48 protein-coding genes and 1 pseudogene (2 of these 49 cut by a window edge) are annotated in these 57,671 nt (G+C 61.7%); 20 read left to right on the forward strand and 29 right to left on the reverse strand.

The features are described 5' to 3' along the window. Positions 1-641: the beginning of a bifunctional [glutamate--ammonia ligase]-adenylyl-L-tyrosine phosphorylase/[glutamate--ammonia-ligase] adenylyltransferase gene (gene glnE, locus ACF8R4_RS06540; RefSeq protein WP_060499118.1), read on the reverse strand. 2,293 nt of this gene lie to the left of the window's left edge; only the first 641 of its 2,934 coding nucleotides appear in the window; the start codon lies at positions 639-641; its stop codon lies beyond the left edge, outside the window. Positions 642-1,024: 383 nt separating this feature from the next. On the opposite strand from glnE, the gene aceE reads away from it, so the two are divergent. From aceE to ACF8R4_RS06565, 5 genes are all read left to right on the forward strand, one after another. After that, positions 1,025-3,670, forward strand: a complete 2,646-nt coding sequence (gene aceE / locus ACF8R4_RS06545) for a pyruvate dehydrogenase (acetyl-transferring), homodimeric type (protein WP_060499119.1) — start codon at positions 1,025-1,027, stop codon at positions 3,668-3,670. Positions 3,671-3,683: 13 nt separating this feature from the next. Continuing rightward, on the forward strand, positions 3,684-5,321 hold the full coding sequence (gene aceF / locus ACF8R4_RS06550) for a dihydrolipoyllysine-residue acetyltransferase (protein ID WP_104833579.1): 1,638 nt from the start codon (positions 3,684-3,686) through the stop codon (positions 5,319-5,321). A 283-nt stretch (positions 5,322-5,604) separates the two neighbouring features. Beyond that, complete coding sequence (locus ACF8R4_RS06555; protein ID WP_060499121.1) at positions 5,605-8,295, forward strand: bifunctional diguanylate cyclase/phosphodiesterase; 2,691 nt, start codon at positions 5,605-5,607, stop codon at positions 8,293-8,295. Between the two features lie 106 nt (positions 8,296-8,401). Continuing rightward, positions 8,402-9,070, forward strand: a complete 669-nt coding sequence (gene msrA, locus ACF8R4_RS06560) for a peptide-methionine (S)-S-oxide reductase MsrA (RefSeq protein WP_060499122.1) — start codon at positions 8,402-8,404, stop codon at positions 9,068-9,070. A 3-nt stretch (positions 9,071-9,073) separates the two neighbouring features. Then, positions 9,074-9,697 carry a glutathione S-transferase gene (locus tag ACF8R4_RS06565; RefSeq protein WP_104833580.1) on the forward strand — a complete coding sequence of 208 codons (624 nt, stop codon included), beginning with the start codon at positions 9,074-9,076 and terminating at the stop codon, positions 9,695-9,697. Between the two features lie 147 nt (positions 9,698-9,844). Here ACF8R4_RS06565 and creD read toward each other — a convergent pair whose 3' ends face one another. The 4 genes from creD to ACF8R4_RS06585 all read right to left on the reverse strand — a co-directional run bounded on the left by creD (position 9,845) and on the right by ACF8R4_RS06585 (position 14,037). Next, positions 9,845-11,173, reverse strand: a complete 1,329-nt coding sequence (gene creD, locus ACF8R4_RS06570) for a cell envelope integrity protein CreD (protein WP_060499124.1) — start codon at positions 11,171-11,173, stop codon at positions 9,845-9,847. A gap of 95 nt (positions 11,174-11,268) precedes the next feature. After that, positions 11,269-12,702, reverse strand: coding sequence for a two-component system sensor histidine kinase CreC (gene creC, locus ACF8R4_RS06575; RefSeq protein ID WP_392491941.1), 1,434 nt, complete (start codon positions 12,700-12,702; stop codon positions 11,269-11,271). Further along, positions 12,702-13,382 carry a two-component system response regulator CreB gene (gene creB / locus ACF8R4_RS06580; RefSeq protein ID WP_060499126.1) on the reverse strand — a complete coding sequence of 227 codons (681 nt, stop codon included), beginning with the start codon at positions 13,380-13,382 and terminating at the stop codon, positions 12,702-12,704. Before creB ends, creC begins: the two co-directional genes overlap by 1 nt. A 154-nt stretch (positions 13,383-13,536) precedes the next feature. After that, the gene (locus ACF8R4_RS06585) at positions 13,537-14,037 is read right to left on the reverse strand and encodes an ATP-dependent zinc protease (protein ID WP_164524057.1); all 501 of its coding nucleotides are present in this window, start codon (positions 14,035-14,037) and stop codon (positions 13,537-13,539) included. A 182-nt stretch (positions 14,038-14,219) separates the two neighbouring features. On the opposite strand from ACF8R4_RS06585, the gene ACF8R4_RS06590 reads away from it, so the two are divergent. Both ACF8R4_RS06590 and ACF8R4_RS06595 read left to right on the forward strand, forming a co-directional pair. Then, the gene (locus ACF8R4_RS06590) at positions 14,220-15,107 is read left to right on the forward strand and encodes an acyltransferase (RefSeq protein ID WP_060499128.1); all 888 of its coding nucleotides are present in this window, start codon (positions 14,220-14,222) and stop codon (positions 15,105-15,107) included. A gap of 144 nt (positions 15,108-15,251) precedes the next feature. Further along, positions 15,252-16,013, forward strand: a complete 762-nt coding sequence (locus ACF8R4_RS06595; protein WP_392491944.1) for an RHS repeat-associated core domain-containing protein — start codon at positions 15,252-15,254, stop codon at positions 16,011-16,013. A 41-nt stretch (positions 16,014-16,054) separates the two neighbouring features. Here the strand turns inward: ACF8R4_RS06595 and ACF8R4_RS06600 are convergent, their stop codons facing one another. Further along, on the reverse strand, positions 16,055-16,636 hold the full coding sequence (locus ACF8R4_RS06600) for a DUF2780 domain-containing protein (RefSeq protein WP_060499169.1): 582 nt from the start codon (positions 16,634-16,636) through the stop codon (positions 16,055-16,057). Positions 16,637-16,860: 224 nt separating this feature from the next. Here ACF8R4_RS06600 and ACF8R4_RS06605 point away from each other — a divergent pair, with 224 nt between their 5' ends. Next, the gene (locus tag ACF8R4_RS06605) at positions 16,861-17,778 is read left to right on the forward strand and encodes an RHS repeat-associated core domain-containing protein (RefSeq protein ID WP_392491945.1); all 918 of its coding nucleotides are present in this window, start codon (positions 16,861-16,863) and stop codon (positions 17,776-17,778) included. A 167-nt stretch (positions 17,779-17,945) separates the two neighbouring features. Here ACF8R4_RS06605 and fdhA read toward each other — a convergent pair whose 3' ends face one another. The 7 genes from fdhA to ACF8R4_RS06640 all read right to left on the reverse strand — a co-directional run bounded on the left by fdhA (position 17,946) and on the right by ACF8R4_RS06640 (position 26,851). Beyond that, the gene (gene fdhA / locus ACF8R4_RS06610; protein WP_012270123.1) at positions 17,946-19,145 is read right to left on the reverse strand and encodes a formaldehyde dehydrogenase, glutathione-independent; all 1,200 of its coding nucleotides are present in this window, start codon (positions 19,143-19,145) and stop codon (positions 17,946-17,948) included. A gap of 245 nt (positions 19,146-19,390) precedes the next feature. Then, positions 19,391-20,248 carry a formyltetrahydrofolate deformylase gene (gene purU / locus ACF8R4_RS06615; protein WP_060499132.1) on the reverse strand — a complete coding sequence of 286 codons (858 nt, stop codon included), beginning with the start codon at positions 20,246-20,248 and terminating at the stop codon, positions 19,391-19,393. 12 nt (positions 20,249-20,260) lie between these two features. Further along, a complete protein-coding gene (locus ACF8R4_RS06620) occupies positions 20,261-20,893 on the reverse strand; it encodes a sarcosine oxidase subunit gamma (protein ID WP_016484539.1) in 633 nt (210 codons plus the stop codon). 77 nt (positions 20,894-20,970) lie between these two features. Continuing rightward, positions 20,971-23,985, reverse strand: a complete 3,015-nt coding sequence (locus ACF8R4_RS06625) for a sarcosine oxidase subunit alpha (protein ID WP_392491948.1) — start codon at positions 23,983-23,985, stop codon at positions 20,971-20,973. Beyond that, complete coding sequence (locus tag ACF8R4_RS06630) at positions 23,982-24,317, reverse strand: sarcosine oxidase subunit delta (protein WP_392491950.1); 336 nt, start codon at positions 24,315-24,317, stop codon at positions 23,982-23,984. Before ACF8R4_RS06630 ends, ACF8R4_RS06625 begins: the two co-directional genes overlap by 4 nt. A 14-nt stretch (positions 24,318-24,331) precedes the next feature. Further along, positions 24,332-25,582, reverse strand: coding sequence for a sarcosine oxidase subunit beta family protein (locus ACF8R4_RS06635; protein ID WP_003255680.1), 1,251 nt, complete (start codon positions 25,580-25,582; stop codon positions 24,332-24,334). 15 nt (positions 25,583-25,597) lie between these two features. Further along, positions 25,598-26,851 carry a serine hydroxymethyltransferase gene (locus ACF8R4_RS06640; RefSeq protein ID WP_392491952.1) on the reverse strand — a complete coding sequence of 418 codons (1,254 nt, stop codon included), beginning with the start codon at positions 26,849-26,851 and terminating at the stop codon, positions 25,598-25,600. A 339-nt stretch (positions 26,852-27,190) separates the two neighbouring features. Between ACF8R4_RS06640 and ACF8R4_RS06645 the strand changes: the two genes are divergently transcribed. Next, positions 27,191-28,231, forward strand: coding sequence for a low specificity L-threonine aldolase (locus ACF8R4_RS06645; RefSeq protein ID WP_060499134.1), 1,041 nt, complete (start codon positions 27,191-27,193; stop codon positions 28,229-28,231). Between the two features lie 89 nt (positions 28,232-28,320). On the opposite strand, the gene ACF8R4_RS06650 is transcribed toward ACF8R4_RS06645, so the two are convergent. The 4 genes and pseudogenes from ACF8R4_RS06650 to ACF8R4_RS06665 form a co-directional block, all read right to left on the reverse strand. Then, positions 28,321-29,058: a methyl-accepting chemotaxis protein gene (locus tag ACF8R4_RS06650; RefSeq protein WP_374754797.1), complete on the reverse strand. Its 738-nt coding sequence runs from the start codon at positions 29,056-29,058 to the stop codon at positions 28,321-28,323. 126 nt (positions 29,059-29,184) lie between these two features. After that, a pseudogene (gene mcpH, locus ACF8R4_RS06655) lies at positions 29,185-30,258 on the reverse strand (methyl-accepting chemotaxis protein McpH); the annotation flags it as partial. A 179-nt stretch (positions 30,259-30,437) separates the two neighbouring features. Next, positions 30,438-30,740 (reverse strand): cell division protein ZapA, encoded by a 303-nt coding sequence (locus ACF8R4_RS06660; RefSeq protein WP_060499136.1) that lies wholly within the window; start codon positions 30,738-30,740, stop codon positions 30,438-30,440. Next, the gene (locus ACF8R4_RS06665; RefSeq protein ID WP_060499137.1) at positions 30,737-30,961 is read right to left on the reverse strand and encodes a hypothetical protein; all 225 of its coding nucleotides are present in this window, start codon (positions 30,959-30,961) and stop codon (positions 30,737-30,739) included. Before ACF8R4_RS06665 ends, ACF8R4_RS06660 begins: the two co-directional genes overlap by 4 nt. Before the next feature lie 277 nt (positions 30,962-31,238). Between ACF8R4_RS06665 and ACF8R4_RS06670 the strand changes: the two genes are divergently transcribed. After that, positions 31,239-32,864 (forward strand): methyl-accepting chemotaxis protein, encoded by a 1,626-nt coding sequence (locus ACF8R4_RS06670; RefSeq protein ID WP_104833584.1) that lies wholly within the window; start codon positions 31,239-31,241, stop codon positions 32,862-32,864. 87 nt (positions 32,865-32,951) lie between these two features. Here the strand turns inward: ACF8R4_RS06670 and gbcB are convergent, their stop codons facing one another. Beyond that, positions 32,952-34,052, reverse strand: coding sequence for a glycine-betaine demethylase subunit GbcB (gene gbcB / locus ACF8R4_RS06675; RefSeq protein ID WP_060499139.1), 1,101 nt, complete (start codon positions 34,050-34,052; stop codon positions 32,952-32,954). Between the two features lie 307 nt (positions 34,053-34,359). On the opposite strand from gbcB, the gene gbcA reads away from it, so the two are divergent. Next, on the forward strand, positions 34,360-35,652 hold the full coding sequence (gene gbcA, locus ACF8R4_RS06680) for a glycine-betaine demethylase subunit GbcA (protein WP_060499140.1): 1,293 nt from the start codon (positions 34,360-34,362) through the stop codon (positions 35,650-35,652). 45 nt (positions 35,653-35,697) lie between these two features. On the opposite strand, the gene ACF8R4_RS06685 is transcribed toward gbcA, so the two are convergent. The 8 genes from ACF8R4_RS06685 to ACF8R4_RS06720 form a co-directional block, all read right to left on the reverse strand. After that, entirely contained in the window at positions 35,698-36,663 is a 966-nt protein-coding gene (locus tag ACF8R4_RS06685; RefSeq protein WP_186723141.1) for an RHS repeat-associated core domain-containing protein, read from the reverse strand. 616 nt (positions 36,664-37,279) lie between these two features. Next, a complete protein-coding gene (locus ACF8R4_RS06690; RefSeq protein WP_164524053.1) occupies positions 37,280-37,510 on the reverse strand; it encodes a hypothetical protein in 231 nt (76 codons plus the stop codon). 36 nt (positions 37,511-37,546) lie between these two features. Next, positions 37,547-38,317, reverse strand: a complete 771-nt coding sequence (locus ACF8R4_RS06695; RefSeq protein WP_003257512.1) for an electron transfer flavoprotein subunit beta — start codon at positions 38,315-38,317, stop codon at positions 37,547-37,549. A 10-nt stretch (positions 38,318-38,327) separates the two neighbouring features. Next, on the reverse strand, positions 38,328-39,560 hold the full coding sequence (locus ACF8R4_RS06700; RefSeq protein ID WP_060499143.1) for an electron transfer flavoprotein subunit alpha/FixB family protein: 1,233 nt from the start codon (positions 39,558-39,560) through the stop codon (positions 38,328-38,330). After that, a complete protein-coding gene (gene dgcB, locus ACF8R4_RS06705; protein ID WP_164524052.1) occupies positions 39,560-41,512 on the reverse strand; it encodes a dimethylglycine demethylation protein DgcB in 1,953 nt (650 codons plus the stop codon). Before dgcB ends, ACF8R4_RS06700 begins: the two co-directional genes overlap by 1 nt. 184 nt (positions 41,513-41,696) lie before the next feature. Further along, complete coding sequence (gene dgcA / locus ACF8R4_RS06710) at positions 41,697-43,757, reverse strand: dimethylglycine demethylation protein DgcA (protein ID WP_019096852.1); 2,061 nt, start codon at positions 43,755-43,757, stop codon at positions 41,697-41,699. A 15-nt stretch (positions 43,758-43,772) separates the two neighbouring features. Continuing rightward, complete coding sequence (locus ACF8R4_RS06715; protein WP_008091518.1) at positions 43,773-44,303, reverse strand: DUF5943 domain-containing protein; 531 nt, start codon at positions 44,301-44,303, stop codon at positions 43,773-43,775. A gap of 76 nt (positions 44,304-44,379) precedes the next feature. After that, complete coding sequence (locus ACF8R4_RS06720) at positions 44,380-45,357, reverse strand: dipeptidase (protein ID WP_003257506.1); 978 nt, start codon at positions 45,355-45,357, stop codon at positions 44,380-44,382. A gap of 285 nt (positions 45,358-45,642) precedes the next feature. On the opposite strand from ACF8R4_RS06720, the gene ACF8R4_RS06725 reads away from it, so the two are divergent. Further along, positions 45,643-46,044, forward strand: a complete 402-nt coding sequence (locus ACF8R4_RS06725) for a lysozyme inhibitor LprI family protein (RefSeq protein ID WP_104833586.1) — start codon at positions 45,643-45,645, stop codon at positions 46,042-46,044. A gap of 114 nt (positions 46,045-46,158) precedes the next feature. Here the strand turns inward: ACF8R4_RS06725 and ACF8R4_RS06730 are convergent, their stop codons facing one another. Beyond that, on the reverse strand, positions 46,159-47,103 hold the full coding sequence (locus tag ACF8R4_RS06730; RefSeq protein ID WP_104833588.1) for a GlxA family transcriptional regulator: 945 nt from the start codon (positions 47,101-47,103) through the stop codon (positions 46,159-46,161). 147 nt (positions 47,104-47,250) lie between these two features. On the opposite strand from ACF8R4_RS06730, the gene choX reads away from it, so the two are divergent. The 5 genes from choX (at position 47,251) to ACF8R4_RS06755 (ending at position 51,183) form a co-directional block, all read left to right on the forward strand. Then, positions 47,251-48,195, forward strand: a complete 945-nt coding sequence (gene choX / locus ACF8R4_RS06735) for a choline ABC transporter substrate-binding protein (protein WP_060499147.1) — start codon at positions 47,251-47,253, stop codon at positions 48,193-48,195. A gap of 122 nt (positions 48,196-48,317) precedes the next feature. Then, positions 48,318-49,202 carry a 3-keto-5-aminohexanoate cleavage protein gene (locus tag ACF8R4_RS06740; protein WP_060499148.1) on the forward strand — a complete coding sequence of 295 codons (885 nt, stop codon included), beginning with the start codon at positions 48,318-48,320 and terminating at the stop codon, positions 49,200-49,202. A gap of 19 nt (positions 49,203-49,221) precedes the next feature. Further along, the gene (locus tag ACF8R4_RS06745) at positions 49,222-50,187 is read left to right on the forward strand and encodes an L-carnitine dehydrogenase (protein WP_392491959.1); all 966 of its coding nucleotides are present in this window, start codon (positions 49,222-49,224) and stop codon (positions 50,185-50,187) included. A gap of 10 nt (positions 50,188-50,197) precedes the next feature. After that, a complete protein-coding gene (locus ACF8R4_RS06750) occupies positions 50,198-50,671 on the forward strand; it encodes a thioesterase family protein (protein ID WP_060499150.1) in 474 nt (157 codons plus the stop codon). A gap of 254 nt (positions 50,672-50,925) precedes the next feature. Further along, positions 50,926-51,183, forward strand: a complete 258-nt coding sequence (locus ACF8R4_RS06755; protein WP_012270100.1) for a hypothetical protein — start codon at positions 50,926-50,928, stop codon at positions 51,181-51,183. A 120-nt stretch (positions 51,184-51,303) separates the two neighbouring features. Here ACF8R4_RS06755 and ACF8R4_RS06760 read toward each other — a convergent pair whose 3' ends face one another. Together ACF8R4_RS06760 and ACF8R4_RS06765 are read right to left on the reverse strand one after the other, a co-directional pair. Then, the gene (locus ACF8R4_RS06760) at positions 51,304-52,410 is read right to left on the reverse strand and encodes a GlxA family transcriptional regulator (RefSeq protein WP_019096860.1); all 1,107 of its coding nucleotides are present in this window, start codon (positions 52,408-52,410) and stop codon (positions 51,304-51,306) included. Positions 52,411-52,815: 405 nt separating this feature from the next. Then, positions 52,816-54,192 (reverse strand): L-serine ammonia-lyase, encoded by a 1,377-nt coding sequence (locus ACF8R4_RS06765; RefSeq protein WP_060499151.1) that lies wholly within the window; start codon positions 54,190-54,192, stop codon positions 52,816-52,818. A 453-nt stretch (positions 54,193-54,645) separates the two neighbouring features. Between ACF8R4_RS06765 and ACF8R4_RS06770 the strand changes: the two genes are divergently transcribed. The 3 genes from ACF8R4_RS06770 to choV all read left to right on the forward strand — a co-directional run. Further along, the gene (locus ACF8R4_RS06770; protein ID WP_060499152.1) at positions 54,646-55,593 is read left to right on the forward strand and encodes a choline ABC transporter substrate-binding protein; all 948 of its coding nucleotides are present in this window, start codon (positions 54,646-54,648) and stop codon (positions 55,591-55,593) included. 81 nt (positions 55,594-55,674) lie between these two features. Further along, a complete protein-coding gene (gene choW, locus ACF8R4_RS06775; RefSeq protein WP_174244689.1) occupies positions 55,675-56,523 on the forward strand; it encodes a choline ABC transporter permease subunit in 849 nt (282 codons plus the stop codon). After that, on the forward strand, positions 56,520-57,671 hold the 5' portion of the coding sequence (gene choV, locus ACF8R4_RS06780; RefSeq protein ID WP_060499153.1) for a choline ABC transporter ATP-binding protein. It continues 27 nt past the right edge of the window; 1,152 of the gene's 1,179 nt are visible here — the first part of the coding sequence; the start codon lies at positions 56,520-56,522; the stop codon falls past the right edge of the window. Before choW ends, choV begins: the two co-directional genes overlap by 4 nt.

The raw sequence follows: 57,671 nt of genomic DNA on the forward strand, positions 1-57,671 counted from the left end.
TGGTTTTCCAGCGAGCGCTTCACCCCTTCGGTTTCGCCGCCTTCGGGGAAGCCGAAGATCAGGTCGATGTCCGACGACAGGTTCAGCTCCACCGCCCCCAGCTTGCCCATGCCCAGCACCACCATGTGCTGCGGCTGGCCGCTGCGGTTGCCGATGGGCGTGCCGAACTGCTGGCAATGGCGCGGATACAGCCATTGGTAGGCTTCGTCGATGGCGGCATCGGCCAGGTCCGACAGGTCGCGGCACGTCTCGCTCAGTTCGGCCTGGCGGGTGATGTCGCGCCAGATAATGCGCAACTGCTGGCGGTTGCGCTCGCGGCGCAGGTTGCGCGCCAGCTCATCGTCGCTTTGCGCCGCCTGGGCGGCCGCAGCGATGTGCCCGCGCAGCTCACCCGGTGCATAACGGCGCTCTAGCTCGCCACTGGTCAGCAGGCCGAACAGCATGGCCGGCTCGCGCTGGGCCAGGCCCAGGACAAAATCGCTGGCCGCGGCCACCTGGTCGAATTGCTGCCGGTGCAGCGGGCTCCAGGCATTCAGGTCGAGCTCGGGGTGAGCCGCTAGCGCATCGCGGAGGAATTGCTGGTTGCGAGCGACCAGTGGCTGAAGGATGGCGGGCAGATCGGACGGCAAAGGCAGGCGCATGGTCTATCCTTGATCGGCGTGAAATAGAGGGGAAAAAGCGGCCAAGGGGAAGCCGGACCACGGTTGGACTGTCGTACAAAAGTTGGAAATAGCTGAAAAAAACGAAAACTTGGCAACAATCATCAAGAACCACCCGTTCGCGACACAATGCCAACCAACATGAACGTTTTTCCTCACAAGCCAAGGTGCGACCAAACGTCGCACAAATGTAGTTTTACTACTACTCGTGTCGTGTAAAAGCATGAAATGCGAAAGCAAATGTAGTAAAACTACAACGCGCCGGAAGACACCCCGGTAATCCAAGAATTCACGACGTCTGCCCATAAGGCCAGTCGCAACTTCAGGCAATCGATTCTGGTTGCCTTTCCGCCCTGGAGCAAGCCATGCAAGACCTCGATCCAATCGAAACCCAGGAATGGCTGGATGCCCTGGAGTCGGTCCTCGACAAAGAAGGCGAAGACCGCGCTCATTACCTGATGACCCGTATGGGCGAGCTGGCCACCCGTAGTGGCTCCCAGCTGCCGTATGCGATCACCACGCCATACCGCAACACCATCCCTGTCACCCACGAAGCACGCATGCCTGGCGACCTGTTCATGGAACGCCGCATTCGCTCGATGGTGCGTTGGAACGCCCTGGCCATGGTCATGCGCACCAACCTGAAAGACTCGGACCTGGGCGGACACATCTCCAGCTTCGCCTCCAGTGCCACCCTGTACGACATCGGCTTCAACTACTTCTTCCAGGCCCCGACCGAAGAACACGGCGGCGACCTGATCTTCTTCCAGGGCCACGCCTCCCCAGGCATCTACGCCCGCGCCTTCATGGAAGGCCGCATCAACGAAGACCAGATGAACAACTTCCGTCAGGAAGTGGACGGCAATGGCCTGTCTTCGTACCCGCACCCATGGCTGATGCCTGACTTCTGGCAGTTCCCGACCGTATCGATGGGTCTGGGCCCGATCCAGGCCATCTACCAGGCCCGCTTCATGAAGTACCTGGAAGCGCGCGGCTACATCCCGGCCGGCAAGCAGAAAGTCTGGTGCTTCATGGGCGACGGCGAGTGTGACGAGCCGGAATCCCTGGGCGCAATCGCCCTGGCCGGCCGCGAGAAGCTGGACAACCTAATCTTCGTCATCAACTGCAACCTCCAGCGCCTCGACGGCCCGGTTCGCGGCAACGGCAAGATCATCCAGGAACTCGAAGGCGTTTTCCGTGGCGGTGGCTGGAACGTCAACAAGGTTGTCTGGGGCCGCTTCTGGGACCCACTGTTCGCCAAGGACACCGACGGTGCCCTGCAGCGCCGCATGGACGAAGTCATCGACGGCGAGTACCAGAACTACAAAGCCAAAGATGGCGCGTACGTTCGTGAAAACTTCTTCAACACCCCAGAACTCAAGGCCATGGTCGAAGACCTGTCCGACGACGAGATCTGGAAGCTCAACCGTGGTGGCCACGATCCGTACAAGGTCTACGCGGCGTACCACCAGGCGGTCAACCACAAAGACCAGCCTACCGTCATCCTGGCCAAGACCATCAAGGGTTACGGTACCGGTGCCGGCGAAGCCAAGAACACCGCGCACAACACCAAGAAGGTCGACGTCGACAGCCTGCGTCACTTCCGTGACCGCTTCGACATCCCGGTCAAGGATGCCGACCTCGAAAACCTGCCGTTCTTCAAGCCGGAAGAAGGTTCTGCCGAAGCCAAGTACCTGGCCGAGCGCCGTGCTGCCCTGGGCGGTTTCGTGCCACAGCGCCGTGCCAAGAGCTTCAGCGTACCGACCCCGCCACTGGAAACGCTGAAAGCGATCCTGGACGGCTCGGGCGACCGCGAAATCTCCACCACCATGGCCTTCGTGCGTATTCTGGCGCAGCTGGTCAAGGACAAGGAAATCGGCCAGCGCATCGTCCCGATCATCCCGGACGAAGCCCGTACCTTCGGTATGGAAGGCATGTTCCGCCAGCTGGGCATCTACTCGTCGGTCGGCCAGCTCTACGAGCCAGTCGACAAAGACCAGGTGATGTTCTACCGCGAAGACAAGAAGGGCCAGATCCTCGAGGAAGGCATCAACGAAGCCGGCGCCATGTCGTCGTTCATCGCTGCCGGTACCTCGTACAGCTGCCACAACCAGCCGATGCTGCCGTTCTACATCTTCTACTCGATGTTCGGCTTCCAGCGCATTGGCGACCTGGCCTGGGCCGCTGGCGACAGCCGTACCCGCGGCTTCCTGATCGGCGGTACCGCCGGCCGTACCACCCTGAACGGTGAAGGCCTGCAGCACGAAGACGGTCACAGCCACATGATGGCGGGCACCATCCCGAACTGCCGCACCTACGATCCAACCTACGGCTACGAGCTGGCGGTGATCATCCAGGACGGCATGAAGAAGATGACCGAAGAGCAACAGGACATCTTCTACTACATCACCGTGATGAACGAATCCTACCAGCAGCCAGCCATGCCGGCCGGTGTCGAGGAAGGCATCATCAAGGGCATGTACCTGCTGGAAGAAGACACCCGCGAAGCCGCGCACCACGTACAGCTGATGGGCTCCGGCACCATCCTGCGCGAAGTCCGCGAAGCGGCGAAGATCCTGCGTGAAGAGTTCAACGTCGGTGCCGACGTGTGGAGCGTCACCAGCTTCAACGAACTGCGCCGCGACGGCCTGGCCGTGGAACGCGCCAACCGTCTGAAGCCTGGCCAGAAGCCACAGCAGACCTATGTCGAGCAGTGCCTGAACGGTCGCAAAGGCCCGGTCATCGCTTCTACCGACTACATGAAGCTGTTCGCTGAACAGATTCGCCAGTGGGTGCCGAGCAAAGAGTTCAAGGTCCTGGGTACCGACGGTTACGGTCGCAGCGACAGCCGCAAGAAGCTGCGTCACTTCTTCGAAGTCGACCGCCACTTCGTGGTGCTGGCTGCCCTGGAAGCCCTGGCTGACCGTGGCGAGATCGAACCCAAGGTTGTTGCAGACGCTATCGTCAAGTTCGGTATCGACCCGGACAAGCGCAACCCACTGGACTGCTGAGGAGTATTTTTAAGTGAGCGAACTCATTCGCGTACCTGACATCGGCAGCGGTGAAGGTGAAATCATCGAGCTGTTCGTCAAGGTCGGTGACCGTATCGAGGCTGACCAGAGCCTGCTGACCCTGGAGTCCGACAAGGCCTCCATGGAAATCCCGGCCCCCAAGGCCGGCGTCATCAAGGAACTGAAGGTCAAGCTGGGCGACCGCCTGAAAGAAGGCGACGAGTTGCTGGTTCTGGAAGCCGAGGGCGCCGCTGCTGCGGCCCCTGAGGCTCCAGCCGCTGCAGCTGCGGCCCCGGCTGCTGCCCCAGCGCCTGCTGCCGAAGCTGCCCCTGCGCCAGCCGCAGCCCCGGCTGCCGCCAGCGTGCAGGACATCCACGTGCCGGACATCGGCTCGTCGGGCAAGGCCAAGATCATCGAAGTGCTGGTCAAGGTCGGCGACACCGTCGAAGCCGACCAGTCGCTGATTACCCTGGAGTCCGACAAGGCCTCCATGGAAATCCCGTCGCCAGCTGCTGGCGTGGTCGAAGAAGTGCTGTGCAAGCTGGAAGACGAAGTCGGCACTGGCGACCTGATCTTCAAACTGAAGGTCGCTGGCGCAGCCCCGGCTGCCGCTCCGGCCCCTGCTGCCCCGGCGCCAGCCAAGGCTGAGGCTGCTCCGGCTGCCGCACCTGCCGCTGCTGCCCCGGCTGCCGCCCCGGCACCGGCTGCTACCGCACCGGCCGCTGGCAGCAACGCCAAGGTTCACGCAGGCCCAGCCGTTCGTCAGCTGGCCCGTGAATTTGGTGTCGACCTGGGCGCTGTTGCCGCCACCGGTCCGCACGGCCGCATTCTGAAAGAAGACGTGCAGGTTTACGTCAAAGCGATGATGCAGAAGGCCAAGGAAGCTCCGGCAGCAGCCGGTGCAACCGGCGGTGCCGGCATCCCGCCGATCCCTGCCGTGGACTTCAGCAAGTTCGGTGAAGTGGAAGAAGTGGCCCTGACCCGCCTGATGCAGGTCGGTGCTGCCAACCTGCACCGCAGCTGGCTGAACGTGCCGCACGTGACCCAGTTCGACTCCGCCGACATCACCGAGCTGGAAGCCTTCCGCGTTGCGCAGAAGGCCGTGGCCGAGAAGGCTGGCGTGAAGCTGACCGTGCTGCCACTGCTGCTCAAGGCCTGTGCTTTCCTGCTCAAGGAACTGCCAGACTTCAACAGCTCGCTGGCACCAAGCGGCAAGGCCATCATCCGCAAGAAGTACGTGCACATCGGCTTTGCCGTGGACACCCCGGACGGTCTGCTGGTCCCTGTGATCAAGAACGTCGACCAGAAGAGCCTGCTGCAACTGGCTGCCGAAGCGGCTGCGCTGGCCGAAAAAGCCCGCACCAAGAAGCTGTCGGCCGACGAGATGCAAGGCGCCTGCTTCACCATCTCCAGCCTCGGCCACATTGGCGGCACCGGCTTCACGCCGATCGTCAACGCGCCGGAAGTGGCTATCCTGGGCGTCTCCAAGGCGACCATGCAGCCAGTGTGGGATGGCAAGGCCTTCCAGCCTAAGCTGATGCTGCCACTGTCGCTGTCCTACGATCACCGTGTGATCAACGGCGCAGCCGCCGCGCGCTTCACCAAGCGCCTGGGCGACGTGCTGGGCGATATCCGCACCATGCTGCTGTAAGGCGGCCCGCTGCCCCTCCTTGCGAGGGGCAGTACCCTTTTCGAGCTGCCACGCTCGTACCTCAACCCCGTCGATTGGCGGGGCTTTTTTTTGCCTGACACAAGGCACATTAGGGCTGCGTAGCAGCCCTAAAATCTCCAGCCAAACTACAGAATCAGCCCTGACAGCCGATAACCTGTACACAGCATCACGCATGGCCGCTTGCCAGCCCTCGGGACATGATGCAACCTTGCCGAATCTGCCGCCGCCGCAAGGCCGCGTTCCCTCTTCAAGCGAGTCTTCGATGAAAAGCCAACCCGATGCCGCCAGCCGTGTGGCGGCCGAGGTCGTCACGCCGTTACCCGTGCCCTCGCGGCTCGGCATGCTGCGTTTCGAACGGCTCAACGAAGCCACCTGGGCCATGCTCTACCTGGACCCGGCCTGCGAGCGCCAGTTTGGCCTGCACGCCGGCGACCTGTGTGCCTTGGTAGACGCACCCTACGCCAGCCTGATGGAACCCGAAGTTCGCTACCGGTTGCACGACGAGGTCCAACTGCAACTGGCCCAGCGCGGGTACTACCGCGTGCGCTACACCCTGCACACGCCCAGCGCCTCGCTGCGCCTGCTGGAGGTGGGTGAAACCTACAAGCAGCATAACCGCCAGCTGTTGCGCGGCTACCTGAGCGTGCTCGATGACCTGCTGGACGATACCGGCGAAGCCGACGCCAACGACCTGGAATCACGCAACAACCGCCTGCAGCTGGCCCTGCAACTGAACCAACGCGCCCAGCAAGAGCAGCTGGAACACCTGGAGCGCGTGCACGGCCAGCAGGACCTGATCCTGCGCCTGGCTCGCCAGCGCTACAGTGCCGGGAACTCGCTGCTGGAAGCTGCCCAGCTGATTACCCGCAGCGCCTGCGAAATCTACAAGGTCGACAGCGCCAGCATCTGGCACCTGGACGACCAGCGTCTGGAACCGATCACCGCCTGGTACCGCGATGCACAAGAGCATCGCCAGCCCGAAGCCATCGATGCCAGCCGTTTCCCCGACTACCTCGACGCGCTGCACGCCAGCCGTGCCATCGACGCCCACAACGCCGGCCACGACCCACGTACCCGCGCCCTGGCGCAAAGCCTGTGCCCGGAAAACAAGGCCATGCTCGACGCCAGTATCCGTGTCGATGGCCAGGTCGTCGGCGTGCTGTGCCTGGAGCAGACCGGCCAGCCACGGGCCTGGCAATCGGACGAGATAGCCTTTGCAGGTGAGCTGGCCGACCAGTTCGCCCAAGTCATCACCAACCACAACCGGCGCACTGCGGCCAGCGCATTGCACCTGTTCCAGCGTGCCGTCGAGCAAAGCGCCAGCGCCTTTTTGCTGGTGAACCGCGATGGCCGTGTGGAGTACGTCAACCCGAGTTTCACCGCCATCACCCAGTACAGCACCGAAGAAGTGCAAGGCCGCCACCTGGGTGAGCTGCCGGCATTGGAGAACCTCAGCGAATTGCTGTTCGACTCGCCGTCGAGCCTGGCCATGGGCAACAGCTGGCAGGGCGAATTCAGGAGCCGGCGCAAGAACCTGGAGCCCTACTGGGGCCAGTTGTCGATTTCCAAGGTGTACGGCGATAACCGTGAGCTGACCCACTACATCGGCATCTACGAAGACGTCACCCAGACCAAGCTGGCCCAGCAGCGCATCGAGCGACTGGCCTACACCGACAACCTGACCAACCTGGGCAACCGCCCGGCGTTCATCCGCAGCCTGGACGAGTGCTTTGCCCGCGATGGCGAAAGCGCGATGTGCCTGCTGCTGGTGGACATCGACAACTTCAAGCGCATCAACGACAGCCTTGGCCACCAGACCGGCGACAAGCTGCTGATCAGCCTGGCCCGCCGCCTGCGCAACAGCTTGCACACCGGCGGTATCCTGGCGCGCTTTGCCAGTAACGAGTTCGCGGTATTGCTTGACGACACCAGCCTGGAAGATGGCCAGGGCGTTGCCCAGCAATTGCTGCGCACCCTCGACAAGCCGATGTTCGTCGACAACCAGTTGATCAACGTCACGGCCTCGGTGGGCCTGGCCTACGCACCGCTGCACGGCGCTGACCCGGCCAGCCTGATGAAAAACGCCGGCTTGGCGTTGCACAAGGCCAAGGCCAACGGCAAGCATCAGGTGCAGGTGTTTACCGAAGTGCTCAATGCCGAAGCCAGCTACAAGCTGTTCGTCGAGAACAACCTGCGCCGTGCCCTGACCCAGAACGAGCTGGAAGTGTTCTACCAGCCCAAGATCTGCCTGCGTAGCGGTCGCCTGCTGGGGCTGGAAGCGCTGTTGCGCTGGAACCACCCCGAGCGCGGCATGATCCGCCCGGATCAGTTCATCAGCGTGGCAGAAGAAACCGGCCTGATCATTCCCATTGGCAAATGGGTGATACGCCAGTCATGCAGCATGAGCCAGCAACTGCGCGAGGCCGGCTTGGGCAACCTGCACGTAGCGATCAACCTGTCGCCCAAGCAGTTTTCCGACCCCGACCTGGTAGCCTCTATCAGCACCATCCTCAAGGAAGAAGCCCTGCCACCGCACCTGCTGGAGCTGGAGCTGACGGAAGGCCTCCTGCTGGAAGCCACCGAAGACACCCACCGCCAGCTGGACGAGCTGAAGGCCTTGGGCCTGACCCTGGCCATGGACGACTTCGGTACCGGTTACTCGTCGCTGAGCTACCTGAAGAAGTTTCCGATCGACATTCTCAAGATCGACCGCAGCTTCATCAATGAGATCCCCGACAACCAGGACGACATGGAAATTACCTCGGCGGTGGTGGCCATGGCGCACAACCTAAAGCTGAAGGTAGTGGCCGAAGGGATCGAGACGCCGGAGCAGCTGGCGTTTCTGCGCAGGCACCGTTGCGACGTGGGCCAGGGTTACCTGTTTGACCGGCCAATTCCGGGGCGGGAGCTGGCTGAGCGGCTGAAGCGATACCCGCGTGGCCCTGTGGCCTGACAGCGGCGCCATCCTCGGGCACTATAGAAGCCATTCGGGTCCCTTCGCGGGCATGCCCGCGAAGGCCCCAACACCTATCCAACTGAAAAAACACAGAGGAACGGCCATGGTCCTGCGTTCGGAAATCCTGGTGAACAAAAACGTCATGCCAACTGCGGAACAGGCGCTGCCTGGCCGCGAAACGCCAATGGCCCTGCCCGAGTTCCACTACGTGTTCGAAGGCACCCCGCTGCTCGGCCCGTTCTTCGAAGGCGCCATCGACTTCGCCATCTTCGGCCTGGGTTGCTTCTGGGGCGCCGAGCGCCGCTTCTGGCAGCGCGAGGGCGTGGTCAGCACTGTGGTCGGCTACGCCGGCGGCTTCACCCCAAACCCTACCTACGAAGAAGTCTGCTCGGGCCTGACCGGCCACACCGAAGTGGTGCTGGTGGTGTTCGACAAGGACAAAGTCAGCTACCGCGAGCTGCTGGCGATGTTCTGGGAGCTGCACAACCCCACCCAGGGCATGCGCCAGGGCAATGACGTCGGCACCCAGTACCGCTCGGCCATCTACTGCACCAGCCCGGAACAGCTGGAACAGGCCAAGGCCAGCCGCGACGCCTTCCAGGCTGAACTGAGCAAGGCCGGCTTTGGTGAAATCACCACTGAAATCGACCAGGCGCCGACCGTGTACTTTGCCGAGGCCTACCACCAGCAGTACCTGGCCAAGAACCCGGACGGCTACTGCGGCATCGGCGGCACCGGTGTCTGCCTGCCACCCAGCCTGCAGGGCAATTGAAGCATGAGCACGATGACCCTGTTCCACTCGCCGTTGTCGCCTTTCGTGCGCAAGGTCATGGTGGTGTTGCATGAAACCGGCCAATTCGAAAGGGTGCAGCTGCAGCCGGTGAACATCAGCCCGGTGAGCGGCGACCTGCAGCTCAACCAGGACAACCCGATCGGCAAGATCCCGGCCCTGCGCCTGGAAGACGGCACCGTGCTGCATGATAGCCGGGTGATCTGCGAGTACCTCGACCTGCAACACGTCGGCCTGCCGCTCTTGCCCCGCGAAGGCTCGGCGCGCTGGCGGCGCATGACGCTGGTGTCGCAGGCCGATGCGATCATGGATGCGGCGGTGTCGTCGCGCTATGAAAGCTTCCTGCGGCCCGAAGACAAACGCTGGGACGGCTGGTTGCAGGCGCAGGGCGACAAGATCCGCCGCAGCCTGGCCAACCTGGAGCATGAGCACCTGCCCGAGTTGATGTCTGGGTTCGACCTGGCAGCAATTGGCGTGGCGTGTGCGCTGGGGTATCTGGATTTGCGTCAGCCCGAGTTTGGCTGGCGTGAGCGCCAGCCAGGGTTGGCAGCGTGGTATGCCGAAGTGAGCCAGCGGCCATCGATGGTCGCCACTGCACCGGTGGCCTGACCGGCCCTATCGCGAGCTAGCTCGCTCCTACATGGCCTGTGGCGCCCCTGTAGGAGCAAGCTAGCTCGCGATGGCCTCACCTCGGTACAACAGGAAACAACTGCCCAATCCGCTGGGCCAGCCACCGCCCAATTTCTCTATCCTCCCTCATGCCACCCTCCCCACCCGCGCCCAGTCCAGCCGCCGGGTCAGCACCATGAACACCCCCAGCAAGCCAAAACACAGCAGCGAGCCCATCAGCAGCGCATAATCCTCGGCGCTCAGCAGACCGTAGAGCAGCGCATACAACGCCGCCAACCCCGCCGCAAACCCAACCCCTCGCCCCAGGCTGCGCAACACATGGCTCAGGTAGAAGCCGATCAGCAGCACGCACGCCGAAGCCGACAGCCCATACGCCAGGCCAAACCCGATGTGCTCGGACAACGACAGCAACAATAGGTAGAAGAACGCCAGCGCTACGCCCACCAGGATGTACTGCACCGGGTGTACGCTCAGGTTTTTCAGCACTTCGAACAGGAAGAAGCCGGCAAAGGTCAGTGCAATGAACAACAGCGCGTATTTAATCGCCCGTTCGCTTTTCAGGTACTGGTCCACCGGGTCGACAAAGCTCACCCCGAAGCTGCGCTCACTGAAGTCGGTGCACTGCCCGGCAATGGCGCACTGGCGCAGGGCGTCTTCAAGGTTGGTGGCAAAGAACGATGTCTGCCAATGGGCGCTGAAGCCCTGGGGATCAATGTCGCGGCGGTTGGGCAGGTAGCTGCCGACGAAGCTTGGGTGAGGCCAGTTGGCGCGCATGTCCACGCTGCTGGTACGGCCCACCGGCACGATGTGCAACTGGCCAGTGCCTTGCAGCGCCAGATCGAAGCCGTAGCTGAATTCCCGCGCCTGCAGGCCGTCCAGCGCTGGCAGGCTGGCATGCACGCCGCCGCGCATCCAGTCGAGCCGAGTACCGGCCTCGAACGGCACCTTTTGCTCATCCATGCTCAGTTCCAGGCCGTTCTCGATGCCGCGGATATCGCTGATGCCCACCACCAGGAACGGCTTGTCGAAGCGGTAATCGTCGAAGTCCTTGTCGATGCCCCAGCGCTCCGGAAGCTTGAAACGGCCGCTGATGCGGCCTTTGGCGTGGAACAGGCGGGCCTGGTAGATACCTCGGGCACGTAGTTCGGTGTCCACACCCAGGTCGGCGTCAAAGGTTTCCGGCAGGAAGTACAGGTGGCCGGCAACAGTGCTGGTTTCCTGAGTACGCTCGCCATCCTTTTCGATCCAGCGGCGCTGGTACTTGCGGTACGGCACCACCAGCAGGGGGCCGCTGAGCTGCTGGTCGAAGCTGGCACTTTGCGCGATGTCGCGCAGTACGTCGTCGCGCAGGGCCTGGCGCTCATCGATCAGGCCGTTGATCAGCAGCAACGGGATGAGCAGCAGCAATATGAGCACGGCTATCAGGCCGAGTTTGTATCCGAGGGTCTTGGTCATGGGGCCTCCTGTGGCAGTGGGCGCAGTGTCTGCGCCTTGCGTGGAGGCCTTGGGGAGACTGTGTGGAGATTGTGTGTTATTGGGCCGCAGCTACCTCAACTGATACGCCGCACCGGCAACCACAACCGTACCCGCACGCCGCCATCGACGTTATCCACCGCCAACGCCCCACCATGCAGCTGCATCACTTCAGCCACAAAGTTCAGCCCCAAGCCGGTGCTCTTGCGCCCACTTCCTGGCCGCGGCAGCGAGTAGAACCGTTCGCTGACCCGCCCGATGGCATACGCCGGTATCGCCTGCCCCTGGTTGAACAGGCTCAACGCCACCCGCTCGCCATCGCGGTCAAGGTCGAACAGCAGCGCCCCCCCTTCGGGGGTGAAGTCCAGCGCGTTATCCAGCAGGTTGGCCAGCGCCTGGCGCATCAGGAACGGATCACACAGCAAACGCAACCCGGCAGGCACCCGCTGACGCACGTGCAGACTGGCCCCATCGATGCGCGCTGCATGGGCCAACAACAACTCGTCCACCAGCGCCGCCAGTGCCACCTGCTGCTCGTCTTCCAGCGCCTGCATCTGCTCGACCCGGGCCAGGTTGAGCAGGCGCTCGACCATCTGCTGCAAGCGTTCGCTCTCACGCTCGATATTGCCGGCAAACCGCGCGCGCTGGTCGGCCGGCATCTCGTCCTGCAACAGCTCGGACGCCCCGCGTATGGCCGCCAGCGGGCTTTTCAGCTCGTGGGTCAGGGTGTGCACGTAACGCTCGACATAGGCCTTGCCCTCCAGCTGCGTGCGCATGCGTTCCACGGCCTGGGCCAAATGCGCCAGCTCGCCGCCCTTGTAATGGGGCAACGCGGCGCGCTCGCCTTCACTGACAGCTTGGGCATAGCGGGCCAGCCGGCGCAGCGAGCGCGCCAGCCACCACGACAATGCTGCACCGATCAGCAGGCCCAGACCGATCAACCCCAGGCCCAAAGTGAGCAAGCGCTGTTCGGAGCGGTCGATGTACGGTTGCAGCGAGCTGTTGGGCTTGGCCACGGTAACCACGCCGATGATCTTGCCCTCATCCGTGATCGGTGCAGCCACATGCATCACCGAGGTGCTTTCATCGTTGGGGTCACTGCGGGAGGAGCGGGCACCGTACTCGCCACGCAGGGTCTTCAGCACGTCATTCCACTGCGAATAGTCCTTGCCCAGGGCCTCGCCGGTGGAGTCCAGTAGCACGATACCCTTGGCATCGGTGACATAGATGCGGTGGCTGACCTGGGTCTTGGCCAGGCCCCAGATTTGCGCGCCGGGGCTACGCGTGCCATAGGCCTTGAGCACTTCGGGCAGACGGCTTTGGTTCAGGGTCCCGGCCTTGACGTCATCACGCAGGATCTCGGCCAGCAGGTTGGCGGTGTCGACCAGTGTTTCTTCAGAGGACTGGCGCACCACCGGGCGAATCTGTTCGCGCACGGTATTGAGCAAAAAGTAGCCCGCCAACCCGACGAACAGGAAGTACACCAGGAAAATCCGGATGCCCAGGCGCATCAGGCATGGTCCGGGCTGTAGCTGTAGCCGAGGCCGCGGTGGGTCTGGATCGGCTCGGCGTCGCCCGCTACCTGGCGCAGTTTCGCGCGTAGGCTCTTGATATGGCTGTCGACGGTTCGCTCGTAGCCCACATCGGAGGCCACGCCCAAGGCGTCGAGCAACTGTTCGCGGCTGAACACCCGCTGCGGTTGTTCCAGCAGGGATTGCAGCAGACGGAACTCATGGCGGGTCAGGGTGAGTGGCTGGCCACGGTACGTGATCTGCATGCGCAGGGTGTCGAGCTGGAACAGCGCGGTATCGGTGGCAGGCTCGGCCCGAGGCGCCATGCGCTTGAGGATCGCGCGTACCCGTGCGGCCACTTCGCGCGGGCTGAAGGGTTTGACCACGTAGTCGTCGGCACCGATTTCCAGGCCTACCACCCGGTCGATTTCACCGTCGCGGGCACTGAGGAACATCACCGGCACCTCGGTGAAACGGCGCAACTGGCGGCAGGTTTCGAAGCCACTGATGTCGGGCAGGCCGATGTCGAGGATGATCAGGTCGGCCGGGCGCTGGCGTTGCTGGTCGAGGGCGGCGCTGCCCAAGGTCACCCATTCGGTGCTATGACCGTCTGCCTGAAGGGCATAGACCAAGGTGTCGGCGATGGCGGCTTCGTCTTCGACGATGAGGATATGGGGCATGGCGTCCGGCCTTGTTGAGGGCAGACTGCACTTTTAGCTCACTGGCCTCTTCGCGGGCAAGCCCGCTCCCACAGGTACTGTGCTGCCCTTCAGAGCAGCGCTAGTCCTGTGGGAGCGGGCGTGCCCGCGAAAGGGCCAGAACAGGCGGATCGAATCAGCAGCCAGGTTTGCCAGCAGTAAACTTCTTGGCGGGGTTCACGGCAGCCTTGAACTCGCGCAGCGCCTTGGAACCCACCAGCAGCGGGTAATTGAAGCTGCTGCGGTCCACCAGGTTCACCTCCACGGTGCGCTTCACGTCACCCAGGCACAGCTCCAGGTCCACCACCGGGCGCTTGGAGATTTCCGGCGCATCGCCTTCTTCCTCTTCATCGGCACGCCCTTTGATCTTGCTGATGCGCGATACCTTGTGCTCGTACACCTTGCCGTCCGAGTCTTTCGTGGCCAGGCGGAAACGCACCCATTCGTCGCCATCACGGGTGAACAGTTCGATGTCCTTGGCCGACAGCGAAGCGGTGAAAGCACCGGTGTCCATCTTGGCTTTAAGGGTTTCGCCCAGCTCGGGCAGGGTGATGTTCTCGTAACGGCCATAGATCGTAGGCTCGGCGGCCATTACCGGCAGTGCCAACAGCGACAACAGGGCAAGCAGAGGTTTCACAGGCAGGCTTCCTTGAGAGGGGTCAGTGCTTAGACTGCACGGGCAAGATAGGTTCGCTGTCACAAGGTTAACCAACATGTTGTGAAACATTTGTCCCTGCCGTCGGGCATTGGACATTTGGCGTAGGCCACGGCGCTGCTTATCATTGCCAACCGTTTATCTCCCACAACAAGAGTCTCCTTATGCGTCGCCTGCTGACCGGCATTCTCACTACCACCCTGCTGCTGCTCAATACCGTGGTGTTGATCTGCCCGCTGCTGGTCTTCGCCCTGCTCAAACTGGTGTTGCCGGGCCGTGGCCGCGACTATGCCTCGTGGGCGGTGATGTGGGTGGCCGAAACCTGGTCGGAAATCGACAAGGCCATCTTCGCCTTGTGCATTCCTACCCAATGGGACATTCGCGGCGTCGAGAACCTGCGCAAAGACACCTCGTACCTGGCCGTGAGCAACCACCAGACCTGGGTCGACATCCCCGCGCTGATCGAAAGCCTCAACCGCCGCACGCCATTCTTCAAGTTCTTCCTGAAGAAAGAGCTGATCTGGGTACCGCTGCTGGGCCTGGCCTGGTGGGGGCTGGATTACCCGTTCATGAAGCGCTACAGCAAGGCCTTTCTGGAGAAGCACCCGGAGCTCAAGGGCAAGGACCTGGAAATCACCAAGGCCGCCTGCGAGCTGTTCAAGCGCCAGCCGGTGACCGTGGTGAACTACCTGGAAGGCACCAGGTTTACCGAGGCCAAGCGGCTGGAACAGCAGTCGCCGTATCGCTACCTGCTCAAGCCCAAAGCGGGTGGCGTTGCGTTTGTGCTGGCGGCGTTGGGTGAGCAGCTGGATGCCTTGCTGGATGTGACCATCGTGTACCCCGGCAACAAGGCACCGGGGTTCTGGGATTTGCTCAATGGCAGCATTAGCCAGGTGATTATCGACATTCAGGTGCGTGAGCTGGACCCGGCGTTGTGGGCGGGGGATTACGAGAATGATCCTGAGTTTCGACAGACGGTGCAGGCCTGGGTGAATCAGCTTTGGGTAGAGAAGGACCAGCGGATCGAGCAACTGCGGGCGGAAATGGGCTGAGATCTCATCGCCTGACCCAGGCGGACGGATTTGGCGGTGCTGACCGTTGGCTTGCGCTGAGCAGCGCGTCTGGTGGACTTCACCGAAACAGGCTGAGACCTGAAGCTGCTACTGATAAATCTGCCAGTTGTGCGTGGCCGCAGCGTGAACAAGACTGTCGCCTTTCTGTTTTTCGTGAGGCCAGGCCCAGTGTCGGTCATTCTGTTTGTTTATGGTCCTTATGGCCAACATGATTGCTCGACAGGCCAAACAGCTAAGTTGGGTTTCAACGGTGAGCGCTACGACCCGCTCACCCGCTCGTACGCACTGGGCCAAGGCTATCGCAACTATAGCCCGGCCTTGATGCGCTTCCAGAGCCCGGATGACCTCAGCCCGTTTGCACAAGGAGGGCTGAACGCCTATGCCTACTGCGTGAACGATCCCATCAATCTCTTAGACGCTACAGGGCATGCGCCCACCGCTGGGCAATTGCATGAGCGCATCAAGCAGATGGGGCTGAAGGTGCCTTCAGCCACCTCTCAAGTACACAGGCGTGCAAACGCATCGAAACGACAGAGTCTTCCGCGCCCCCTCTCAGCGTTAAGAGACGCCAAACCGAAAAAGACACTCCGCTTCAACGAAACCACAGAGACATTTTTCTACGAGGAAGAGCGGTCAAAATTCAAGCGCCAGCTCTACCAAGAGCGCAAGGCAATCATCAACTACATGGGAAGGGAATACAGGGTCTTTGAACTGTACCAGCGTGAATTGAACACGCTGCTGGCTCCCACTACCGAAGCCATGTTCAAACAATCCAAAAACCCCCGCGGGCATTTGGCGCTGATCACCTTTACCCAAAGCCAGTTAGATGATGCGCATGAGCGTCTCAGGCAGCTTAACAAGACGCTCAAAAGTATCCGTTTATAAGATAAGACGTGCGGCGGTTAACACCTCAATGGGTCAACGACTCATACCGACGGCATAACCGCAGGTGTCGGGGTAGTCCACAGGTTCCCCAGGTTCTGCAGCAACGACCCGGCAATCCCCTGCTGCCCCAGGTACTGCAGAATCAACGGCGCAAACTGCCCGATCATCCCGGTATCCATCCCCAGCGCTTTGAACGCAGTGTCCAGGTCGCTGCGGTTTTCCACGTTGCTGCCCAGCGCGTTGCTCAACGCCGACTGGCTTTCGCTGTTCTTGCCCAGTAACCCACCCAGCCCACTCAGCCCGCCCAGCGCATTGGCCCCGGCCAGCAGGTCCAGCCCCGGTACCGCCTTGGTCAGTTGGCCATAGTCCTCGCTGCTCAGGTTATTGCGCGCCAGCCCCAGCATCGCCCCTGCCCCACCCACGGCCTGTTCGGGAGTGATCTTGAGTTCGCTGCCCAGGGTGTTGAGCAAATTGGCCTGCGTCTCGGGCGCCTGCACCTGGCCTTGCTGATTCTGATGCTGGTTCTGCATGGCCGACACGGCGTTGGCAGCGTCGCTGAGGTTGAAGGCGAACACCGGGCTTGCGGCCAGGGTCATCAGGGTTGCCAGGGTAAATGCTTTCATCATCGGAAGAGGATCTCGTGGGCCGGGATGGCCTGTGAATCGAGCTATTTGACTCGTATTTTTGAAGTTTGTTCCCAGTCAACGGTCAAGACACAGAAACGGTGCCAAACCGACAAGAGGTCGATCATGAACTAGTAATTTTGCCAGTTGCGTAACAGCCAATGACACTCAAAACTGATTACCTGAGCCCAATCTCCGCATCACCGCTAAAAAAGGGATAACAAATGACAATCAATACCAAGCTTTCAATATTCTATCAAGCCAGAAATTTCCATACTATCATTAATGATGAGGACCACACGTCAATTTTCCAAGGCGATAGCAGGCCAATAGCGGAGCGCACTTCGAACGCTACAGATAACAACATATCGTTTTTTTCATTAGACACCTTGGGCACACCCGTAAACATCACCGGCAACGAGGGAACTTTAGAAAAGGTATTTTCTCCTTATGGATACACCGCTAAAAAACACCAAGAAAGCACTCTTATTGGTTTTGCAGGCGAACCTCTGATAATCACAGAAAAATATTTACTTGGCAGCTATCGATTATACAGTCCCGTTTTGATGCGTTTTCTTTCTCCCGACAGCCTCAGCCCGTTCGCTAAAGGTGGAGTCAACGCATTCTGCTACTGTGGAAACGATCCCATAAACTACTCAGATGCTTCAGGTTATTTTCGCATTCGTAGCTTCCTAGGGCATACATTCCGCCCCAAACTTCCAAAACTAACCTTTCCACAGAGCGACAACATAGCACCTCCGTCATATCAAGAAGCGATCAAGCCTATAGACAACTTTAACCCCCCAACTTACAAACAGGCACTGGCAATGTTCCCCGATGAGAGGTCTAATATAATCAGCACAGCTTCAAATTTATCTACGGAAAAATTTCAACCGCTCGTCAACCAGTACGAGTCTTATATAAAGCAACAGCAGGTAAAACAAAGCTTTGCAACTAATCAAGCCGCGGACCATTTTCGCAAGATGAACCGGTTAACCCACGGATCAGATTCATGGCTTTTTTACAATGTCGCGCGACAAAGAGAAATGGACAAAATTTGGCACTACGAACAAAAAATAGCAATCATCAAGAGTGAGAAACAAACACTTCAAGACTATCTAGCTACCCTTAGACACCGCTAACTCAAATTTGCCAGCGCCACAGCAAATTGCATTGCAGTCGATCAACTGGCTTGACTCTTCGCGAGCAAGCCCGCTCCAACACATGTGGCGAAAGGCTGGGGCTTGCTATTGGACAACAGCCATGAAAAAGCCCCTCGAATTGAGGGGCCTTTCTTGTTGGACGTTTATTACGCAGCACCCCACATCTTGTGCGGGTCAATCACAAACTTCTTCGGCACCCCCGCATCAAACTCACCGTATCCTTCCGGCGCCTGGTCCAGGTTGATCACCTGCACGCCCACCACCTCGGCGATGTTGATCCGGTCCCACATGATCGCCTGCATCAGCTGGCGGTTGTACTTCATGGTCGGAGTCTGCCCGGTGTGGAAGCTGTGGGATTTCGCCCAGCCCAGGCCAAAGCGAATGCTCAGCGCGCCGATCTTGGCAGCAGCATCCACAGCGCCCGGGTCTTCGGTCACGTACAGGCCCGGAATACCAATACTGCCGGCCACGCGGGTAACCTGCATCAGCGAGTTCAGCACGGTAGCAGGGGCTTCGTGCTTGGCGCCCTCGTGGCCATGGCCACGGGCCTCGAAGCCAACGGCGTCGACGGCGCAGTCCACTTCCGGCTCGCCGAGAATATCGACGATCTGCTCATGCAGCGGGGTGTCCTTGGACAGGTCGACCACTTCAAAGCCCTGCGACTTGGCGTGGGCCAGGCGGGCCGGGTTCAGGTCGCCGACGATGACGCAGGCGGCGCCCAGCAGGCGAGCCGAAGCAGCGGCAGCCAGGCCGACCGGGCCAGCGCCCGCGACGTAAACGGTGCTGCCTGGGCCTACGCCGGCAGTCACGGCACCGTGGTAGCCGGTAGGCAGGATGTCGGACAGGCAGGTCAGGTCACGGATCTTTTCCATGGCCTTGTCGCGCTCGGGCAGTTTCAGCAGGTTGAAGTCGGCGTATGGCACCAGCACGTACTCGGCCTGGCCACCGGTCCAGTCGCCCATGTCGACGTAGCCGTAGGCACCGCCAGCGCGGGCCGGGTTGACGGTGAGGCACACGCCGGTGTGCATCTCTTTGCAGGAACGGCAGCGGCCGCAGGCGACGTTGAACGGTACCGACACCAAGTCGCCGATCTGCATGCGTTCGACGTCGCTGCCCTTCTCAACGATTTCACCGGTGATTTCGTGGCCCAGGACCAGGCCGACCTGGGCAGTGGTGCGGCCACGGACCATGTGCTGGTCAGAGCCGCAGATGTTGGTGGAGACCACCTTCAGGATTACGCCGTGCTCGATCTTCTTGCCGCGCGGGTCCTGCATTTTCGGGTAGTCGATCTTCTGCACCTCGACCTTGCCGGCGCCGAGATATACCACTCCACGATTGCCAGACATGCTCTTACCTCGCTTGATTTGTATTTATGCAGCGGTGGTTGAACGCGCCGCCATCCATGGGCGGCATGTGTTTCTGGAATGCAGGGAATTGTGGGCCGGATACGGCGGGATGCACTGACTGGGAGCGACAGGGAGATGCCTTTTAGCGGCAGGGGTGTCGCTGGAGGATATGGAGGAAAGTAACACGGGTGGTGACCTGCACCGGCCTCTTCGCGGGCTTGCCCGCGAAGAGGCCGGTGCAGGTGCTAGAGAACGACCGTCCGGTTGGCGTTCAGGAACACCCGCCGCTCGATGTGATAACCCACGGCCCGCGCCAGCGTCAGGCACTCGATATCACGCCCTTTGGCAATCAGGTCTTCCGGGTAATGGCTGTGGTCCACCACCTCCACGCCCTGGGCAATGATCGGCCCTTCATCCAGGTCGTTGTTGATGTAGTGCGCCGTGGCACCCACCATCTTCACGCCCTTGTTATACGCCTGGTGATAAGGCTTGGCGCCTTTGAACCCTGGCAGCAACGAGTGGTGAATGTTGATCGCCCAGCCATCCAGGCGCCTGCACAACTCGGGCGACAGCACCTGCATGTAGCGAGCGAGGATAACCAGCTCTGCGCCAGTCTCCTCGATCACCTGCAGCACCTTGCGCTCTTGCCCAGGCTTGTCCTTGGGGTCGAGCGCAAAGTGGTAGTAGGGAATCTTGTGCCAATGCGCCAGTGGCTCGAGATCAGGGTGGTTGGACACCACCGCAACCACATCCATGCCCAGCTGGCCGATGCGCTGGCGATACAGCAGGTCGTTCAGGCAGTGATCGGCCTTGGACACCATGATCACCACCTTGGGGCGGTGATTCGGTGCGGTCAGCTCGAACGCCATGCCGAACGCTTCGCTGCGCTCGGCAAGGCCGACCCGGAAGCCGGCCTCGTCGAAATCATCCGGCTGGCGGAACTCCACGCGAATGAAGAAGCGCCCCGACTGCCGGTCATCGAAGGAGTGGTGCTCCGTCACGTAGCAGCGCTGCTCGAAGAGGTAACGCGTCACCACGTCGACGGTGCCGAGCATGCTCGGGCAGTCGGCGGTGAGAATCCAGGTATCCGGTGCCCGACTCATGTTCTGCGCTCCTTAGGCTTCGATGCTCAGACCGTACTCGGCCGAAGCGTCCTGCAGCCACAGCCACCAGTAGTCGGCGAAGCTGCGGCGAATCACCAGTTCCCAGGTGTCTTCGGCGGTGCGGCGGATCACCAGTTGCGACTTGGCGAACACGGTGCCCACAGCCTTGCCCACCGGGAAGTTGTTCGGGTGAACATCATAGCTGGTGGATTTCATCAGCACTTCACGCACGTTGGGGCCGCGCAGTTCCAGCAGGCTTTGCCCGCCGCTCACGTTCACCACCTGGATGTGCTGGCCTTCAAGGGCTGCACGCAGCTTTTGTTCGACCGCCAGTTCCTGGCCACCGGGCACGATCAGCAGCCATTCATCCGGGCCGACCCATTGCAGCGACATGTCGTTGTTGGCGACCACGGTCAGGGCCACCGGCAGCTCCAGGCCCAGGGCCTTGTGCACGCCTGCGGCGAATTCCGGGTTGTGGCCATCGCCGCGAAGGGTGAGGTGGCCAAGGAACTTGCGTTCACGCAGGGTCACGCCTGCGTTCTTGCGGCCTTTGCCAACCAGGCTGGCCAGGTCGGCGTGGTGGAGGGGCGACTGGGCCTTGGCCTCGGCGCCGGGGTTTTGCTGGAAGACGTTGATAGCGCTCATTTCTTACCTGCCTTGAATTCTTGTTCGTCAGGGCAGCGCAGCACCGTTTTTTGGGCTGCGCCGCTATCCGGGGGCCTTTAGACGTTCTGCCGCTCACCCTTCGGATCGAAGAACACCGAAGACACGATCTCCGCCTCGATCACGCTGCCATCCGCCTGCGGCGAGTAAACGCGCTCGCCCATGCGCTTGAGGCCGCCTTTGACCACGCCCATGGCGAACGAGTAGCCCAGGGAGTTGGATGCGTAGCTGGAGGTCACGTGGCCAACCATGTCCATCGGGATCGGCTGTTTCGGGTCGAACACCAGCTGGGCGCCTTCCGGCAGCCACTTGGTCGGGTCGACCGGCTTCAGGCCTACCAGCTGCTTGCGGTTCTCGCGCACGCAGTCTTCACGGTTCATGCCACGCAGGCCGACCCACGAGAACGGCTTGTTGCGGCCCACGCACCAGCTCATGTTCAGGTCGTCCGGGGTCATCGAGCCGTCGGTGTCCTGGCCCACGATGATGAAGCCCTTCTCGGCACGCAGTACGTGCATGGTCTCGGTGCCATACGGGGTCAGGTTGTACTTCTTGCCTGCCTCGATGATCTTTTCCAGCACGCCCATGGCGTAGTTGGCCTGCACGTTCACTTCGTACGACAGCTCACCGGTGAACGAGATTCGGAACACACGGGCTGGCACGCCGCCCACGTTGCCCTCCTTCCAGGTCATGAACGGGAAGGCTTCCTTGTCCATGTCGATGTCGGTCAGCTCGCTCAGCAGCTTGCGGCTGTTGGGGCCGGACAGGGTCATGGTGGCCCAGTGGTCGGTGACCGAAGTGAAGTACACCTTCAGCTCTGGCCATTCGGTCTGGTGGTACAGCTCCATCCACTGCAGCACGCGGGCGGCGCCGCCGGTGGTGGTGGTCATGATGAAGTGGTTGTCGCCAACGCAGGCGGTTACGCCATCGTCGAAGACCATGCCGTCTTCCTTGCACATCAGGCCGTAGCGGGCCTTGCCCACGTCGAGCTTGGTCCAGGCGTTGGTGTAGATGCGGTTGAGGAACTCGCGCGCGTCCGGGCCCTGGATGTCGATCTTGCCCAGGGTGGAGGCGTCCAGCAGGCCCACGCTGTCGCGCACGGCCTTGCATTCGCGGGCCACGGCGGCATGGATGTCTTCACCGGCTTTCGGGAAGTACCACGGACGCTTCCACTGGCCGACGTCTTCGAACTCGGCGCCGTTCTTCACATGCCAGGCATGCAGGGCGGTGAAGCGAACGGGCTCGAACAGGTGGCCACAGTGACGGCCCGCTACGGCGCCGAAGGTAACCGGCGTGTAGTTGGGGCGGAACATGGTGGTGCCCATTTCCGGGATGGTGATGCCGATCGAACGGGCGGCGATGGCCAGGCCGTTGATGTTGCCCAGTTTGCCCTGGTCGGTACCGAAGCCCAGCGCGGTGTAGCGTTTGACGTGCTCGACCGACTCGAAGCCTTCACGGGTGGCCAGTTCGATACCGGCGGCGGTCACGTCGTTCTGTTGGTCGACGAACTGCTTCGGCCCCTTGGTGCCTTTGTCGTGCGGCACCAGGAACAGCGCCACGGTGGCCTCTTCCTTGCGTGCAACGGTTTTTGGCAGGGTGCCGACGGTTGCCTTGAAGCCTGCTTCGGTGGCTGCGCGTACGCCGCCTTCGAAACCATCGGCAATCACGTCGCCAAGGGCGTACACGCCATTGATCCCACCCACGCACTCGCGTTTCTGCGGCGCATCGCCCGGCACGAAGCCGAGGATATCGTCACGCCATACCGGGCGACCGCCCAGGTGCGAGGCCAAGTGAACGATCGGGCTGTAGCCACCGGAGCTTGCAATCAGGTCGCACTCAAGGGTTTCGCCTGGGCTGGTGACTTTGTGCGCCTGCACATCGATGGCGGCGACGCGGGCGCCAGTGACGTGCTTGCTGCCTTTGGCTTCGACCACAGCGCTGGAGGTAAGGATGCGAATGCCTTTGGCACGTGCCTCTTCAACCAGCGAACCACGTGGGTTGTGGCGGGCGTCGGCAATGGCGACCACTTGCAGGCCGGCGTCGTGCCAGTCCAGCGCGGCGCGATAGGCGTGGTCGTTGTTGGTCGACAGCACCAGCTTGCGGCCCGGGGCCACGCCGTAGCGGCGAACGTAGGTAGAAACAGCACCGGCCAGCATGTTGCCCGGCACGTCGTTGTTGCCGTACACCAGCGGGCGCTCGTGGGCGCCGGCAGCCAGTACCACGCGTTTAGCGCGTACACGGTGCACACGGTGGCGTACCTGGCCGATCGGGGCGCGGTCGCCGAGGTGGTCGGTGAGGCGCTCGTGAATGGTCAGGAAGTTATGGTCGTGGTAGCCGTTGACCGTGGCGCGCGGCAGCAGGGTCACTTCCGGCAGACCTTCCAGCTCTTTGACCACAGCGCTGACCCAATCGGCAGCGGGCTTGCCGTCGAGGGTTTCGCGGGTGTCGAGCAGGCTGCCGCCGAACTCTTCTTGCTCGTCGGCCAGGATCACACGGGCACCGCTACGCGCAGCCGCCAGTGCAGCGGCCAGGCCAGCAGGGCCGGCACCCACGATCAGCACGTCGCAGTGCTGGTTCATGTAGTCGTAGCTGTCCGGGTCGTTCTGCAGCGGCGCTCGGCCAAGGCCGGCTGCCTTGCGGATGTACTTCTCGTACGTCATCCAGAACGATTTCGGGTACATGAAGGTTTTGTAGTAGAAGCCCGGCGGCATCATGCTGCCGCCCACCTTGCCCAGGATGCCCATGACGTCGTTGTTGACGTTCGGCCAGCCGTTGGTGCTGGTGGCAACAAGGCCTGCGTACAGCGCCTGCTGGGTGGCACGCACGTTCGGGATCTGGGTGGCTTCGCTGGAGCCGATCTGCAGGATGGCGTTCGGCTCTTCGGTACCCGAGGCGATGATGCCGCGTGGGCGCGAGTACTTGAAGCTGCGGCCAACGATGTCGACGCCGTTGGCCAGCAACGCGGCGGCCAGGCTATCACCGGCATAACCCTGGTAGGTCTTGCCGTTGAAGCTGAAGTTCAGGACCTTGCTGCGGTCGATACGGCCGCCGCTGGCGAGGCGATAGGTCTGGCTCATACTTTTTCCCCTTGGCCTTTGACGGTCGACGGTGCACTCGCGGCTTTACCGTTGGCGGTCACTTGCGGCTTCTCGCCAATCTTGTAGGTTTCCAGAATCTCGTAGGTCACGGTGTCGCGGGTGACGTTGAAGTACTGGCGGCAGCCGGCAACGTGGTCCCACAGTTCATGGTGAATCCCGCGTGGGTTGTCGCGGTAGAACATGTAGGTACCCCACTCCTCGTCGGAGCAGGCGTTAGGGTCCAGCGGGCGGGCGATGTGCGCCTGGCCAGAGGCGTGGAACTCTTCTTCGGAGCGCAGCTCGCCGCAGTGGGGACAGAAAATATGCAACATGACGGTGTCTCCGGTTAGTGGGCGACGGCGGCGGCGCCGTGTTCGTCGATCAGTGCGCCGTTGTAGAAACGGTCCATGGAGAACGGCGCGGCCAGTGGGTGCATTTCGCCCTTGGCCAGGCTCGCGGCGAAGACGTTGCCCGAACCCGGGGTCGCCTTGAAGCCGCCAGTACCCCAACCGCAGTTGAAGAACATGTTCTTGACCGGGGTCTTGGTGATGATCGGGCAGGCGTCCGGCGAGGTATCCACGATGCCGCCCCACTGGCGGTTCATGCGAACACGCGACAGGTTGGGGAACATTTCGACGATGGCCTGCAGGGTGTGCTCGATCACCGGGTACGAACCGCGCTGGCCGTAGCCGACCCAGCCGTCGATGCCGGCACCGATCACCAGGTCGCCCTTGTCGGACTGGCTGATGTAGCCGTGTACGGCGTTGGACATGATCACGCTGTCGATGATCGGCTTGATCGGCTCGGATACCAGCGCTTGCAGCGGGTGCGATTCCAGCGGCAGGCGGAAGCCGGCCAGCTTGGCCATGTGCCCGGAGTTACCGGCGGTGACCACGCCGACGCGCTTGGCGCCGATGAAGCCTTTGTTTGTTTCCACACCGATAACCGCGCCGTTTTCCTTGCGGAAGCCGATCACTTCGGTTTGCTGGATCAGGTCAACGCCCAGGGCGTCGGCAGCACGGGCGAAGCCCCAGGCCACGGCGTCGTGACGGGCCACGCCGCCACGGCGCTGTACGGTGGCGCCCAGGATCGGGTAGCGGGTGTTCTTGGAGCAGTCCAGGTACGGGATTTCTGCGGCAACCTGGGCGGTGTTCAGCAGCTCGCCATCCACGCCGTTCAGGCGGTTGGCGCTGACGCGGCGCTCGGAGTCACGCATGTCCTGCAGGGTGTGGCACAGGTTGTACACACCGCGCTGGGAGAACATGACGTTGTAGTTCAGGTCCTGGGACAGGCCTTCCCACAGCTTCATGGCGTGCTCGTACAGGTGCGCCGACTCGTCCCACAGGTAGTTGGAACGCACGATGGTGGTGTTACGGGCGGTGTTGCCGCCGCCCAGGTAGCCCTTCTCAATCACGGCGACGTTGGTGATGCCGTGCTCTTTGGCCAGGTAATAGGCCGTGGCCAGGCCATGGCCGCCACCGCCGACGATAACCACGTCGTACACCTTTTTAGGGGTGGGCGTGCGCCACATGCGCTGCCAGTTTTCGTGGTGGCTGAGGGAGTGTTTGAAAAGGCCGAAGCCCGAGTAGCGTTGCATGGTCGTTTACTCCACTCAGCGGTAAACAGGGAAATCGGCGCACAGGGCCGCGACGTTCTTCGCCACATCGGCTTCGACGTCTGCATCACCGAGGTTGTCGAGGATGTCGCAGATCCAGCCGGCCAGGGCCACACACTGGGCAACCTTGAAGCCACGGGTGGTGACGGCCGGGGTGCCGATGCGCAGGCCCGAGGTGACGAACGGCGACTGCGGGTCGTTCGGCACGGCATTCTTGTTGACAGTGATGTGCGCGCGGCCCAGGGCGGCGTCGGCGTCTTTGCCGGTGAGGCCCTGGCGAATCAGGCTGACCAGGAACAGGTGGTTGTCGGTACCACCGGAAACCACGTCATAGCCACGGTCGATGAACACCTGGGCCATGGCCTGGGCGTTTTCGATCACTTGTTGCTGGTACGCCTTGAAGCTTGGCTCCAGTGCTTCCTTGAAGCACACGGCCTTGGCGGCGATCACGTGCATCAGCGGGCCGCCCTGGGCGCCCGGGAATACGGCGGCGTTCAGCTTTTTTTCGATCTCTTCGTTCGACTTGGCCAGGATCAGGCCACCACGTGGGCCGCGCAGGGTCTTGTGGGTGGTGGTGGTCACCACGTCGGCGAACGGGATCGGGTTCGGGTACAGGCCAGCGGCAACCAGGCCGGCTACGTGGGCCATGTCGACGAACAGCAGCGCACCGACCTTGTCGGCAATGGCGCGGAAGCGTGGGAAGTCGAGGGTTTTGGAGTAGGCCGAGAAGCCGGCAACGATCATTTTCGGTTTGTGCTCGACGGCCAGGCGCTCGACTTCGTCGTAGTCGATCAGGCCGGTGTTGGTGTCGATGCCGTACTGAACAGCGTTGTACAGTTTGCCCGAGGACGACACTTTAGCGCCGTGGGTCAGGTGGCCGCCGTGGGCCAGGCTCATGCCGAGGATGGTGTCGCCGGCCTGCAGCAGGGCCAGGTAGACAGCGCCGTTGGCCGACGAGCCGGAGTGCGGCTGGACGTTGGCGTAGTCGGCGCCGAACAGCTGCTTGGCGCGTTCGATGGCCAGGGCTTCTACCTTGTCCACGTGCTCGCAGCCACCGTAGTAGCGCTTGCCCGGGTAGCCTTCGGCGTACTTGTTGGTCAGGCCGCTGCCTTGGGCCTGCATGACGCGCTTGCTGGTGTAGTTCTCCGAGGCGATCAGCTCGATGTGATCTTCCTGGCGCTGTTCTTCGGCATTCATCGCCGCCAGCAGTGCGTCGTCGTAACCCTGGATCTGGTCTTGCTTGCTGAACATCGTGTATCTCCCGGCAGCGATCGTTTTTTGTCGTGGGGCACTCTGGCCCTTTGTGGCGATGTTATGACTGGTCGGGGTGGGTCAGATGCCTGCGCACGCCTTGCAATGGCGCGTTTACGACATTCGTTTTTTTGCTGCTGCTGGCGGCCTCTTCGCGGGCAAGCCCGCTCGCACAGGTACGGCGGCGATCTGAAGGTTTGTGCTACCCCTGTGGGAGCGGGCTTGCCCGCGAAAAGGCCACCACCGACAACCCAAAATCGAGCCTGTGCACAGCTTGTATAGGCAACTGCTGAATCGATGGTTTAGAGTGCTGTTCTGCGTCGTTCACAGGACCGTGTCATGACAGATAAGAGCCAACAATTCGCCAGCGACAACTATTCCGGCATCTGCCCCGAAGCCTGGGCAGCAATGGAAAAGGCCAACCACGGCCACGATCGCGCCTACGGCGACGACCAGTGGACCGAGCGCGCCTCGGAATACTTCCGCAACCTGTTCGAAACCGACTGCGAGGTGTTCTTCGCCTTCAACGGTACCGCTGCCAACTCCCTGGCCCTGGCCTCGCTGTGCCAGAGCTACCACAGCGTCATCTGCTCCGAGACCGCCCACGTCGAGACCGACGAATGCGGTGCGCCGGAGTTCTTCTCCAACGGTTCCAAGCTGCTGACGGCGGCCAGCGTCAACGGCAAGCTGACGCCGGAATCCATCCGTGAAGTGGCCCTCAAACGCCAAGATATCCACTACCCCAAGCCGCGGGTGGTCACCATTACCCAAGCCACCGAAGTAGGCACCGTTTATCGCCCAGATGAGCTCAAAGCGATCAGCGCCACCTGCAAGGAGCTGGGCCTCAACCTGCACATGGACGGCGCGCGCTTTACCAATGCCTGCGCGTTTCTCGGCTGCAGCCCGGCCGAGCTGACCTGGAAAGCCGGTGTAGATGTGCTGTGCTTTGGCGGCACCAAGAACGGCATGGCCGTGGGTGAGGCGATTCTGTTCTTCAACCGCCAGCTGGCCGAAGACTTCGACTACCGCTGCAAGCAGGCCGGGCAACTGGCCTCTAAGATGCGCTTCCTGTCGGCACCGTGGGTGGGCCTGCTGGAAGATGGCGCCTGGTTACGCCATGGCAATCACGCCAACCATTGCGCGCAGTTGCTGGCGTCGTTGGTGAGTGACTTGCCAGGTGTGGAACTGATGTTCCCGGTGGAGGCCAACGGGGTGTTTCTGCAGATGCCGGAGCCTGCGATTGAAGCGCTGCGAGGCAAGGGGTGGCGGTTCTATACCTTTATTGGCAGCGGCGGGGCGCGGTTCATGTGTTCTTGGGATACCGAGGAAGAGCGGGTGCGTGAGCTGGCGGCGGATATCCGCAGCATCATCGGCGCCTGACCCACCGCATCGCGAGCTGCGCTCGCTCCTACGAGGATACGCATTCCCCTGTAGGAGCGAGCGCAGCTCGCGATGCATCCAACACCGATCTAAAGCTTGAATCCCCCCATCTGCCGCGCCAGGTCATCCGCCAGCCCACGCAACGCCTGGCATTCCTCGCGACAGCCCTGAACTTCGGCAGCCGTCTCCCGCGCCAGATCTGAAATCCCCTGCACCGTGCGGTTGATTTCTTCAGTCACCGCAGACTGCTCTTCCGTCGCCGTAGCCACCTGATGGTTCATGTCGCTGATGTGCTCTACCTGGTCAGTAATCGCCCCCAGCGAAGCCCCGGTGCGCTGGCTTGATGCCACACCACTGCCAGTCGCCTGCTGCCCCGCTTGCATCGAATTCACCGCCGAACCCGCACCCTGCTTCAGGCGCTGGATCATCTGCTGCACTTCGTCAGTAGACAGCTGCGTGCGCCGGGCCAGTGTGCGCACTTCGTCCGCCACCACGGCAAACCCACGCCCCATCTCCCCTGCCCGTGCAGCCTCGATGGCAGCATTCAGCGCCAGCAAATTGGTCTGTTCGGAAATACTGCGGATTACCGCGAGAACTTCATCGATTGAGGCGACTTCATCGGCCAACTGACTAACTGCATCAGCTGCCTTGCCGATGTCGCCCGACATGCCCTCGATACCACGAATCGAGCGTTGCACCACCTCACGCGCCTGCAAGGCCTCGTCCCGTGCCGACTGCGAGGCCTGCGCTGCATCACCGGCATTGCGGGCTATGTCCTGCACCGTCAGGCCCATCTCGTGCACAGCGGTGGCAACCATCTCGGTCATTTCCTGCTGCCGCCCGGAACGCTCGGCGGTGTTGTCCACCACCTGGGTCACCTGCTCAACCGCCCTGTGCAGCCGTTCGGACGTCTGCAACACCTCACCAATCAGGCTGCGCTGGCTGTCGAGGAAGCGATTGAAGCCACGGGCCAGGTCACCCAGTTCGTCCTGGCGCGTGCCATCCAGACGATGGCTGAGGTCGCCCCCGCCGCTGCCGATTTGCACCAGTGCCGCGGTAACGCGGCGGATCGGCCGCACCAGACCACGCGCCAGTAGCACCACCAACAGCAGCGACACCAACGCTACAGCACCACCGATCAGACTGGTCAGCCAGACGGCCTGGTGCATTTGCGCGTAGATTTCCGACTCTGGCACTTCGGCCACCAGGGTCCAGTTGAGATCGCGCAGGGGCAAACCAAGCGCCAGGTAGCGTTCGCCGTCACGGCTGAAGCGGCTGCTGCGCAGGCCTTCGCTTCCCGTCATGACACCCTTGGCTGCGTCCGCGCCAAGCTGCTCGGCAAGTTGGCGCTTGCCACTGAAGGCAGCGTCCGGATGCACCTGGATCAAGCCATCGTTACGCACCAGAAATACTTTGCCGTGTTCGCCGAAACTGAAGTCGTGAATCAGCTTCGACAGCTCGGTCATGCGCAGGCCCATGCCGGCCACGCCCACCAGTTGGCCGTGCTTTTCCACGCGGTAGTCGATGAACAACGCCAGTTCCCCAGTGGCACCATCGATGTCGATGTTGATGAACCGCTCGGCGCCGCTGTCGATGTAGCCGTAAAACCACTTGTCATTGGGGTTGCTGCGGCTGAGGGTGCGGTCCAGGCCATTCTCGTTGTAATAGTGGCCGGTTTCGGTCGAGGCAAACAGGGTGGTGAAAGCCTTGTTGCGCTGCTTGGCGGCGGCCAGGTATTCGATGAATTGCGGGGCCTGGGCGGGGTCTTCGCCAGCAGCCAGCCAGTCGCGCAGCAGGGTGTTGCCGGCAATGTCTGCAGCAGCTACCAGCGGCTGGCCGAGCATGCGCTCGATGTCGTTGCGGATGGCTTCGATGCTGGCTGGCAGCGCAGTGTCGACCAGGTAGCGATCGGTGAGGCGATTGAGCGCCACGGTGAAAATGATGACCACCACCAGGATGCTGGCCAGCAGGGCGGCGCCCATGCTGGTGATCAACTGCCACTGGATGCTTTTACGCCAGATACGCATGCCCTACTCCCCGCACATTATTGTTTTGCGAGAAGTGTATACACTTGCGTATCCAGTTAATCCAGTGATCTGAAGCAATCAGATGTTCCCTGTGGGAGCGGGCTTGCCCGCGAATGCGTCAATGCATTCAGCATCGCATTCGCGGGTGAACCCGCTCCCACAGGGGGCGGTGCAAGGCTTTATTGCTCGGCAATGGTCCGCACGATGGCGTCCACCGTGGCGTCGATCTGCGCCTGGGTACGTGCCAGGGTTTGCTGGTGTTCTTTCTGCAGTTCAACCTGCCTGGAGCACAGGTTAAGGGCAGCCAGCACCAGCAGTTTGTCACCGATCAGGGTCGGATACTGACGCTTGGTCTCGTTCAGGGCGGTGTTGAGCATCCGCACCGCCTGAGCCAGGGTTTCTTCCTGGCCCTCTGGCGCCTTGATCGAATAGTCGATGCCGAGAATCGACACGACATTGACCGGCTGCTCGTGCAATCTCATGCGCCGACAGCGCTGGCGCGCTCAACCAGGGCCTGCAGGCGGGCGGCGGTGCTGCCGTTTTTCTCTTCCTGCTCCATCAGCGACAGTTGCAGGGTTTCGTTCTCTTCCTTGGCCTGCGCCAATTGCGTGCCGAGGGTAGCGTTCTGCTCGGTGAGTTGAGCGTTTTTCTGCATCAGGTCGCTGACCAGTTGCTCGATTTGATTCAGGGAAGCTTCCAGCATGGGTCTATCTCAGGTTGTTGCGAGGGGCGCACACGATAAAGAAAAGTGCCGCCCATCGCCATTAAATATCAGATTCATAAGGTGTCGAACCCGCAGATTGACAGGGTAACGGCCCCCTTGTTCCGACCTGCGTCAACCGCCGGTCAGGAAAAGGTTAGCCCCCTCACAATTTTCACCGGTCGCACTCAAGACTGGCCAGTCACGACCGATAGCCCGGCAAGTCATGTTTTGTCGCACTCTGCGCACCTTACTTCCCCTTGCCTGGACCCTCCTCTCCATGTCTCTACGCAACATGAACATTGCCCCGCGCGCGCTGCTGGGCTTCGCGCTGATCGGCCTGCTGATGCTTGGCCTTGGTGTCTTCTCGCTGATACAGATGGGCAACATCCGCCAGGCCGGCGTGGCTATCGAGCAGGTCAGCGTGCCCAGCATCAAGATCCTCGACGAGCTCACCGCGCTGAACCTGCGCATGCGCACCCTCTCCTACCGCCTGCTGCTCAACCGCGAGCCGGACACCCAGCGCGACACCCTCAACCTGCTGGACCAGCGCAACAGCCAGATCGACCGCGCACGCCAGGCCTACCTGCCGATGATCGGCGCCGCCGACGAACAGGCCGCGTTCGACCAGTATGGCCAGTTGCTCAACCAGTACCGCCAGCTGGAGTCGCGCATGCGCACCCTGAGCCAGGCCGACCGCCTGGACGAACTGCGCGACCTGCTGAACCGCGATCTGCTGGCCAACTCCGAGCAGATCAACAAGGTCATGGACACCCTGGTGCGCATCAACACCGACCAGACCCGCGCCACCAACGAGAAGGCTGCCAACCAGTACGCGGCGGCTTTTGCCCTGGTGATCGGCCTGCTGGTAGCCGCAACCGTGCTGACCTTCGCCTGCGCCTTCCTGCTGACTCGCAGCATCGTCAAACCGATCGAGGAAGCGCTCAAGAGCGCCGAGCAGGTCGCCGACGGTGACCTGACCCACATCATCCGCGCCGAAGGCACCGACGAAGCCGCCCGGCTGCTGCGCGCCATGGCCCGCATGCAGGACAAACTGCGCGACACCCTGCAGCAGATTGCCGGCTCGGCCACGCAGCTGGCCTCAGCAGCCGAAGAGCTGAATGCCGTCACCGACGAAAGTGCCCGTGGCTTGCAACAGCAGAACAACGAGATTGAACAGGCCGCCACAGCCGTTACTGAAATGACCAGCGCTGTCGAAGAAGTGGCGCGCAATGCCGTCAGCACTTCTGAAGCGTCCAGTGAAGCCAGCCGCTCCACCGGCGACGGTCGTGACCTGGTGATGGAAACCGTGGGTGCCATCGAGCGCATGAGCGGTGATGTGCAAGCCACTGCCAAACTGATTACCCACCTGGCCGAACAGTCGCGTGACATCGGCAAGGTACTCGACGTGATCCGTGGCCTGGCAGATCAGACCAACCTGCTGGCGCTGAACGCTGCCATCGAAGCAGCGCGAGCCGGTGAGGCGGGCCGTGGTTTTGCCGTTGTGGCAGATGAAGTGCGTGCGCTGGCCCACCGTACCCAGCAGTCGACCAGCGAAATCGAGCGCATGATCGGCAGCATCCAGGGCGGTACGGAAGAAGCGGTGGAGTCGATGCGCACCAGCACCGAACGCGCCGAATCCACCCTGAACATCGCCCGTGGTGCGGGCATGGCGCTGGATACCATTGCCGGGGCGGTGGCGCAGATCAACGAGCGCAACCTGGTGATTGCCAGCGCGGCGGAAGAACAGGCGCAGGTGGCGCGGGAAGTGGACCGCAACCTGGTGAACATCAATGACCTGTCGGTGCAGAGTGCAACCGGGGCACATCAGACCAGTGCGGCGAGTGCCGAATTGTCGCGGTTGGCCGTGGACCTCAATGGCCTGGTAGCCCGTTTCCGCACCTGAAAAGCAGCTACAAGCTTCAAGCTATAAGCCATAAGAAAAAGCAGGCCGCGCACAGGCCTGCTTTTTCTTGAAGCTTGAAGCTTGAGCTCAATAGTCGATCCGCACATCCCCTTTCGGCACGCTGCAGCACGACAGGATATACCCCTCGGCTTCATCCTCTTCGGTAATGCCGCCGTTGTGCTCCATCGCCACCTCACCACCCAGCTTGAGCACCTTGCAGGTGCCGCAAATGCCCATGCCGCAGGCTTTCGGGATCATCAAGCCAACCTTGGCCGCCGCCGCATGCACGGTCTCGCCCGGGGCGACGCGGATGCTTTTCTCGCTGCCGATGAACTCCACCAGATTGAGGTCGGAAACATCCAGCTCCGGTGCATCGGCCGCCTGCTCGGCGTGCTCCACTGCATCGGCCTTGGCCTCGGCCGGTGTCGCGCCGAACGACTCCTCGTGGTAGTTCTTCATGTCGAAGCCGACCGCTTCGAGCATGCGCTTGACCGCCGTCATGTAGGGCGTCGGGCCGCAGCAGAACACCACACGGTCCATGTAGTCCGGGGCAATCAGCTCCATCAGGCGCTGGTTCAGGTAACCGCGATACCCCGCCCACGGCTCGCCCAGGCCATGCTTCTCGCAAATGATGTGCAGGCTGAAGTTGGGGATTCGCGACGCCATCTGTTCCAGCTCGCGGTGGTAGATGATGTCCTTCGGCGAGCGGGCACTGTGCACGAATACCATGTCGACGTTGGCGTTGGTGTCGTAGAACCAACGTGCCATCGACATGACTGGGGTAATGCCCACGCCGCCCGACAGGTACAACACCTTGCCTGCAGGAAAATCGATGGCGTTGAACAGCCCCACCGGGCCATGCACCGGCAGCTCGGCGCCTTCGTGCATGGTGTCGTGCAGGAAATTGGACACCAGGCCGCCCGGCACACGCTTGACGGTGATCGAAAAGCTGTAGGGCACCGACGGTGAACTGGAGATGGTGTAGGAACGCATCACCGGCTTGCCTTCGATCTCCAGCTCCAGGGTGACGAACTGCCCGGGTTTAAAGAAGAACATGATCGGCTGATCGGCCATGAAGCAGAAAGTGCGCACGTCCCAGGTCTCCTGGATGACCTTGACGCAGCGCACGATGTGGCGGCCGTTGGCCCAGGTCTGGGTGGTGACCGGATTGAGGAAGGTATCGGACATGTTCATCTCCAGCAGCCGACTATTGGGCTTTTTATGGCTTGGATAATGCGCAAGCCGAGGGCGATGCACATTCCTGCCAGCGACATCGGCGTGCTTATCGCGACCAGCCCCGCGCTACAAGGGCTGGGGCGTCGTTATTCACATCGGCCATGTCGCCCATGGATACGGTTCGCGGCGGCTTCGGACGCACACTCCACGGCAAAACAACTAGCCTGCTGTTGAAACAAAGAGCCGTGAGAGCAGCCTTGCGGCAACAACAACGATTAGCCACCTTTTGCCGGCCGCACACGGCCCCGAGGAATACACGATGGACGTCACCGCAACCCTGAGCCTGGGCGATCCACTGGAACCTGCACGCAAGGCCACCGCCGAGATGCTGCAGACCCGCGAGCGCACCTACTCGCTGCCCCAGCCTTTCTACACCGACGAGCGTCTGTTCCAGATCGACATGCAGGAGATCTTCCAGAAAGAATGGCTGATCGCCGGCATGACTTGCGAAATTCCGGCGAAAGGCAACTACATCACCCTGCAGATCGGCAACAACCCGATCCTGGTGGTGCGTGGCGCCGAAGGTAAAGTGCACGCTTTCCACAACGTCTGCCGCCACCGCGGTTCGCGTTTGTGCGTCAGCGACAAGGGCAAAGTGGCCAAGCTGGTGTGCCATTACCACCAGTGGACCTACGAGCTGGACGGCCGCCTGCTGTTCGCCGGCACCGAAATGGGCGCCGACTTCGACATGAAGCAGTACGGCCTAAAGCCGGTGAGCGTGAAGGTGGCCGGCGGCTACATCTTCATCAGCCTGGCGGAAAACCCGCCTGCCATCGACGAGTTCCTGGCCACCCTGGAACACTACATGGAACCGTACGACATGGAGAACACCAAGGTGGCGGTGCAAACCACCTTGATGGAAAAGGCCAACTGGAAGCTGGTGCTGGAAAACAACCGCGAGTGCTACCACTGCAGCGGTTCGCACCCGGAGCTGCTGCAAACCCTGCTGGAGTGGGACGACACCAACGACCCGCGCGCCAGCCAGGAATTCAAGGACCACGTGGCCGCCTCGGCAGCTGCGTGGGAAGCCGAGAAAATTCCGTACCTGCACAAGAGCCACGGCCTGCGTAACCGCATCGTGCGCATGCCGCTGCTCAAGGGCACGGTATCGATGACCATGGATGGCAAGCAGGCCTGCCAGAAGCTGATGGGTCGCATCAAGAACCCGGACCTGGGCTCGATGCGCATCCTGCACCTGCCGCACTCGTGGAACCACTGCATGGGCGACCACATGATCGTGTTCACCGTGTGGCCGATCAGCGCTCAAGAGACCATGGTCACCACCAAGTGGCTGGTGCACAAGGACGCCGTGGAAGGCGTGGACTACGACCCGGAGCGTATGCGCAAGGTGTGGGACGCCACCAACGACCAGGACCGCCGTCTGGCGGAAGAGAACCAGCGTGGGATCAACTCCACAGCGTATCAGCCTGGGCCTTACTCGAAGACTTACGAGTTTGGTGTGGTGAACTTCATTGACTGGTACAGCGGGCGGATGCTGAATAATCTTGGGGCGGAGCCTGCGGCGTATCTTAAGGAAGTGCAGGCACAATAATGTGCGCCAACCAAGCCTGTGGGTAACTCACAGGCTTGGTTATTCTCACATTCCGCCCCGAATATTCACTACCTCATCCGTAGATGAAAATATATTAGGTGAACCCTTCGAGGTGGAATCCTTCCTGGCGACTTCATTCTCGACCGAATAAACCGACACCTTCGGTTTTTTTTCGGGGCTGTTTGGTGGCGTTTTCTTGTCCTTTTTCTTCTCGACTCGTCCCTTGAAAATCGTTCTAAGATTCGAGCTAACGTTTTTATTGACGCCCTGCCAGATCGCCGATCGATTGTCCCAGAGTGCCTTGACCACGCGAGTCCCCCCACCCGCAAGCAGCAGGGTGGTTCCAGCTGCAGAAACATAAGGGGCTACCGTGACCCCGGCAAAACCAAGCCCAGCCCCCACTACAGTGGTGGTAGACCCGAGCAATGCTAGCCGGGTGGCATTAACCGCAAGCCCCCCTTTCGGCGTTGGACCAATCATGAGCGCCGTAGGCGAGACAACATGTAGCGCCGTAGTCAGTGCGCGTTGCACCAGCGGTATCGGCACTTTGCCACTGGGATCAACATGGTTCACCGGATCGGCACCACAGTAGTTGTACGCATTGAGGCCGCCCTCACCGAACGGGCTCAATGCATCTGCCCCGTGAAAGCGCATGATCCCAGGATTGAACTGACGATGGCCATTCCCTAGGTGGTAACAACCCGTCAGGCTATCTCTCGGCTCACCGCAGAAAGCACTCATCGGACCACCCTGGATGGCAGCCTCCCCATAGGCTGTGTATGCCCTCCCGGTATCGACCGAATCCATGAGGACAGAACGCTGCAGATCAGTTGCTAACAAGCGTGCAAAACTCATGACGTAGCCCTCCAAAACCATTGATGGAACGCTAGTAGCCCTGACACCGATTAGAAACTGGCAAAAATGACAGGTGACAAAGAGTATTTTGTCCACAGGCCAATCCAAAGGCCCGTTAAAAAAGGGCTGCACAATAGACTGGTTGTTTGTGTCCATGGGTTGTCGATTTTTTGATCAAAATACTGGAAGCCCCATGGGTAGAGGCCTAGCGATCAATACGAACACTTTGTCCACAGAGACACCAACAAAGAATGTGGGAAAGAACAGTCCGAATCGAAGCAGGCTGTGGAAAAGTCCCCTGAAGCTTGAAATTCCAAGTGTTACAGAGACTTTGAGGATACCTGATCAAAAAATGCTCAATTTCATCCACGTCAGAAAATTCAAAGCTTTCAGCGAAGGACAAACATATTATCCACAGACCGACTAACAACGGATGTGGGCAAATTTATCTAGGTAAGGAGCCTGCTGCTCCCACCATCCAAATTGGAGGGTGATCATTTTTCAACCAAAACCTTGCACAGCCCGTATTACATGGCCCCCAGCCATGCGCCAACACTTTATCCACACCTTGACGAACAGATTCCGTGGGCAAAACAAACGCGTACCTGGTATTTCTGCCAGTTCCGCCAAATCCAGTGAGGTGATTGGGTAGTAGCCACTCCTTTGGCATTACTCAGGAGTGACTTATGCACAGCCGCCAGGAGGGCACTGTGAAGTGATTCGATGAAAAGCGGGGGATTGGGGTGATCAGCAGCAAAGGGCAGCGTAGGGATTACCTGATTTTGCGCTGCGCCGCAGTAAATGTGGTGTTGTCGAAGGGGGAGCGGGTGTTATTCGATCCTGTGAGCGAGGCGCTGGGCTGTTGGGCGTTCAATGTGGTGAAGCGATAGCGATTGGTCAGACAAAAATGGGTGAAGGTTTGCGCAATCCCTGTGGGAGCGGGCTTGCCCGCGAACACCGGCCAAGCCGGTGCCATACACTGCGTCAGGTTCTTCGCGGGCAAACCCGCTCCCACAGGGTGACCTACATCCCTTCAACTTCAGCGAAGTACGCCCTCTTCCACCAACAGCTTGAGAATGGCCTCGGCACCTTCCTGTGGCGAAACATCCTTCAGCACCTTGCCGCCGCCGCCACTGGCCTTGGCCGTCGCGGCCTTCATCCGGTCGGCACCACTCTTGGCCTTGATCACCTTCAGCCGCTTGGGCCGCGGGCGCGCCGGTTGCAGTTCGGCTTCAGCCAGCAGTTCGTCTTCGACGATGGCCACGTTGCGTGCCGCTAGCACACCCCGGCGCGCCGGCCCGAAGGCACTCTGGCGCGGCTTGGGCGCTGCGTTGTCCACAGTGGCTAACAACGGCAGGCGCACTTTCAGCCGGCGCCGCTGACCACGTGGCAACGCTTGCAGCACCTGGGCGGTGCCATTGTCGATCGACTCCACCTCGGCCAACCCCACAATCAATGGCCAGCCGAGCTTTTCTGCCAGCAGGAAGGGCAACATACCCGACCCCTCACCCGTCTCTGCCTGGCTGCCGGTCAGCACCAGCTGCGCCCCAGCGTCGCGCAGGTAATCCCCGAGCACGCCCAGCACATCGGCGCCAGCCGGTTGCTCCAGCACGTCCAGGTGGTCCAGGCCCATGCCCAGATAAGCGCGCAGTGCCTCTTCGCGCGGGTCGCCGGCATGCACCACTTGCAAGTTATCCCCAGCCAGCTGCAACCCCAGTTCCACAGCACGGGCATCCTGCTCGGCGCGGCGGGCGCGGCCGGAGCTTGGGTGGGCACCGATGGAAACCAGGCTGATCACTTTCGTACTCATGCTCGTGCCCTTATGCCGCGTCGCGCTGGCCGCCGCTGCGGAAGTTGTCCACAGCCTCGATCAGTGCCTTGAGAATCGCCGAGCTGTCGCCAATCACCGACAGGTCGGCCCGTTTGATCATGTCGCAGCCAGGGTCCATGTTGATCGCCACCACCTTGTCGCAGGCGCCAATGCCCTGCAGGTGCTGGATCGCGCCCGAGATACCCACAGCCACATAAACCCGCGCGGTCACCCAGGTACCGGTAGCACCCACCTGGCGGTTGCGCGGCATGAAGCCGTCGTCCACCGCCACCCGCGAGGCGCCTTCGGTGGCGCCAAGGGCCGCGGTAGCCTTGTGGTACAGGTCCCAGTCCTTGACCCCGTTGCCGCCCGAGACGATGAATTCGGCTTCGGCCATGGCAATGGTGGCCGGGTCCACGGCCACCGAGCCGAGGTCTTCAATGCGCGAGAGGCTGCGCGCCACGCTTGTGGACAACTCCACCGGCAGCGCTTCGTGACGGGTTTCGCTGACCGGCTCGGCGCATTCGGCTGCGGCCAGGATCAAGCGTGGCACGGCGCGCTGCAGGTCTTGCTGGCCGGCACCGGCACGGCCGATGCACTGGCCATCCTTGACCTGCCACACCCGCGTCGCCGGGCGTTCGCCCAGTGCCGCGCCCAGGCGCCGGCCCAGCTCCCCGCCACCGGCGCGGCTGTCGGGCAGCAGCCAGTGGCGCGGGGTGAACTGGTTATCCACAGCCCGCAAGCCCTGCACCAGTTGCTCCGGTGCATAACCCTCGAATGCTTCGCCTTCGATGACCAGCAGGCGGTCGACGCCGGCTGTGGAAAAGTTGCTTTCCTTGTGTTCGTTGAACACCACCGCCAACACCGCACCATCGCTGCCAGCCAGGCTGTGGGCCAGACCAAGCAGGTCGCGGTCGTGGCTGCTGAGGCGGCCACCGACCATGTCGGGCACCACGGCAATGTAGAACGCCGGCGCCGGCACCTGGTGCAGCGGCAATTTGACCTCGGCTGCCGCCGTGCGCCGCCCGCCCACACCGGTGCCCTGCTGGGCGCCGCTGCGGTCGATGCGCTTGATGCCGGCCGGGCCGATAAAACCTGCGGTAATCGCATGGGGGTTCTTGCGGATGAGGCCGTTGGGCCCCATCCAGCTGGTCTGTTGTGTTTGCATGGCCGCGTGCAGCGGGTGCAGGCGGTTACGGGCGATCCACTCGGCGCGTGGGTCGCGGCGGATAATGTCGCTCATCAGTGCACCTCCGCAGGTTCACGTTTGGCCGCTTGCGGCTTTGGGGCAGAGGGTGCGTCCTCTTCGATCAGCACGTCGGCCACCAGCTCGGCCAGGTCCTTGATCTGTGGGCGCGGTTCGACCACACCTTCGAGCATGGCGGTGCACTGCGGGCAACCCACAGCCACCAGCTCGGCCTCGGTTTCGCGGATGTCGTCCATGCGCATGTCGGGGATGCGCTGCTTGCCCGGGATATCGGTGATCGGCGCACCGCCACCGCCGCCGCAGCAACGGGAACGGAAGCCCGAACGTTGCATCTCGCGCACTTCGATACCCAACGCCTTGAGCACTTCACGCGGGGCTTCGTACTCGCCGTTGTAACGACCCAGGTAGCACGGGTCGTGGTAGGTGACGCTGCCACCCTTGTGCTGGCCAAGGTTGAGCTTGTTGGCCGCGATCAGTTCGGCGATGTAGGTGCTGTGGTGCTGCACCTGGTACTCGCCGCCCAATGCACCGTATTCGTTCTTCAGCACATGGAAGCTGTGCGGGTCGCAGGTGACGATGCGCTGGAACTTGTACTTGGCCAGGGTCTGGATATTGCGTTTGGCCAGTTGCTGGAAGGTCGCTTCATCGCCCAGACGGCGGGCGACGTCGCCGCTGTCACGTTCTTCCAGGCCGAGCACGGCAAAGTCCACGCCCGAAGCCTTGAGCACTTTGACAAACGAACGCAGGGTGCGCTGGTTGCGCATGTCGAAGGCACCATCACCGACCCAGAACAGCACTTCGGTGGTTTTCACCTCGGACAACAGCTTCAGGTTGAGGTCGGCCGCCCAGTTCATGCGCCCGCCAGGGGCGAAGCCGCCAGGGTTGTCGGTGGCAATCAGGTTGTCCAGCACCTCGGCGCCCTTGTTCGGGGTAGCGCCTTTTTCCAGGGTGAGGTGGCGGCGCATGTCGACGATGGCATCGACGTGCTCGATCATCATCGGGCATTCCTCGACGCAGGCACGGCAAGTGGTGCAAGACCACAGCGTTTCGGCATCGACCAGGCCATTGACGATCGGCTGGTGCGGGTGGCCGCCGTGTTCGCCAATCGGCTTGCCCGGGTACGGGCTGCCGGCGAACTGGGCGTCGGTGCCACCGGCCAGGCCGATGACCATGTCCTGGATGAGTTTTTTCGGGTTCAGCGGCTGGCCGGCGGCAAAGGCCGGACACATGGTTTCACATTTACCGCACTGCACGCAGGCGTCGAAGCCCAGCAGCTGGTTCCAGGTGAAGTCCGCCGGTTTTTCAACGCCCAGCGGCGCGTTCGGGTCTTCCAAGTCCAGCGGCTTGAGGCCGGTGGAACGGCCTCCCCCGAAACGCTCGGCGCGGCGGTGCCAGGCCAGGTGCAGGGCACCGGCGAAGGCGTGTTTCATCGGGCCGCCCCAGGTCATGCCGAAGAACAGCTCCGATACGCCCCACAGCACGCCCAGGCCAAGGATGCCGACCATCACCCAGCCACCGGTGTTGGCAGGCAGGATGCCAGCGACCGGCAAGGTGGCGATGAAGAAGCTCACGGCGAACGCCATCAGGCTCTTCGGCAGACGCATCCACGGGCCTTTGGACAGGCGCGAAGGCGGGTTGAGGCGGCGCTTGAAGACAAAGATGGCGCCACTGAACATGATCACCGTGGCCACCAGCAACGCGTAGCCGAGGATTTTGCTTTGCAGGCCAAAACCGTGCACCACAATAGCCAGCACGGCCGACAGTACGAAGCCGCCTGCGGTGGCCACGTGGGTCTTGGACATGTACTTGTCGCGCTCGACCACGTGGTGCAAGTCCACCAGGTAGCGGCGCGGCATGGCCAGCAGGCCGCCGATCAGGTTGACCTTGCTTGGCCGGCCACGCCGCCACATGCGCACCCGGCGCAGGGCGCCGAGCACTGCCAGGCCAAGGGCAGCGAACAGCAGGATGGGTAGAAGGGTGTTCAACATGGGAGGCTCCCACAACAACAGCTGAATTCTTGCGCCGCCCCAAAGGCCGGCGCGGACCCCTGTAGGAGCGAGCGAAGCTCGCGATAGCGCCCGATCAGACAACCCGGGTGCCAAGGCTGACGCCATCGCGAGCTACGCTCGCTCCTACAGGGGGGCCAGTCCCGCCTCTAGAGAGGCGGTGCGATCAGAAGTCCTTGCACAGGCGCAAGGCGTCGTAGATCGCCGCGTGCACATTGCGCTGGGCCACGCAGTCGCCGATGCGATACAGCAGGTAGCCTTCGCCCGGCTGGCTGAGAATCGGCTGTGGCTTGATGGCGAACAGCGCCTCCACGTCGATCTGGCCTTTGTTGCGCGAACCTTCCTTCAGGGCGTAATACAGCTGCTCGTCAGGGCGCACGCCGTTTTCCACTACCACCTGGTCGACCACGCGTTCTTCCTTGGCGCCGGTGTATTCGTTCTCCAGCACCGCCACCAGCTTGTCGCCTTCGCGGTAGACCTTTTCCAGCATCATGTCGCCGGTCATGATCACTTCTTTGGGGTACATGCTGCGGTAGTAGGTCGGGAACGTAGTACCGCCCATGGCCACGCCCGGCTTGATGTCGTCAGTGACGATTTCCACCTGGCTGCCCTTGTCAGCGATGAAGTCGGCCACCGACATGCCGGTGAATTCGCAGATGGTGTCGTACACCAGCACGTTCTTGCCCGGCGCAACCTTGCCGTCGAGCACGTCCCAGCTGCTGACCACCAGCCCTTCGGCAGCGCCCCAGTGTTCGTTCTGCTCCAGGAACGAATGGCCGCCCACTGCCAGCACGATCACGTCCGGGCGCAGGTCCTGGATGGTGGCCACGTCCGCCGCGGTGCCCAGGCGCAGGTCGACTTTCAGGCGGGCCAGCTCCAGCTGGTACCAGCGGGTGATACCGGCAATCTGGTCACGCTGCGGTGCCTTGGCGGCGATGGTGATCTGCCCGCCAATCTGGTCCTTCTTCTCGAACAGGGTCACGTCGTGGCCACGTTCGGCCGCGACCCGGGCAGCTTCCATACCGGCAGGGCCAGCGCCAACCACGACCACCTTGCGCTTCACGCCGGTGGTTTTCTCGATGATGTGCGGCACGCCCATGTATTCGCGGGAGGTCGCGGCGTTCTGGATGCACAGCACATCCAGGCCCTGGTACTGGCGGTCGATGCAGTAGTTGGCACCGACGCACTGCTTGATCTGGTCGATCTGACCCATCTTGATCTTGGCGATCAGGTGCGGGTCGGCCATGTGCGCACGGGTCATGCCGACCATGTCCACGTAGCCGCCTTCAAGAATGCGTGTGGCCTGGTTCGGGTCCTTGATGTTCTGCGCGTGCAGCACCGGGACCTTGACCACTTCCTTGATGCCAGCCGCCAGGTGCAGGAACGGCTCCGGCGGGTAGCTCATGTTGGGGATAACGTTGGCCAGGGTGTTGTGGGTGTCGCAACCCGAGCCGACCACGCCGATGAAGTCGAGCATGCCGGTGGCGTCGTAGTACGCGGCGATCTGCTTCATGTCTTCGTGGCTGAGGCCATCGGGGTGGAACTCGTCACCGCAGATACGCATGCCCACGCAGAAGTCGTCACCGACCTCGGCACGCACGGCCTTGAGCACTTCCAGGCCGAACTTCATGCGGCCTTCGAAGGTGCCACCCCACTCGTCGGTACGCTTGTTGACACGCGGACTCCAGAACTGGTCGATCATGTGCTGGTGCACCGCCGACAGTTCCACGCCGTCCAGGCCGCCTTCTTTGGCGCGACGTGCCGCTTGCGCGTAGTTGCCGATCACCCGCCAGATCTCTTCCACCTCGATGGTTTTGCAGGTGGCACGGTGCACGGGTTCACGGATACCCGACGGCGACATCAGGGTCGGCCAGTTGAAGCCGTCCCAGCGCGAGCGACGGCCCATGTGGGTAATCTGGATCATGATCTTGGCGCCATGCTTGTGCATGGCGTCGGCCAGGTTCTGGAAGTGCGGGATGATGCGGTCGGTCGACAGGTTGACCGAAGCCCACCACTCTTGCGGGCTGTCGATGGCCACCACGGACGAACCACCGCAGATCGCCAGGCCGATACCGCCCTTGGCCTTTTCTTCGTAATACTTCACGTAGCGGTCGGTCGTCATGCCGCCGTCAGTGGCGTAGACCTCGGCGTGCGCAGTGCTGAGCACGCGGTTGCGGATGGTCAGTTTGCCGATCTGGATCGGCTGGAACATTGCTTCGAATGCCATGACGCTATCTCCGGCTTACAACGGCTTTGTAACGAACAGGCCATCTTCGTGGCCTTCTTCCGACCCGCCGTAGACCTGCTCGGCCACGGTGCGGATCTTGCTGCCGCGGGCAGCGAGAATCTGGTCCATGGCGCCGGCGAACCAGCCGGTGAACATGTAGTCGACCTTGCGGCCGCACTTGCCATAGACGTACACGAACGCAGAGTGCTTAAGCTTGACGCTGCAGGTGCCTTTGTCCAGATCGATGTCCTGGATTTCGAACAGGCCCCAGCCACGCTGGCTCAGGCGCTTCATGTAGTGCTCGAACACCGCCACGCCTTCCAGGCCATGGCATTCGGCTTCTTTTTCACACCAGTGCCAGGCGGACTTGTAGCCGGCCTTGTAGAGGATTTCGGCGTAGGCGTCGGCGCCCAGCACTTCCTCGATGCCGATGTGGTTGTTGACGAAGAAATGGCGCGGTACGTACAGCATCGGCAGGGCGTCGCTGGTCCAGACACCGGTCTCGCTGTCGACTTCGATTGGCAATTGCGGGGCGATCTTGGCCATGGAAACTCAACTCCATAAAATTTTTATGTGGGTGCCCCGGCGTTGCTGGCAGGGGCTATCAGGCTTGGAGAGCGGCTTACTCGCCCCAGACGTCCTTGAGGACGTTGACCCAGTTCTCGCCCATGATCTTGCGTACCACGCGCTCGGAATGGCCGCGCTTGAGCAGGGTTTCGGTGAGGTTGGGGAACTCGCCGACAGTGCGGATGCCGAGCGGGTTGATGATCTTGCCGAAGTTGGTCAGGCGACGGGCGTAGCCCTTGTCGTGGGTCAGGTACTCGAAGAAGTCCTGGCCGTGGCCCTGGGTGAAGTCGGTACCGATACCGATGGCGTCTTCACCCACGATGTTCATGGTGTACTCGATGGCTTCGGCGTAGTCGTCGATGGTGGAGTCGATGCCCTTGGCCAGGAACGGCGCGAACATGGTCACGCCAACGAAGCCGCCGTGGTCGGCGATGAACTTCAGCTCTTCGTCCGACTTGTTGCGCGGGTGCTCCTTCAGGCCCGAGGGCAGGCAGTGGGAGTAGCACACCGGCTTTTTCGATTCGAGGATGACTTCTTCAGAGGTTTTGGAACCCACGTGGGACAGGTCGCACATGATGCCGACGCGGTTCATTTCCGCCACGATTTCGCGGCCGAAGCCCGACAGGCCGCCGTCACGCTCGTAGCAACCGGTACCCACCAGGTTCTGGGTGTTGTAGCACATCTGCACGATACCCACGCCCAGCTGCTTGAACACGTCCACGTAGGCGATCTGGTCTTCGAACGCATGGGCATTCTGGAAACCGAAGAGGATGCCGGTCTTGCCCAGTTCCTTGGCCTTGCGGATGTCGGCGGTGGTGCGCACCGGCATCACCAGGTCGCTGTTGTCGCGGATCAGCTTCTGGCTGGCGGCGATGTTGTCGACGGTTGCCTTGAACCCTTCCCAGACCGACACCGTGCAGTTGGCCGCAGTCAGCCCGCCTTTGCGCATGTCTTCGAACAGCTCGCGGTTCCACTTGGCAATGATCAGGCCGTCGATGACGATGCTGTCGGCGTGAAGTTCGGCTGGGCTCATCAGGCTGTCCCCTTTTATTGAGTTGGGCTGCGCCAAACCTTCTGCCGGCGCTTTGGGGCCAGCATATGCCTGTGCCCAGTGACGCCCCGATGCAAAAACGACAGGGGGTTTGCCGAAAGCGTCAATGCGCGACAACACGCCCTCTGGCATGCGGCGTGGCGATGAGAGGCAGTCTCGATAACGACGTTTCTGGCCGTTTTATGAACATTTCGTCAGAGAGCTACCGCCTTGCCTTCGGCTGAGCGAGAATCCCTGCGATTCGTCAGCCTGTTGAGGAGAAAACGGATGAAATCATTGGCATGGCTGGTACTGCTGGCTGTCGTATCGGGCGCCCAGGCCGGCGAGGAAGAAAGCACCCCGTGCGACAACGTCGAGACCGACCAGCAGACCTACGCGTGCGCTGCGTTCAACAAGCAGACTGCCGAGCGGGAGCTGAAAGCGGCATACGATGACTTGATCCAGCGTATTCGCGACCAGTATGCCGATGAGGGCGACCAGGCTACCGCGCTGGTGGGGCGTATGGATGCAGCAGAGAAGCTGTGGACGCAGTTGCGTGATGCCGATTGCAAGGTTGAGACGTATGCCGAGAAGCCAGGGAGCAAGGCGTTCCAGGCAGCTTGGGATACCTGTGTGGCGCAGCGCAGTGATGACCGGTCGGAGTATTTGCAGAGCATTGGTCAGCAGTAAGACTGCACCGGCCTCTTCGCGGGCAAGCCCGCTCCCACAGGGACCCCACATTCTTCTGCCCTGAGGTAATCCTGTGTGCGGGCTTGCCCGCGAAGAGGCCGGTACAGGCAACACTCATACAGCCCTGGCCAACCTGTCTTCTCGCGGGCAACGCTGATAGCGCGCCCGGTAACAGCGGGTAAAGTAGGAAGCCGACTCGAACCCGCAAGCCACCCCCACCTCAAGCACGCTCATGTCAGTCTGGCGCAACAACTGCCGCGCCTTGTCCAGCCGCAGCCGCAGATAGAACCCGCTTGGCGTGTCGTTCAGATGTACGCGAAACAGCCGCTCCAGCTGCCGCCGGGTCACCTGCACCGCCTCGGCCAGCACCTGGGTATTGAGTGGCTGTTCGGTGTTGCGCTCCATTTCCCCAATTACCTTCACCAGCTTCTTGTTGCTGATGCCATAGCGACTGGCGATCTGCATGCGCTGGTGGTCCTGTCGCTGACGGATACGCCCGAGCACGAACTGCTCCGACACCTGCACTGCCAGCTCACTGCCGTGGGCCTGGGCAATCAGGTCGAGCATCAGGTCGATCGAAGCAGTGCCGCCCGCGCAGGTGATGCGCCGACGGTCGATCTCGAACAACTCCTGGGTCGCCTGCAAGCTTGGGTAGTTTTCCTTGAACGCTTCCAGCGCCTCCCAATGCACGGTGGCGCGGTGGCCGTCGAGCAAGCCGGCCTCGGCCAATACGACGGCGCCGGTATCGATGCCACCCAGAATCACCCCGTCATGGTCCAGGCGCCTTAGCGCCTGCTGCAGTGTCGGCCCATAGCAGGCCAGGGGGTCGAAGCCAGCCACAATCAGCAAAGTGCCGGCTGGCTCCCCTGCCGCCAACGCCGCATCGGCGTTCACCGACATGCCGTTGCTGGCCTGCACCGCCCCACCATCCAGGCTCAACACCTGCCAGCGATACGAAGGCCCCTTGAAGCGGTTGGCTACCCGCAATGGCTCCAGGGCACTGATGAAGCCCATGGCCGAAAAACCGGGTAACAGCAGGAAATGAATGATTTGCGGCATTGCATGCTCCACGGCAAAGGTGGTCGCCTCCGTGCAACTGTTGGTCGCCAGGGTGCGATTTTTCACCCTGCCAGCAGCGTAGCGTGTTCACACGGCCCAGAGAGGTCGGAACCCCATAACAATATGCACTGCCGATGGAGAGCCACCATGCACAGCTTGATCCGCCGCAGCCTGTTGACCCTTGCCCTGAGCAGCATCGCCACCTCCCCGCTTTACGCCGCTGAACCTGCGGCCTGCAAGAACGTCCGCCTGGGCGTGGTCAACTGGACCGACGTCATCGCCACCAGCGCCATGGCCCAGGTGCTGCTCGATGGCCTGGGCTACCAGACCAAACAGACCAGCGCCTCGCAGCAGATCATCTTCGCCGGCATCCGCGACAAACGCCTGGACATGTTCCTGGGTTACTGGAACCCGATCATGACCCAGACCATCACCCCGTTCATCGACGCCAACCAGGTCAAGGTACTGGAGAAACCCAGCCTGGAAGACGCACGCGCCACCCTGGCCGTACCGAAATACCTCTACGACAAGGGTTTGAAGACCTTCGCCGACATCCACAAGTTCGAGAAAGAGCTGGGCGGCAAGATCTATGGCATCGAACCGGGCTCCGGCGCCAACACCCAGATCAAGGCGATGATCACGAAGAACCAGTTCGACCTGGGCAAGTTCCAGCTGGTCGAGTCCAGCGAGGCCGGCATGCTCGCCGCCGTCGACCGCGCCGTACGCCGCCAGGAAGCCGTGGTGTTCTTCGGCTGGGCGCCGCACCCGATGAACGTGAACATCGACATGGCCTACCTGGGCGACAGCCAGGATGCGCTCGGCCCGGACGAAGGCCGCGCAACGGTATGGACGGTGACCGCGCCGGACTACGCCGAACGCTGCCCCAACGCCCACCGCCTGCTGGCCAACCTGAACTTCAGCGCCGAGGACGAGAGCCGCATGATGCAGCCGCTGCTCGACCACAAGGACGCGCTGGAATCGGCCCGCCAGTGGCTGAAAGACCACCCCGAGGACAAGGCCCGCTGGCTGGAAGGTGTGACCACCTTCGATGGCAAGCCGGCTGCGGACAACCTCAAGCTCACTGCCAACTGACTGGGCCCTTTCGCGGGCGCGCCCGCTCCCACAGGTACAGCACCACACTCAGGATCACATTGATCCTGCGGGAGCGGGCATGCCCGCGAAAAGCCAAGCACAGACACCACAAGGAACACACCATGAACCACGACGTCATCATCACCTGTGCCCTCACCGGCGCTGGCGACACCGCCTCGAAAAGCCACCTGGTCCCGGTCACCCCCAAACAGATCGCCGAAGCCGCCGTAGAGGCTGCCAAAGCCGGCGCCACCGTCGTCCACTGCCACGTCCGCGACCCGCAAACCGGCCGTTTCAGCCGCGACGTGGCGCTGTACCGTGAAGTCATGGAGCGCATCCGCGAAGCCGACGTGGACATCATCGTCAACCTTACCGCCGGCATGGGTGGCGACCTGGAAATCGGCCCCGGCGAAACGCCGCTGGAGTTCGGCCCAGGCACCGACCTGATCGGCCCACTGGAACGCCTGGCTCACGTCGAAGCCCTGCTACCGGAAATTTGCACCCTCGACTGCGGCACGCTCAACTTCGGCGACGGCAACTCCATCTACGTTTCCACCCCGGCGCAACTGCGCGCTGGCGCCAAACGCATCACCGAACTGGGCGTGAAAGCCGAACTGGAAATCTTCGACACCGGCCACCTGTGGTTCGCCAAGCAAATGATGAAAGAAGGCCTGCTTGACGACCCGCTGTTCCAGCTGTGCCTGGGCATCCCGTGGGGCGCCCCGGCCGACACCACCACCATGAAAGCCATGGTCGACAACCTGCCAGCCAACGTCACCTGGGCCGGCTTCGGTATCGGCCGCATGCAAATGCCGATGGCGGCCCAGGCCGTGCTGCTGGGCGGCAACGTGCGGGTGGGCCTGGAGGACAACCTCTACCTGGACCGTGGCGTGCTGGCCAGCAACGGCCAGTTGGTCGAACGCGCCGTGGAGATCATCTCGCGCCTTGGCGCCCGTGTACTGACCCCAGCCGAAGGCCGGGAAAAAATGAACCTCAAGCGCCGCTGAAACCATCAGGAGAATTCGCATGCCCTTCATCACCGAGATCAAGACCTTCGCCGCCCTGGGTAGCGGCGTGATCGGCAGCGGCTGGGTCGCCCGCGCCTTGGCCCACGGCCTCGACGTAGTCGCCTGGGACCCGGCACCAGGCGCCGAACAGGCGCTGCGCAAGCGTATTGCCAATGCCTGGCCCGCGCTTGAGAAGCAGGGCCTGGCGGTCGGTGCATCACAAGACCGCCTGAAGTTCGTTGCCACCATCGAGGAGTGCGTGCGCGACGCCGATTTCATTCAGGAAAGCGCGCCAGAGCGGCTGGACCTCAAGCTCGACCTGCACGCCAAGATAAGCGCCGCTGCAAAACCTGATGCCATCATTGGCTCCAGTACTTCAGGCCTGTTGCCCAGCGAGTTCTATGAATCTTCCACCCACCCAGAGCGCTGCGTGGTGGGCCACCCGTTCAACCCGGTGTACCTGTTGCCGCTGGTCGAAATCGTCGGTGGCAACCGCACCGCGCCTGAAGCCATCAAGGCGGCAAAGACCATCTACACCACTCTTGGCATGCGCCCGCTGCATGTGCGCAAGGAAGTCCCCGGCTTCATTGCCGATCGCCTGCTCGAAGCGCTGTGGCGCGAGGCCCTGCACCTGGTCAACGACGGCGTTGCAACTACCGGTGAAATCGACGACGCGATCCGCTTCGGCGCGGGCCTTCGCTGGTCGTTCATGGGCACCTTCCTCACCTATACCCTGGCCGGTGGCGACGCGGGCATGCGTCACTTCATGTCGCAGTTCGGCCCGGCACTCAAACTGCCCTGGACCTACCTGCCAGCACCGGAACTGACCGACAAGCTGATCGACGATGTGGTGGACGGCACGGCAGAGCAACTGGGCGAACGCAGCATCGCCGCGCTGGAGCGCTATCGTGATGACACCCTGCTGGCGGTCCTTGAAGCCGTGAAGGCCAGCAAAGAAACGCACGGCATGTCGTTCAGCGATTGAGGAAACCTTGATGCCCGCACTCATCACTTACCGCACCCCAGTCCAGGAGGACTGGGTCGACTACAACGGGCATCTGCGCGATGCCTTCTACCTGCTGATCTTCAGCTATGCCACCGATGCACTGATGGAGCGCATCGGCCTGGATGCCGACAGCCGTGGGCAGAGCGGCAACTCGCTGTTCACCCTGGAAGCGCACATCAACTACCTGCATGAAGTGAAACTGGGCACCGAGGTATGGGTGCAGACGCAGATCATCGGCTTTGATCGCAAGCGTCTGCAGGTGTACCACAGCCTGCACCGGGCCGGGTTCGAAGAGGCGCTGGCGGCCAGTGAGCAGATGTTGCTGCATGTAGATCTGGCGGGGCCGACGTCGGTGCCGTTCAGCGAGCACAGCACGGGGTTACTACAGGGACTAGTGGACGAACAACGTCAACTTCAAGCGCCCGTTTATGTAGGCCGTGTGATCGGCCTTGCAAAAAAATAACCCCGGAAAGCCGTGAGCATCCGGGGCCAAGAGCGAGCAACATCCACTGTGCATGAATGAGGGTGACCAAACCCTCGGTTGCTGTAGATGGCTTGAGTGTGCGCAGTTCCCGCCAGGTGGATTTAGCCGTAAACGACCTGTTCTTAGCCAAAGCAGCCATGCCGGCATCTTGTTGTTGCGGGCATGTCGCCGTCGTCACAGAATCGGTCGTAAATCACAGCAGCACTCTCTTAGCGATAAAAGGGACAACAGCCATGATGCATGCGGATTTGATTGATCAGGACGACCTGGCAGGCCACCTGCGCGCACGCGGGTTCGAGATTCCGGCCGGGGCCAGTGCCGAACAGGCTTGCGAGGCGGTGGTGCGTGGGCTGACCGAGCCGAATGCGCGGGCGCTGAAGGGGATGGTGGAGCAGATGTATACCGGTAGCGCGACCATCCTGCCGGCGGTACGCCAGGCGATCGACAAACAGCTGTTACCCGCGCTGGCGCAATTCAACAAACGCGCTTAACTGATTTTTCCTGTACTGGCCTCTTCGCGGGCAAGCCCGCTCCCACAGGCACTGCACCGGATTCGAAAGCGGTGCGATACCTGTGGGAGCGGGCTTGCCCGCGAAGGGGCCCGCGCTGTTTCAGAGCCTTACGCTGGCAAATGTCGACTCGTTGCGCGCCTGGCTCAGAGCGGCCATAGGCCCACTGTGCGGCGACAGGGTCATGGCCTGTGGAATCGGCATCATCGCCACCTGTTGCGCGGTATTGGAGCCCACACGCTCGTCACGCGGCGGAATGCCGAAGTACTCGCGGTAGCACTTGGAGAAGTGTGGCGTAGACACAAAACCGCATACCGACGCCACTTCGATGATCGACATTGGCGTTTGCTTGAGCAGCTGCCGTGCACGAATCAGGCGCAGTTTCAGGTAGTAGCGCGACGGCGAGCAATGTAGGTACTTCTGGAACAACCGCTCAAGCTGCCGACGCGAAACCGACACGTACACCGCCAGCTCGTCCAGGTCGATCGGCTCTTCGAGGTTGGCCTCCATGAGCGCGACGATTTCCTGCAGCTTCGGCTGGTTGGTGCCGAGCATGTGCTTGAGCGGCACACGCTGGTGGTCCTGCTCGTTGCGGATGCGCTCGTAAACGAACATCTCGGAAATCGCTGCCGACAGCTCGCGGCCATGGTCGCGGCTGATCAGGTGCAACATCATGTCCAGCGGCGCGGTGCCGCCAGAGCTGGTGAAGCGGTTGCGGTCGAGGGTGAACAGGCGGGTGCTCATGTTCACGCGTGGGAAGGCTTCCTGCATTGCCGCCAGGCATTCCCAATGCACGCTGCAATCGAAGCCGTCGAGCAGGCCGGCACAGGCCAGTGCCCAGCTGCCGGTGCACACCGCACCAAGACGGCGCGACTGACGAGCCTGAGCTTGCAGCCAGGTAACGTGCTCACGGGTGACCGAACGTTGAATGCCAACCCCCCCGCAGACAATCACGGTGTCGATGGGCGGTGCATTATTGATGGCGGCGTCCGGGGTGATCTGCAAGCCATCGCTGGCCCACACCTGGCCGCCATCGACGGTCAGGGTATGCCAGCGGTACAGCTCGCGGCCGGACAGCTGGTTGGCCATGCGCAGCGGCTCAACGGCTGATGCCAGGGAAATCAGGGTGAAATTGTCCAATAGAAGAAACCCGATGGACTGGGGTGTTGTGCGGTTCTGGGTTGGGTTCCCGGAGGTGTACGACGTCATCGCGATTTCTCCTCACACAAATGCAGGGTGTGCCTCAGGCGGGCACTGATTTCTTGTTATGGCCCCGGTTCATGTGCCGGGGCTTGGTTGCCAATCTCAACGCAAACGCCGTGCCTGAAATTGAACGGCTGTCCAAAAAAACCTGAAAACGACGCCTTTGTTCGGCAAATCAGGTGCTTTGATCGAGTTGGCCCGGTATACGCAAACGGGCGTGCTAGGCGCCGTGCGTGTAACGGCTGAGCAATTTGGTGACACGCGCAGTGTAAGTTGCCCAGAAACGACACTCTTGAGTGTCACCGACAACGCTAGCACCGATAACGACATCCGACGACCGGCACGCGACTGGCAGAAACACAAACGCCCCAGAATGGGGCGTCGTGTGGTAGCCAGATCAAAATCGGCGCATCAGCATTCGATAGCGCTGACCGCCAGGCCACCGCGGGAGGTCTCTTTGTACTTGTCGTGCATATCGGCGCCGGTGTCGCGCATGGTGCGGATCACCTGATCGAGGGAGATGAAGTGTTCGCCGTCACCGCGCAGGGCCATCTGCACTGCGTTGATGGCCTTTACTGCCGCAATCGCATTGCGCTCGATGCACGGCACCTGTACCAACCCGCCGACCGGATCGCAGGTCAGGCCAAGGTTGTGCTCCAGGGCGATTTCAGCGGCGTTTTCCACCTGTGGCGGGGTGGCGCCAAGCACCTCGGCCAAGCCAGCAGCGGCCATGGCGCAAGCGGAGCCAACCTCGCCCTGGCAACCCACTTCGGCACCGGAAATCGACGCGTTCTTCTTGCACAAGATGCCCACAGCGGCCGCCGCGAGGAAGTACTCCACCACATTGGACTCGTTTACCGCGTCGCTGAAGCGCATGTAGTAATGCAACACCGCCGGGATAATGCCGGCCGCGCCATTGGTAGGCGCGGTGACCATGCGCCCGCCGGCTGCGTTTTCTTCATTGACCGCCAGCGCGAACAGGTTGACCCACTCCATGGCGCTCATGGTCGAGCCGATCACATTGGGCTTGCCGGCTTCCTGCAGGCTGCGGTGCAGCTTGGCGGCGCGGCGGCGCACATTCAGCCCGCCGGGCAGCGTGCCTTCGTACTTAAGGCCATTGTTGACGCATTCCTGCATGGCTTCCCAGAGCTTGTGCAGGCCGGCGCGGATTTCTTCCTCGCTGCGCCAGACCTTCTCGTTGGCCATCATCAATTGCGACACGCTGAGGTCGTTTTGCTTGCACAGGCGCAGCAGCTCGGCGGCGCTGTTGAAATCGTACGGCAGCACCGTCTGGTCGGCGTCCAGCACGCCACTGGCGGCCTGGGCGGCATCGACCACGAAGCCGCCACCCACCGAGTAATAGGTATCGCGGTGCAGCTCGCCCTGCTCGCCTTCGGCAATCAAGGTCATGGCGTTGGGATGGTACGGCAGATTCTCGTCCAGCAGCAGCATGTCGCGAGCCCAGACAAACTCGATGGGCAGGCGGTTATCCAGCTGCAGGGTGTTGGTTTCACGCAGGTCGGCGATACGCGGCACGATCTGGGTGGGGTCGATGACGTCAGGCCATTCGCCCATCAGGCCCATGATGGTGGCGTTGTCGGTGCCATGACCGATACCGGTGGCCGACAGCGAGCCGTACAGGCGCACTTCGATCCGCTTAACACGCTCCAGCTCGCCGCGTTCGCGCAGGCCCTGGACGAACAGGGCGCCAGCACGCATGGGGCCGACGGTGTGGGAGCTGGAAGGCCCGACACCGATCTTGAACAGGTCGAACACGCTGATGGCCATTGTCGAATCACCTCTTGCTGGGCTTGTCTCTGCGCGCCATGCGCAGGGCGGGGCAGCTGCTAGGCTCAAACAGCGGGCCGCCTTGAATGCCAGCATCATCGGGCTTTTACCGCCCCCCTCGCCGTCTGCAACCGACGTACTTTTGTCCAGCAGCGCCGCGCGTTTTTTACAGGGCGAGCAGCGCTCACCTCGCCGTTTTCCGGCGGCCTGGTGACGTAAAAATGCGGCTGAAGGGGTGGAAAAATCCATAAGCGACATCGCCCATACTGGATACGACCCGTTCCGTACTGGTTACGACCCCACCAGTAGGCGATTGCCCGGCGCTGGAGGATTATCGAAAGCGACTCGTAAAGCACGGCCACGCATCCTGCCCTCTGCAGGCCTGGTCGACCGGACCCTGAGAAAGCCCGGCGACCCACGCGAACCCGAAGACAAAATCACAGGAGTCCATCCATGAAAGGTTCACCCTCGCTGTTGCTGGTTGCGTTGCTGTCCGCGCCGTTGCTGGCCCAGGCCGCAGAGCCCGAGCAGTGCCAGACGGTACGTTTCTCCGATGTCGGCTGGACCGACATCACGGTCACGACCGCCACCACCAGCGTTGTGCTTGAAGCACTGGGTTACAAGACCCACACCACCATGATCTCGGTACCGGTGACCTACAAGTCGCTGGCCACCGGCAAGGACCTGGACGTGTTTCTCGGCAACTGGATGCCGACCATGGAGAACGACATCAAGCAGTACCGCGACGCTGGCACGGTAGAAACCGTGCGCGCCAACCTGGAAAACGCCAAGTACACCCTGGCGGTACCCCAGGCGCTGTACGACAAGGGGCTTAAGGATTTCAGCGACATTCCCAAGTTCAAGAAGGAACTGGACGGCAAGATCTACGGCATCGAACCCGGCAACGATGGCAACCGCACCATCCAGAGCATGATCGACAAGAACGCCTTCGGCCTGAAGGACGCCGGCTTCAAGATCGTGCAGTCGAGCGAGGCCGGCATGCTGTCGCAGGTCGACCGCGCGCAGAAACGCGGCGAGGCGCTGGTGTTCCTGGGCTGGGAACCGCACCCGATGAACACCCGCTTCAAGATGCAGTACCTGACCGGTGGGGACGAGTTCTTCGGCCCCGACTTCGGCAAGGCGACCGTGTTGACCAACACCCGCAAGGGCTATACGCAGGAGTGCAGCAACGTCGGCCAGCTGTTGAAGAACCTGTCGTTCGAGCTCAAGGATGAAAGCACCATGATGGGCTATGTCCTGGACGACAAGATGAAACCCGAGGCCGCCGCCAAGAAATGGCTCAAGGACAACCCGGGCAAGCTGGATGCCTGGCTGGCCGGCGTGACCACTGTGGATGGCAAACCGGGCCTTGAGGCAGCCAAGGCCAAACTCGCGCAATAACGTACTACGCAATAGCGCTACCTCGGGGCAGGACCGTGCCTGCCCCGGGTTGATTTCAATCTATGCAGGTGGAAGCTCGCTATCATGCTTATCGATCAGAAAATACCCCTGGGGCAGTACATCGCCTCATTTGTCGAGTGGTTGACCCAGAACGGCGCCAACTACTTCGATGCTATCGCCCAAGGCCTGGAATTCATGATCCATGGGGTCACCAGTGCCCTGACCTGGTTCAACCCATTCGTACTCATCGCGCTGTTCGCCGCCCTGGCGCACCTGATCCAACGCAAATGGGCGCTGACCGTGTTCGTTGCCCTGTCGTTCCTGCTGATCCTCAACCTGGGTTACTGGCAGGAAACCATGGAAACCCTGGCGCAGGTGACCTTCGCCACGGTGGTGTGCGTGGTGATCGGCGTGCCGCTGGGCATCCTTGCCGCACACAAACCCATGTTTTACACCGCCATGCGCCCGGTGCTGGACTTGATGCAGACGGTGCCCACCTTCGTCTACCTGATCCCTACCCTGACCCTGTTCGGCCTGGGTGTGGTACCGGGGCTGATCTCTACCGTGGTGTTCGCTATCGCCGCGCCTATCCGCCTCACCTACCTGGGCATCTGCGATGTGCCGCAAGAGCTGATGGACGCGGGTAAAGCGTTCGGCTGCTCGCGCCGCCAGCTGCTTACCCGTATCGAACTGCCGCACGCCATGCCAAGCATCGCTGCCGGCGTCACCCAGTGCATCATGCTGTCGCTGTCGATGGTGGTCATTGCCGCCCTGGTCGGCGCGGACGGCTTGGGCAAACCTGTGGTCAACGCACTGAACACCGCCGATATCTCCCTGGGCTTCGAAGCGGGCCTGGCGATCGTGCTGCTGGCGATCATGCTCGACCGTATCTGCAAGCAACCGGAACTGCCGGTAAGGGGTGAGGCATGAGCATCATTCGTTTCGAAGACGTCGACGTCATTTTCTCCAACAAGCCGCGCGAGGCGCTGTCGCTGCTGGATCAAGGCAAGACCCGCGAGCAGATCCTCAAGCAGACCGGCCTGGTGGTGGGCGTCGAAAAAGCCAACCTGGATATCAACAAGGGCGAAATCTGTGTACTCATGGGCCTGTCCGGCTCGGGCAAGTCGAGCCTGCTGCGCTGCATCAACGGCCTGAACACCGTCAGCCGCGGCAAGTTGTTCGTCGAGCACGAAGGCAAGCACATCGACATTGCCCACTGCACACCGGCCGAGCTGAAGATGATGCGCACCAAGCGCATTGCCATGGTGTTCCAGAAATTCGCCCTGATGCCCTGGCTGACGGTGCGCGAGAACATCAGCTTTGGCCTGGAAATGCAGGGCCGCCCAGAGAAAGAGCGGCGCAAGCTGGTCGACGAAAAGCTGGAGCTGGTGGGCCTGACCCAATGGCGCAACAAGAAGCCCGACGAGTTGTCTGGCGGCATGCAGCAGCGTGTAGGCCTGGCCCGGGCGCTGGCGATGGATGCCGACATCTTGCTGATGGACGAACCGTTCTCGGCCCTCGACCCGCTGATCCGCCAAGGCCTGCAGGACGAACTGCTGACCCTGCAGAGCAAGCTGAACAAGACCATCGTGTTCGTCAGCCACGACCTGGACGAAGCCCTGAAACTGGGTACCCGCATCGCCATCATGAAAGACGGGCGGATCATCCAGTACAGCAAGCCGGAAGAAATCGTGCTCAACCCGGCCGACGAATACGTGCGTACCTTCGTTGCCCACACCAACCCGCTGAACGTGCTGTGCGGTCGCAGCCTGATGCGCAGCCTGGACAACTGCAAACGGGTGAACGGCTCAGTGTGCCTGGACCCGGGTATCGATTCGTGGCTGGACCTGGGCGAAGGTGGCGCGCTCAAGCGTGCACGCCAGGGCCAAAACGGGCTGGACATGCAGAACTGGGCACCGGGGCAGGATGTGGAGCTGCTGCAGCGCAAGCCAACGGTGGTGCACGCCGACATCGGCATGCGCGAAGCGCTGCAGATTCGTTATCAGACGGGCAACAAGCTGGTGTTGCAGGATAACGACCGGGTGGTGGGGATTCTTGGGGATACCGAGCTTTATCAC

It is taken from the genome of Pseudomonas sp. FYR_2 (genome assembly GCF_043106425.1).
Classification (GTDB): Bacteria; Pseudomonadota; Gammaproteobacteria; order Pseudomonadales; family Pseudomonadaceae; genus Aquipseudomonas; species Aquipseudomonas monteilii.

Coding starts and splice junctions, on each gene's coding strand:
- ACF8R4_RS06730 (WP_104833588.1), bottom strand. CDS start 47,103: ATGCCGCAAATCATTCATTTCCTGCTGTTACCCGGTTTTTCGGCCATG.
- ACF8R4_RS06750 (WP_060499150.1), top strand. CDS start 50,198: ATGCCCGCACTCATCACTTACCGCACCCCAGTCCAGGAGGACTGGGTC.
- msrA (WP_060499122.1), top strand. CDS start 8,402: ATGGTCCTGCGTTCGGAAATCCTGGTGAACAAAAACGTCATGCCAACT.
- ACF8R4_RS06695 (WP_003257512.1), bottom strand. CDS start 38,317: ATGAGTACGAAAGTGATCAGCCTGGTTTCCATCGGTGCCCACCCAAGC.
- choX (WP_060499147.1), top strand. CDS start 47,251: ATGCACAGCTTGATCCGCCGCAGCCTGTTGACCCTTGCCCTGAGCAGC.
- ACF8R4_RS06700 (WP_060499143.1), bottom strand. CDS start 39,560: ATGAGCGACATTATCCGCCGCGACCCACGCGCCGAGTGGATCGCCCGT.
- ACF8R4_RS06630 (WP_392491950.1), bottom strand. CDS start 24,317: ATGTTGCATATTTTCTGTCCCCACTGCGGCGAGCTGCGCTCCGAAGAA.
- ACF8R4_RS06625 (WP_392491948.1), bottom strand. CDS start 23,985: ATGAGCCAGACCTATCGCCTCGCCAGCGGCGGCCGTATCGACCGCAGC.
- ACF8R4_RS06740 (WP_060499148.1), top strand. CDS start 48,318: ATGAACCACGACGTCATCATCACCTGTGCCCTCACCGGCGCTGGCGAC.
- ACF8R4_RS06555 (WP_060499121.1), top strand. CDS start 5,605: ATGAAAAGCCAACCCGATGCCGCCAGCCGTGTGGCGGCCGAGGTCGTC.
- ACF8R4_RS06665 (WP_060499137.1), bottom strand. CDS start 30,961: ATGCTGGAAGCTTCCCTGAATCAAATCGAGCAACTGGTCAGCGACCTG.
- ACF8R4_RS06760 (WP_019096860.1), bottom strand. CDS start 52,410: ATGACGTCGTACACCTCCGGGAACCCAACCCAGAACCGCACAACACCC.
- dgcA (WP_019096852.1), bottom strand. CDS start 43,757: ATGGCATTCGAAGCAATGTTCCAGCCGATCCAGATCGGCAAACTGACC.
- ACF8R4_RS06635 (WP_003255680.1), bottom strand. CDS start 25,582: ATGCAACGCTACTCGGGCTTCGGCCTTTTCAAACACTCCCTCAGCCAC.
- creB (WP_060499126.1), bottom strand. CDS start 13,382: ATGCCCCATATCCTCATCGTCGAAGACGAAGCCGCCATCGCCGACACC.
- ACF8R4_RS06720 (WP_003257506.1), bottom strand. CDS start 45,357: ATGAGCCCAGCCGAACTTCACGCCGACAGCATCGTCATCGACGGCCTG.
- ACF8R4_RS06600 (WP_060499169.1), bottom strand. CDS start 16,636: ATGAAAGCATTTACCCTGGCAACCCTGATGACCCTGGCCGCAAGCCCG.
- ACF8R4_RS06590 (WP_060499128.1), top strand. CDS start 14,220: ATGCGTCGCCTGCTGACCGGCATTCTCACTACCACCCTGCTGCTGCTC.
- fdhA (WP_012270123.1), bottom strand. CDS start 19,145: ATGTCTGGCAATCGTGGAGTGGTATATCTCGGCGCCGGCAAGGTCGAG.
- ACF8R4_RS06640 (WP_392491952.1), bottom strand. CDS start 26,851: ATGTTCAGCAAGCAAGACCAGATCCAGGGTTACGACGACGCACTGCTG.
- ACF8R4_RS06670 (WP_104833584.1), top strand. CDS start 31,239: ATGTCTCTACGCAACATGAACATTGCCCCGCGCGCGCTGCTGGGCTTC.
- creD (WP_060499124.1), bottom strand. CDS start 11,173: ATGACCAAGACCCTCGGATACAAACTCGGCCTGATAGCCGTGCTCATA.
- ACF8R4_RS06715 (WP_008091518.1), bottom strand. CDS start 44,303: ATGGCCAAGATCGCCCCGCAATTGCCAATCGAAGTCGACAGCGAGACC.
- ACF8R4_RS06620 (WP_016484539.1), bottom strand. CDS start 20,893: ATGAGCGCTATCAACGTCTTCCAGCAAAACCCCGGCGCCGAGGCCAAG.
- ACF8R4_RS06765 (WP_060499151.1), bottom strand. CDS start 54,192: ATGGCCATCAGCGTGTTCGACCTGTTCAAGATCGGTGTCGGGCCTTCC.
- ACF8R4_RS06685 (WP_186723141.1), bottom strand. CDS start 36,663: ATGGACACAAACAACCAGTCTATTGTGCAGCCCTTTTTTAACGGGCCT.
- ACF8R4_RS06565 (WP_104833580.1), top strand. CDS start 9,074: ATGAGCACGATGACCCTGTTCCACTCGCCGTTGTCGCCTTTCGTGCGC.
- creC (WP_392491941.1), bottom strand. CDS start 12,702: ATGCGCCTGGGCATCCGGATTTTCCTGGTGTACTTCCTGTTCGTCGGG.
- gbcB (WP_060499139.1), bottom strand. CDS start 34,052: ATGTCCGATACCTTCCTCAATCCGGTCACCACCCAGACCTGGGCCAAC.
- dgcB (WP_164524052.1), bottom strand. CDS start 41,512: ATGTTGAACACCCTTCTACCCATCCTGCTGTTCGCTGCCCTTGGCCTG.
- gbcA (WP_060499140.1), top strand. CDS start 34,360: ATGGACGTCACCGCAACCCTGAGCCTGGGCGATCCACTGGAACCTGCA.
- ACF8R4_RS06745 (WP_392491959.1), top strand. CDS start 49,222: ATGCCCTTCATCACCGAGATCAAGACCTTCGCCGCCCTGGGTAGCGGC.
- ACF8R4_RS06755 (WP_012270100.1), top strand. CDS start 50,926: ATGATGCATGCGGATTTGATTGATCAGGACGACCTGGCAGGCCACCTG.
- purU (WP_060499132.1), bottom strand. CDS start 20,248: ATGAGTCGGGCACCGGATACCTGGATTCTCACCGCCGACTGCCCGAGC.
- ACF8R4_RS06650 (WP_374754797.1), bottom strand. CDS start 29,058: ATGACCGAGATGGTTGCCACCGCTGTGCACGAGATGGGCCTGACGGTG.
- ACF8R4_RS06770 (WP_060499152.1), top strand. CDS start 54,646: ATGAAAGGTTCACCCTCGCTGTTGCTGGTTGCGTTGCTGTCCGCGCCG.
- ACF8R4_RS06645 (WP_060499134.1), top strand. CDS start 27,191: ATGACAGATAAGAGCCAACAATTCGCCAGCGACAACTATTCCGGCATC.
- ACF8R4_RS06660 (WP_060499136.1), bottom strand. CDS start 30,740: ATGAGATTGCACGAGCAGCCGGTCAATGTCGTGTCGATTCTCGGCATC.
- ACF8R4_RS06605 (WP_392491945.1), top strand. CDS start 16,861: ATGACAATCAATACCAAGCTTTCAATATTCTATCAAGCCAGAAATTTC.
- ACF8R4_RS06725 (WP_104833586.1), top strand. CDS start 45,643: ATGAAATCATTGGCATGGCTGGTACTGCTGGCTGTCGTATCGGGCGCC.
- aceE (WP_060499119.1), top strand. CDS start 1,025: ATGCAAGACCTCGATCCAATCGAAACCCAGGAATGGCTGGATGCCCTG.